The organism is Streptomyces sp. G-G2, from assembly GCF_030063135.1.
Taxonomy (GTDB): Bacteria; Actinomycetota; Actinomycetes; order Streptomycetales; family Streptomycetaceae; genus Streptomyces.
On sequence record NZ_JASISO010000022.1, the window covers coordinates 1 to 55,969 of the forward strand.

Genomic DNA, 55,969 nt, shown 5'->3' on the forward strand with positions numbered 1-55,969 from the left:
GAGGGGGCCGGAGTGGCGGCCCGCTCGCCGGGGGTGGGGGACTTGTCGGCGGCCGGGGCCGGGCGGGGGCGGAGGGCGCTCACGCCCCAGTACACCGCGAGCGCGCCCAGCAGCAGCCCCGCCGACGGGATCCCGAAGACCCCGAGGAAGAAGCCCCACATGCCCGCGAGCAGCGCGTACCGCGCCCGGCGCTGGATCGGGTCGGTGGGGTCCCAGCGGGCCGGGCCGCCCCCGAGGCCGCCGGGTCCGTTGTCACCGCCGCCCTCGCGGTCGCGGCGCTCCTGCTCGTCCGCGCCGTCTCTCGGCTGCCAGGGCTGGTCGGGCCGCCCCTCCGGGGGAGCCGCGAAGGGGTTGTCCGTCGGGGGAGTGTTCTCGGGCGCGGACGGCGGAGTGGGAGAGGAGGGCTGACGGCTGTCCGGCATCGGGTGCGTTTCTTCCCCTGAGTGGTGTGGTGGGTGGTGTGCGAATGGCGGTGAATGGCTTGTATGCCTGACGCTACCTGCCGGTCGTCCCCCCGTCCCTCGGGGGCCGTCCCGTGTGCCGGTATCGTTGCAGGCGGTCGGCGGCTTCGTATGGTCCCCCGTATATCGGGGTGCCCGGTTTTCGTATGACCGTACAAAGGCACAACGCGGCACGCAGGCCGCACGGATTCCGCTAGAAAGGGCCTCCCCATGGCCGCCTCCCGCCTGGTCGTGCTGGTTTCCGGCTCCGGCACCAATCTCCAGGCCCTGCTCGACGCCGACGACCTCGGCGCCGAGGTCGTCGCCGTGGGGGCCGACCGCGAGAACATCGTGGGCCTGGAGCGGGCCGAGAAGGCCGGTATCCCCACCTTCGTGTGCCCGGTCAAGGGGTACGCCACGCGTGCGGAGTGGGACGCCGCGCTCACCGGGGCCACCGCCGCCTACGAGCCGGACCTCGTCATCTCCGCCGGGTTCATGAAGATCGTGGGCGAGCGGTTCATCGACCGCTTCGGCGGCCGGTTCATCAACACCCACCCCGCCCTGCTGCCCGCCTTCCCCGGCGCGCACGGCGTGCGGGACGCCCTCGCGTACGGCGCGAAGGTCACCGGCTGCACGGTCCACTTCGTGGACTCCGGCGTGGACACCGGCCCGGTCATCGCCCAGGGTGTGGTCGGCATCCGGGACGAGGACGACGAAGCCGCTCTGCACGAGCGCATCAAGGAAGTCGAGCGCACGCTGCTCGTCGACGTCGTGGGGCGCCTGGCCCGGCACGGCTACCGCATTGAGGGACGAAAGGTAACAATCCAGTGACCGCCGTAGAGACCGCAGACAGCAACGACCCCGTGACGCCCGTGACGACCCGGCGGCCGATCCGGCGCGCGCTCGTCAGCGTCTACGACAAGACGGGACTGGAAGAGCTGGCCCGCGGCCTGCACGAGGCGGGCGTCACGCTCGTCTCCACGGGCTCCACCGCCTCGAAGATCGCCGCGGCCGGTGTGCCCGTCACCAAGGTCGAGGAGCTGACCGGCTTCCCCGAGTGCCTGGACGGCCGGGTCAAGACCCTGCACCCCCGCGTGCACGCGGGCATCCTCGCCGACCTCCGCCTTGAGGACCACCGGCGCCAGCTGGCCGAGTTGGGCGTCGAGCCCTTCGACCTGGTGATCGTCAACCTCTATCCCTTCCGCGAGACCGTCGCCTCCGGCGCGAGCCCCGACGAGTGCGTGGAGCAGATCGACATCGGCGGCCCCTCGATGGTCCGCGCCGCCGCCAAGAACCACCCGTCGGTCTCCGTCGTCACCAGCCCCGCGCGCTACGCCGACGTGCTGGCCGCCGTCCAGGCGGGCGGTTTCGACCTGACCGCGCGCAAGCGGCTGGCGGCCGAGGCCTTCCAGCACACCGCCGCCTACGACGTCGCCGTGGCCTCCTGGTTCACGAATGCGTACGCTCCGGAAGAGGGCTCCGTACTCCCCGAGTTCCTGGCCGGCGCCTGGGACCGCAAGGCGAGCCTGCGCTACGGCGAGAACCCGCACCAGGCCGCCGCGCTCTACACGGACGGCCAGCCGGGCGGACTCGCCAATGCCGAGCAGCTGCACGGCAAGGAGATGTCCTTCAACAACTACGTGGACACCGAGGCCGCCCGCCGGGCCGCCTTCGACCACGAAGAGCCCTGCGTCGCGATCATCAAGCACGCCAACCCGTGCGGCATCGCGGTCGGCGCGGACGTCGCCGAGGCGCACCGCAAGGCCCACGCCTGCGACCCGCTGTCGGCCTTCGGCGGGGTCATCGCCGTCAACCGCCCGGTGACCGTCGCGCTCGCCGAGCAGGTCGCGGAGATCTTCACCGAGGTCATCGCCGCTCCGGCGTACGAGGACGGCGCGCTGGAGGTCCTCGCCAAGAAGAAGAACATCCGCGTCCTGAAGGTGGACGGCGACCCGCACCAGCCGGGCGACCTCAAGCCGATCAGCGGCGGCGTGCTGCTCCAGCAGAGCGACACGTTCGGAAAGGGGAGGGGCCAGGCCGAGGGCGACGACCCGGCGAACTGGACGCTCGCCACCGGTGACGCCCTCTCGGAGAGCGAGCTGGCGGAGCTGGCCTTCGCGTGGAAGGCCTGCCGGGCCGTCAAGTCCAACGCGATCCTGCTGGCCAAGGACAGCGCCTCGGTCGGCGTGGGCATGGGTCAGGTCAACCGCGTGGACTCGGCGAAGCTCGCCGTCGAGCGGGCGGGCGCCGAGCGCGCGCGGGGCTCGTACGCCGCCTCGGACGCGTTCTTCCCGTTCCCGGACGGGCTGGAGATCCTGACCGCCGCGGGCATCAAGGCCGTGGCGCAGCCGGGCGGTTCGGTCCGTGACGAGCAGGTCGTCGAGGCCGCGCGCGCCGCGGGCGTCACGATGTACTTCACCGGGACCCGCCACTTCTTCCACTGACCGTCCCGGTCCCGCGTACGGCGAAGGCCGCGTCCCGCAGCGAATGCGGGGCGCGGCCTTCGCCGTCGTACGGGGGAACGCGTCAGACGTGCTTGGGGCGGTTGAACCAGGCCGCGCCGTCGGCCTTCGCCACGAAGACGATGATCAGGATCGCCAGGATGGTGTGCACCAGACCGATCAGGATGAACGGGTAGATGCCGAGCAGCGCCGTGATCGAGCCGAAGACGATCGCGGTGATCCGGACGCCGTTGCCGCCCTTGCCGAACTTCGCGCCGAGGACGATCGCGAAGACGCCCCAGAGCAGGATTGCGACGGCGAAGCCGTACAGCGCGCCGGTCGGGAAGTCCTTGAGCGCGTCGAACTGGCTGTCGGCCTGCACCGAGGGGTCGTTCTTGGCCTTGTCGATGGCGCCGCCCGCGATGGCGAAGATGACCGCGCCGATGACCTGGAGCGCGCCGATCACGAACAGCATGACGCGGGCGCCGGAGACACCGCCCGGCATCGTCATCGGGGCGCCCGAGTAACCACCGGGGTACGCCGGGGCGCCGCCCTGCGGGTAGCCGTAGCCGCCCTGCGGGGGAACGCCCTGCGGGGCCTGCTGCGGGTAGCCGTAGCCGGGCTGGCCGCCCTGCGGGGCCGGCTGCTGCTGGCCGTAGGGGTTGTTCGGGTCGCCGAAGCTCATCTTGGGGTGTTCCTCCGTTGGAGTGCGGGGACGCGTGGTCAGCACGGAGGAACTCTTGCGAATGCGGTCCGCCCCCCCGGCACTGCCCGCGGCACTAGTGCCGTCATCGTGGCTGGATCCGCAGCGGATTGTCCAGTCCATTGGCCGCGAACAAGGTCACTTGTTGTGCAAGTGCAATGAACCGCGCGCGTCGGCGGGCGCCTTGGGCTGACCCGCGAGTGGACGCGAGTGGAACCGGGGGCGCTCCATCCGGGAGGATGGGCGGCATGACCGCCCAGATTCTCGATGGCAAGGCCACCGCATCCGCGATCAAGTCCGCCCTGACCGCCCGCGTGGCGGACCTCACCGCGGGGGGTGTCACCCCCGGCCTCGGCACCCTGCTGGTCGGTGACGACCCGGGGAGCCGCTGGTACGTCAACGGCAAGCACAAGGACTGCGCCGAGGTCGGCATCGCCTCGATCCAGCGCGAACTGCCCGCGACGGCCTCGCAGGAGGACATCGAAGCGGTGGTCCGCGAACTCAACGACAACCCCGAGTGCACGGGGTACATCGTCCAACTGCCGCTCCCCAAGGGCATCGACACCAACCGCGTGCTGGAGCTGATGGATCCGGCGAAGGACGCCGACGGGCTGCACCCGATGTCGCTCGGGCGGCTGGTGCTGAACGAGCCGGGTCCGCTGCCGTGCACCCCGTACGGGATCGTCGAGCTGCTCCGCCACCACGGGGTCGAGATCAACGGCGCGCACGTCGTGGTCCTCGGCCGCGGCATCACCGTCGGCCGGTCCATCGGGCTGCTGCTGACCCGCAAGTCGGAGAACGCGACCGTGACGCTGTGCCACACCGGTACGCGCGACCTCCCGGCCCTGCTGCGGCAGGCGGACATCATCGTGGCCGCGGCGGGTGTGCCGCACCTGGTCAAGCCCGAGGACGTGAAGCCGGGCGCGGCCGTGCTGGACGTCGGGGTCAGCCGGGACGAGCACGGGAAGATCGTCGGGGACGTGCACCCCGGGGTCGCCGAGGTGGCGGGCTGGCTGTCGCCGAACCCCGGCGGCGTCGGCCCGATGACGCGGGCGCAGCTGCTGGTGAACGTGGTGGAGGCGGCGGAACGGCTCGCCGCGGCCGCGGATACCCCGTGAGCGCGCCGGACCCGAAGGCTCCGGCTCCCGGCCCGGACCCGGACCCGAAGGCCGCCGCCCCGGCCCCGAAGGGGGCTCCCGCCCCGGCTCCGGAGAAAGCCCCGGCCGCGGAGAGGGCCACCGTTGCGGAGAAGGCCCCGGAGAAGGCCAGGGCCGAGGCGTCCCGGCGGCCGCCCACCGTCACCCTGGACACCGCCCGGCCCGAGGGCGGTGGGCGGGCGGCGCCCGGCGGCGCGCCCGCGCCCGCCCGCCAGTGGCCGATGCTCAGCGTGCTCGGGGCCACCGGCGCCGGGCTGCTGCTGACCGCCCTCGACTACGCCCGGGTCGGCTGCCTGTTCATGGGGGTGGCCCTGATCGCCGCCGCGGTGATGCGGCGGGTGCTGCCGTCCGTGGGGATGCTCGCGGTGCGGTCCCGGTTCACGGACATGGTGACCTACGGCCTCCTCGGCGTCGTGATCATCCTGCTGGCCCTGGTCACGGAGCCCAAGCCGTGGCTGGAGGTCCCGTTCCTGCGGGACGCCGTACGATTCACCGTCCGCTGACCCCGCGCCTGCGGTTCACGGTCCGCTGACCCCGGGGGCGCCGAGCGCCGCCAGTGCGGCCAGGGTCGCCGCGATGGCGGGCTGGGCCTTGGCGCCCGTACGGACCAGGGCCTCCACGGTGCGGCCGCGGCCCGGCAGCGTGAGGATCACGGTGCCGGGCGGCGGGCTGCCGCACAGCAGCTTCGGCAGGATCGTCACCGCGTGCCCGGTGGCCACCAGCCACAGCGCCCCGCGCAGGTCCCCGCAGTCGTGCTCGATCCGCGGGGTGAACCCGGCGTTGCGGCAGGCGTGCAGCAGCATTTCGCGGCAGCTGCTCGGCGGCGGCGCCGAGATCCAGGCCCGGTCGCGCAGGGCCGCGAGCCCGTGCCGCTCCACGTCGGCGCGCAGGGCCTCCGGGAAGGCCAGGCACAGCGGGTCGTCGAACAGCGGCACCGAGGTGGTGCCGCTCGCGGGCGGTTCGCCGAGCAGGTGGTAGTGGTACGAGACGGCCAGGTCCAGCTCCCGGAGCCGCAGGCGCGGTACGGCGTCCTCCGGTTCGGCCTGGATGATCCGGGGCCGCAGCAGCGGGTGGCGCCGGGCCAGTTCCGCGACGAGCGGGGCCGCGACCGGACCCAGCGCGCTCGGGGCGCAGCCGATGCTCAACTCCCCGCTGAGGTCGTCGTCGAGCGCCCGTACCGCCCCTTCGGCCCGCTCCAGCGCGGCCAGTACGTGTTCGCACTCGGCCGCGAGGGCCGCTCCGGCGGCGGTGAGCCGCAGCCCGCGCCCCTCGCGCCGCATGAGGGAGGCGCCCGCCTCGGTCTCCAGGGCGCGCAGTTGCTGCGACACGGCCGACGGGGTGACGCCGTGCAGATCGGCGACCGCGGTCACCTTTCCGTGTTGTGCCAGGTCACGAAGGATCACCATGCGCTTCACATCAAGCATGAGTTCATCTTAACGATGGTTGAAGCCTGAGTAGCTGGACTTCACGGTATCTCCCGCGCCATCCTCGGACCATGAAGATTCTGCTGATCGGCGCGAACGGAACCCTCGGACGAGCGGTTCACACGGCTCTGCGGGAGCGCGGCCACGAGGTCGTCACCGCTTCCCGCAAGGACTCGGACCTCTTCGTCGACATCACCGACCCCGAATCGATCCGCTCCCTGTACGAGCAGGCGGGCCCCGTGGACGCGGTGGCGAGCGCCGCGGGCAGTGTTCCGTGGAAGCCCATCGGCGAGCTGGCCACCCAGGACATCCGCGACGGCCTCGAAGGCAAGGCCGTCAGCCAGGTCGAGCTGGTCCTCCAGGGCCTGGAGCGGCTGCCCGAGCACGGCTCGTACACCCTGATCACCGGCATCCTGGCCCGCGAGTTCCTGCTCACCGGCTCGGTCGCCTCCCTCGCCAACGGCGCCGTCGAGGCCTTCGTCCGCGCGGCCGCGATCGAACTGCCGGGCCGCCAGCGGATCAACGCCGTCAGCCCGACCGTCTTCGAGGAGTCCCTCGACATCTACGGGGACGCGTTCGCCGGGTTCGACGCCGTACCGGTCGCCCGGGCCGCGGCCGCCTACGTGAAGTCGATCGAGGGCCACCAGACGGGCCAGGTCTTCCGCGTCGAGTAGGCGTCGGGCGACCACGCCGCGCCGCGCCGGTTAACACCGCAAAGCGTACGCATTCGTTACGTCAATAACCGCACTGCGTAAAGCCGAACCATGACCGTACCTTCCGCGCCCCGCCCGCGGAATGCACAGTCGGTAGGTATCTCTGGAATTTTCCGGATTACGGAGGGCAGTAATGAACGCAACGGATGAAGGCTCGGAAAGCAGCACCGCTCCCCGAGTTCTGAAGATCGGACTGGTCGGGGGTCTGAGTTTCCCTTCGACGATCACGTACTACTACCGGATCAACCGCGAGATAAACAGCCGCCTCGGCCTCGCGCATTCCCCCCGCATCGCCCTGGAGAGCCTGGATTTCCAGCCGATGGTGGAGGCGATCGCGGCCCGGGACGGCGACTCGGTCGCCGGTCAGATCGCCGGAGCCGCGCGCCGCCTGGAGGCCGGGGGCGCCGACTTCTTCGCGATCTGCTGCAACACCGTCCACGAGTACGCCGACCTGGTCACCGCGCAGACCGACCTCCCGCTCATCAACATCTGCAAGGTGACCGCGGCGGAGACCGCCCGCCGCGGCTTCACCAGGATCGGCCTGCTCGGCTCCGCCTTCTCGATGGAAGAGTCGTTCTACCGCGACGAGTTCACCGCCCGGGGCATCGAGGTCGTCACCCCGGAGGCGGACGACCGGGCGTTCATGCAGTACTCCATCGAGCGCGAACTGTGCACCGGCACCATCTCGCAGGCCACCCGCGACCGCTTCCTGCGGATCTCCAACGACGTCCTCGCCAAGGGCGCGCAGGCGCTCGTCCTGGCCTGCACGGAGGTGCCGCTGGTGGTGCGCCCGGAGGACTTCGACGCCCCGGTCATCGACACCGTCCACGTGCACACCGAGGCCATCGTGGAGTACGCCCTCGCCCACGCCGGGGCGGCCCAGCCGGTCCCCGCCGCCGAGGCGGCCACCGCGGGCGCCGGGCGGTCGTGATGCGCGCCGTCCACGTCAAGATGACGGTCGCGACGGTCCTCCTCGGCTCGTACCTCGTCGCGAGCAAGCTGATCCTGCGCGAGGTGCCGGTCTTCACCGCCACTTTCGTCCGCCTGGTCAGCGCGGTCCTGGTGCTCGCCGTGTACGTACGGCTGCGGCCCCCGGCGCCGGGCGGCCGGACCCGGCCGGGGCGCCGCGACAGCGCGGTGCTCTTCGCGCAGACGCTGCTCGGGGTGTTCCTCTTCAGCGTGTTCGCCATGTACGGGGTGAAGTTCACCGGGGCCATCGAGGCGGGCGTCCTGCTCGGCATGGTGCCGATCTCGATCAGCCTGGTCGCCATCGTCTTCCTCGGCGAACGGCTCGGCGGGCGGCGCGGCCTGGGGATCGCCCTGGCCGTGCTCGGCGCCGTCAGCATCAACGTGATGAGCGGCGGCGGCCGCACGGCGGGCGCGCACGCGGCGCTCGGCGTGCTGCTGCTGGTCTGCTCGGTGCTGTGCGAGGCGGTCTTCGTGACCTTCGGCAAGCTCCTCAGAACGCCCATCGCGCCCGCCCGGCTCTCGCTCATCATCTCGACGGCCGGGGCGCTGATGTTCCTGGTGCCCGCGGGCGTCGAGTCGCACTGGGGGGCGGCCCTGGCCGGGGTCTCCTGGCGGACGTGGGCGCTGATGGTCTACACCGGGGTGGCGATCAACGGGATCGCCGTCGTGCTCATGTACGACAGCCTCGACAGTCTGGACACCACCGTGGTGGCGGCCTTCACGGCGCTCACCCCGGTCAGCGGCGCCGTGCTGTCCGTCCTGCTGCTCGGTGAGCGGCTGCACGCCTATCACCTGGTCGGCATGGCGCTGGTGATCGGCGGGGTCTTCGTCGTGGCGAAGGAGAAACCCGCGGAAAGCAAAGGATCAGCGGACCCCGGAGATCCTGAAGGGCGCGGAGATCCAAAAGGGCGCGGAGAAACCGGCGAACACGAAGATCCAGAAGGGTCCGGAGAGCCCGGAGAACCCGTGAGAAGCCATCCCGCGTATTCCGGCAATGCGGTTAGCTGAACCTTGAGGCCCCTTCTCCGCCGTGTCCCGGACACGGCAGAGTCTCAGTCAGGACGAGACTCTCACGAAGGGAATCGGTACCAATGGCCACTGCCCTTGCTGCCCCTCGCATTACCTCCGCGACCGGATCCGCGCTTTCTTTCGACCAGGACCTCGCGACCGACCTGGCGAAGGCGTTCCCGGCATCCGGAACACATGACCGGGAGGTGCGGCTGAAGCTCTTCAAACGACTCCACGCCCATTACGTCGCCTACATGGCCGGGCCCGAGGACTTCGCCTCGATCCCCCGGCTGAACGGCGACCCGGGCATCACGGCGATCGAGGACGCCTGGCTGTCCTGGGAGGACGGCCAGGTGGACCTCGCCTCGCTGCCGCAGACGGGCCAGGAGTTCCGCAGCTGGTTCCTGACCACCGCGGACCAGCACACCCAGCCCGAGTTCTGCTCGTACCTCGCCGACGAGGCCGACCTCAACGAGATCGCCCTCTTCTTCATGGGTGAGGAACTCGTCGACAGCAAGTTCGACGACCTGATGGCCATGGTGCAGATCGGCACCCAGGGCCCCACCAAGCTCACCATCGCCGAGAACTACTGGGACGAGATGGGCGAGGGGAACATCGAGCACATCCACACCCGGATGTTCGAGCACTCCGCCCAGTACATGCGCACCCACCTGGCGAAGTCGGGCGTCGACTACTCCAACCTCCAGTTCCCCGAGGCGTACGAGAACGCCTCGCTGCTCCTCCAGTACGGCATCCACCGCCACCTCAACCCCCGCGCCCTCGGCGCGATGGGCGTCCTGGAGCAGAGCGCCTCGCCGCGCTTCCAGGCCATGGTCGACGGCTGCCGCCGCCTGAGCGTCCCCGAGGACGTCATCGACTACCAGCGGATCCACGTCCACGTGGACGCCGATCACGGCGCCGAATGGTTCGAGGGGGTCTTCGTACCGCTCGTCGACCGCTCTCCCGGACTCCTGCGGGAGATCTCCCTCGGCGTACTGACGCGGGTGCGGGTGGCCAACGGCTACTACACGCGCATCTGGGACGCCATGAAGGAACTCCGCTAGCAGCCAGGGCCGGACAGGCCGGACAGGGAAACGCCGAGAACGGGTGGAATCGATGCCGATCGCAGAAATACCCCGGAAGCCGCAGCTCCTGTACGCGAGGGCCCGCGTGACCGGGCACGACCAGACCATCTTCATCATCAAACTGTGCGTCGCCGCGGCCCTCGTCACGGCCGGGGCGCTGCTCACCGCGCAGGACGGACTGCTGCCGTCGGCGGCGGGCGTGGTCCTGCTCGCCGCGGTCTACACGCACATGGTGGAACTCCAGCACCAGTCCCTGCACCACACCGCCTTCACCTCAGCCAAACCGCACCGGATCACCGGGATCCCGCTCGGGCTGCCGCTGCTCGTGTCGTACACCCACTACCGGGTGCGCCACCTCCAGCACCACAAGCAGCTCGGTACCCCGCAGGACTCGGAGTTCTTCGGCTTCGACACCAGGGCCCCCCTCACCTGGGGGATGCTGGCGCGCGGCGCCTTCGACTACGGTCGGCTGTACCTCATCGGCCGCGAGATCGTCCGCAGCTGCCGGGGCACCTGGGAGTACGACGCCGGGGACATCTCCGACCGCAGGCGCGCCGAGATCACCACCGAGTACCGGTGGATGGCGCTGCTGCCCGTCGCCGCGGTCGCCCTGGCGATCGCCGGGTACGGCGGTCCGGTGCTGGAACTGTGGGTGCTGCCGCTGCTCGTCGCCGCGCCGATGCACTTCCTGCTGGAGCTGCCGGAGCACATCCTGTGCGACACCGAGACCACGGACGTGCTGCGCAACACCCGCTCCATCACCGGGAGCTGGTTCAGCACCTGGTACACCAACGGAAACAACCTGCACGTCGAGCACCACGCCGCGATGACCGTGTCCATCAACCGGCTGCGGGCCCGGCACGGCGAGGTGACCTCGCTGGCGAAGTACGTCGACCGCAGCTACCCGTCGTTCTTCCTGGCGGTGGCGCGGGAGGCGACCCGCAACTCCCGGCGCTCGCCGGAGGCGGTGGCCGAGCAGGCCGAGGCGGCCCGGGCGGTCCGTACGCCCGCACCGGTCGCCACGCCCGGCCCGTCCCCGGTGTCCGTCGGGGCCCCGCGCCGCGACCGGGAGTGGTCGGAGTGAACCGGCGGCCCGTCCAGGTGCAGGGTCCCGCGATCCATTTGGCCGCAGCGGTCTCCGCCCAGGGCATCCCCGGTCTGATCAGCGCTTCCTTCATCGGCAGCCAGATCCGCCTGGAGGTCCCCGAGGCCGAGTTCAGCGTCCGGGTCGGCGCGCCCGGACCGGCCGGGCTGCCGTTGCGGATCGAAGCGGTGTTCCGGGAGTTGTGCCAGGCCCCGCGGGCGGGCGGCACCTGGTGGGACGCCTGGGACCTCACGGTGGCCTCGCCGGACGGGGACACCGCCTGGCCGGGCGGCTGCGGAGCGCGGCGGGCCGCGGCGGCCGAGCGGATCGGGCAGGCGCTCGCGGAGGAGATCGCGGTGGCCCGCGGCAAGTTCGCGGACCTGCTGGCGGACGCCCGGGCCCAGGGACGGGTCGCCGCCTGACACGACCGCCTGACACGACCGCCTGACACGACCGCCCGACACGACCGCCCGGCGCGGACCGCCGGCGAGGCCCGCCTGACACGGGCCGCCGAGCACGAGCCGCACGACACGGGCCGCACGGTCCGACCGGGGGCGCTGGACGGGGAAACCCGCCCGGCGCCCCCGTTCATGTGCCACGGACCACACGGACCCGGCGCATGGGCCGCTCCCGGGTCGGATAGCCTGACGGGCGGATGTCTCTTCACGTCAAGATTCACTGCGGATATGGAGCGGCGTCCTCCAGCACATGGGGCAGGGACGCCCCACCGCCAGCTGTCTAACGGAGAAGGCCATGACCCGCACTCCCGTGAATGTCACCGTCACCGGCGCCGCCGGCCAGATCGGTTACGCCCTGCTCTTCCGCATCGCGTCCGGTCACCTGCTCGGCCCGGACGTGCCGGTCAACCTTCGTCTCCTGGAGATCCCGCAGGGCCTCAAGGCCGCCGAGGGCACCGCCATGGAGCTCGACGACTGCGCCTTCCCGCTGCTGCGCGGCATCGAGATCACCGATGACGCCAACAAGGCCTTCGACGGCGCGAACGTCGCCCTCCTGGTCGGCGCCCGCCCCCGCACCAAGGGCATGGAGCGCGGCGACCTGCTCGCGGCCAACGGCGGCATCTTCAAGCCCCAGGGCAAGGCCATCAACGACAACGCCGCGGACGACATCAAGGTCCTCGTCGTCGGCAACCCGGCCAACACCAACGCGCTCATCGCGCAGGCCGCGGCCCCGGACGTACCGGCCGAGCGCTTCACCGCGATGACCCGCCTCGACCACAACCGCGCGATCTCGCAGCTGGCCGCCAAGACCGGTGCCGCCGTCTCCGACATCAAGCGGCTGACCATCTGGGGCAACCACTCGGCCACCCAGTACCCGGACGTCTTCCACGCGGAGATCGCGGGCAAGAACGCCGCCGAGCTGATCGCCGACCAGGCCTGGCTCGCCGACGACTTCATCCCGACCGTCGCCAAGCGCGGCGCCGCGATCATCGAGGCCCGCGGCGCGTCCTCGGCCGCCTCGGCCGCCAACGCCGCCATCGACCACGTGTACACGTGGGTCAACGGCACCGCCGAGGGCGACTGGACCTCCATGGGCATCCCCTCGGACGGCTCCTACGGCGTCCCGCAGGGCATCATCTCGTCCTTCCCGGTCACCACGAAGAACGGGACCTACGAGATCGTCCAGGGCCTGGACATCAACGAGTTCTCCCGCACCCGCATCGACGCCTCCGTGGCCGAGCTGGTCGAGGAGCGCGACGCGGTCCGCGAACTGGGCCTCATCTAGCAGTCGCAGCAGTACGCAGCAGTACGCAGCAGTACGCAGGAGCAGCAGTCAGCACCACCGAGCGCCCCGGCCAAACCTGGCCGGGGCGCTTTGGCTTGATTGCCTCTGTCCGGGGATGTCAATGAAATCTAAGGTCACCCGGTGACCGACATTCCCGTGCCCCACCAGCTCACGCCCTCCGACCGCGGCGGCGGGGGTGGTGGCACGGACGACGTCCTCGGTGGACGGCCCCCAGTGCACCCCGCGCTCAGCGAAGCGGGCCGGATGCTGTGCGCGGGCACCTACCTCGACGCCGCGTACCGCGATCGGGTGATCGATGAGCTGTACGTCCACGAGGAGCGCATCGTCGCCCCCTCCTACGGCTTCGACGCCGCCCGCGTCCTCGCCCACGCCCTGCGCGCCCGCCGCGCCGAACTCGGCTGGGCCGCCGGGATCATCGGCGCCTGGTTCATCGGCCTGATCCTCACCGGCGGCTTCCTCGCCACCCTGATGCTGCCCTTCCTCCTGCTCAGCGCGTCCCGCTGGCTGCGCTCGCAGGACAGCCGCCTGGTCCGTCTGCTGGGCGCCGTGCTCCGCGTCTACACCTGGGTGCTCCTGCTCGTCCTGGTGATCGCGATCCTCGGCGTGGCCCTGGCCGCCGGGAACACCTTCGGACCGCTCGGCTCCGTCGGCGCCGACGTCCTCATGTCCGGTCTCACCAGCTCCTTCGCCAGCTCCGACGACCCCTTCGACTCCTCCGGCTACGGCTCCTCCAGCTCCTCCGGCACCGCCGCGGTCGTCTGGTGGGTGCCCGCCGTATTCGCCGCCGTCGTCGCCCTCGTCTGGCTCCAGCGCGGCCAGGCCGCCCGGGCCATCGCCGGGGAACTCTCCCCCCGCCGCTACGCCGACCTCGCGAACGACCCCGCCGAGAACGTCCAGGGCGTCCGCTTCGACCGGATCCGCCGCCGGGTGCGGGCCGAGCAGTACAACCCGCTCGTCATGTACGACATCAACGATCCGCTCTGCGGCGCGGGCGAGCCGTACCGCCCCTGGCACCTGTCCGTCGAACTCCGCCCGCGCACGGACCTCGGCCCCGACCGCAAGGCCGTCCCCGTCACCAACAGCGACATCGTTCGCCAGATCGTCCCCCTGCTCCAGGCCCTGCGCGTGCCCTCCCCGCACGGCTCCCCGGAGGCCCAGGCCGCCGTGCTCGACCGGCTGCGCGAACTCGTCATCGACGAATGCGTGTTCCTGCCCGGCGGCGGACTCCCGCACCGCGACGCCGTCCCGCTCTCCGCCGAGGCCTTCGCCCAGCACCGGGCCGCAGCCATCGAGGAGGGCGGCGAACGCCGCCGCCACTTCCTGCGCGTCCGGGTCGGCGGCTGGGACGAGAACCTCGTCGTCACCGTCTTCGTCCGCTTCCACACCCAGGGCGCGATGATGATGCTGGAGGTCGCGCCGCACGTCCTGCTGCCGCTGCGCACCGTCTTCCAGAACGCCGACGCCGACGCCCACCGCTACCTCCACAACAACTGGCTGGGCAAGGCCGCCTGGGCCCTGCGGCACGCGCCCGGTTCGCTCGCCTCCTCCGTCGTCATCCTGGGCCGCGGCATCGCCAGCTGGTGGCGGATCACCACCGGTGGCCACGGCGGCGCCCTCCCCGAGGGCCCCGGCCTCTCGGTGCGCGAACTCGCCTCGCAGGACAACGGTTCGCTGTTCCACCTCATGGACCTCGACCGGTATCTGAAAACCATTCAGGACCGGGTGGTCAGCGGTGTGACACTGGCCCTGCACGAAGCGGGCTGGCACACCGAGGAGTTCGCCGAGCGCGCGATCGTGGTCGCGGAGGGCGGGGTGTTCATCCAGTCGGCGAACAACAGCGCCTTCAGTGTCGGCGGCAGCGGACACAGCAACACCACCCACCACTCGGGCAGGAGGAGGAGCAGTGGCCACTCACGGTGAGCGGGGCGGGGCCCCGTACGAGGGACCCTCGGTCCGGATCGGCAACGCCGACGGCAGCAGCTTCAGCATCGGCGGCAGCAACATCACCAACACCGTCCACCACGGAGCGGCGACGCCCGCGGCGCCCGGGCCCGAGGAACTCCTCGAAGCGGTACGGGACCTGCGCGCCGCGCTCGTCCGGCTGCCCCGCGGCGAGGACCGCAACGCGCTCGACGCCGAACTCGACGCCGTCGCCGGTGACCTGGAGGGCGCGACCGCGATCCGGCCCGGCCTGGGGGAGCGGCTGCGGGGCGCCCTCACCCGCTGGGCCCCGCTGGTCGAACCGCTGAACGCGGCGACCGCGCTCGGCGCCCTGCTCGTGAGCCTGGGAGGCTGACCGGTGCCACCCGAAGCCCCCGGCACGCCCCGCTGGGACCCGCAGGCGCAGCGCTGGGTCTGGGACGACCCCGGCCCGCCGCCCGGGCAGTCGCCCGCGCCCGCCGCCCCGCCCGCGCAGGGCGTGTACGGGCCGCCGCCCACCCTGCCGCCGGAGTACCCGCCGACCCGGGCCGAGGACGCGGGTTCCGGGTGGCCGCCGTCCGGGCCCACGCAGCAGCTCCCGGTCCAGCCGCCGCCGCTGTCCTATCCGCCGCCACCGCCCCCGGAGTTCCAGCCCGGGCCGCCCGGAGCGCCCCCCGGTGGCGGGTCCCGGCGCTGGCTGACCCCGGCGACGGCGGGCATCGCGGTGGCCGCCGTCGCGATCGGCGCGGCGGCCGTCTGGTTCATGCTGCGCGACTCCGGCGGCGCGGCTCCGGACCAGGCGCACGGCACGTCCACGCCCAGCGTGTCGACGTCCGGATCACCTGGCCCCCGTACGTCCGGGACCTCCTCCAGCCCCCGTGCGAGCGCCAGTGACCTCGTGAGTCCCAGCGCCAGTGCGAGCGGACCGGCGGCGGGCTACACCACGCTCACCGACCCGAAGGGCTTCACGATCGCCGTCCCCAAGGGCTGGATCCGCGACGATCCCGGCAACGGTGTCTTCTACCGCACCGCCGACCGCTCCTCGCTGCTCCAGATCTTCCGCGTGGTGGAGCCTGAGCTGAGCCCCCTCGACGCCGTCCAGGGGGCCTCGGCCGACCTGCGCCAACGCACCACTGGCTACACGGAGATCAGGGTCGGCGCGGTTCCCGGCGGCTCGGGCGCCTGCGAGCTGGTCTACGAGTACGACAGCGCGGAATCGCACGGCCGCCGACGGGGCGTCGAACGGGTCTTCGTCGCCCAGGACGGCCTGAAGTGGGCGCTGTTGGCGGCCGGACCGGCCGCCGACGCGGACACCACGCGGGCGAACCTCGCGGCGGCGGTGCAAGCCTTCCACCCGTGAGCCGGCGGAAGGCGGCGGTCCGCGGTCAGCTCTTGTACATGCCCGGGGTGTAGTGGCCCGGAACCATGCGGGTGGTGACACCGAAGCGGTTCCACACGTTGATCGTCGCGATCACGGCGATCAGCTTGGCCAGCTCGGCCTCCTCGAAGTGCTTCGCCGCCCGCTCGTACACCTCGTCGGGAACGAAGCCGTTCGTCAGGACGGTCACGGCCTCGGTCAGTTCGATCGCGGCCAGTTCCTTCTCGGTGTAGAAGTGCCGCGACTCCTCCCAGGCGTTCAGCAGCACGATCCGGTCGACGCTCTCGCCCGCCGCGATCGCGTCCTTGGTGTGCATGTCCAGACAGAAGGCGCAGTGGTTGAGCTGCGAGGCGCGGATCTTCACCAGCTCGACCAGAGCCGGGTCCAGGCCCTTCTTCGAGGCGATCTCCAGGGCGAGGACCGCCTTGTAGACCTCGGGGGCGAGCTTGCCGATCTGCATCCGGGGCGTGTGCTCGGGAGCGTGGGCGTGGGTGTGGCCGTCGGTCGGGGCGGGGGTCTGTGCGTGGGTGGTCATGAACCCACTCTACGAACCGGGCGGACCGCGTATATGGTCCATATTCATGACGGATTCATGGGCCACTTTCGGCGCTGACCTGCACCTCGAACTCGTCGCGGGCCGCGGTCTGCGGGCCGGGCTCACCGAGTCCCTGCGCGAGGCCGCGCGCAGTGGCAGGCTGGCCCCCGGCACCCGGCTGCCGTCCTCCCGCAGCCTCGCCGCGGACCTCGGCATCGCCCGCAACACCGTCGCCGAAGCCTACGCCGAGCTGGTCGCCGAAGGCTGGCTGACCGCCCGGCAGGGCTCCGGCACCCGGGTCGCGGAACGGGCCCGCCCGCGCCGGGCCGCGGCCGCCCCGCCGGTACGCCGCCCCGCGCGCCGGGGGCCCGCCTACAGCCTGATCCCCGGCTCCCCCGACCTCGGCGGCTTTCCCCGCGCGGCCTGGCTGACCGCGGCCCGGCGCGCGCTCACCGAGGCCCCGAACGAGGCCTTCGGCTACGGCGGCGACCAGCGCGGCCGGATCGAACTGCGCGAGGCCCTCGCCGGGTACCTGGCCCGGGCCCGCGGCGTGCACGCCGACCCCGAACGCATCGTGCTGTGCTCCGGCTTCGCGCACGGGCTCCAGCTGATGGCCCGGCTGCTGCGGGCCCGCCGGGTGCGGGAGGTCGGGGTGGAGGCGTACAGCCTCGACGTGCACCGGGACCTGCTCACCGACAGCGGGCTGCGGAGCCGGCCGGTCCTGCTGGACGCCTCGGGGGCGCGCACGCGGGACCTGGCCGGGCTGGGGGTCGGGGCCGTCATGCTCACCCCGGCGCACCAGTTCCCCACCGGGGTGGCGCTGACGCCGGGGCGGCGGGCGGCGGCCGTCGACTGGGCGCGGACCACCGGGGGCCTGATCCTGGAGGACGACTACGACGGGGAGTTCCGCTACGACCGCCAGCCGGTCGGCGCCCTCCAGGGCCTGGACCCGGACCGGGTGGTCTACCTCGGCACGGCCAGCAAGTCCCTGGCGCCGGGGCTGCGGATGGGCTGGATCGTGGCCCCACCGGGCGTGGTCGACGAACTCCTCGCGGTCAGGGGCCGTACCGACTGGAACTCCAGTGCGCTGGACCAGCTGACGCTGGCGCAGTTCATCACGTCCGGGGCGTACGACCGCCACGTGCGCGGGATGCGCCTGCGGTACCGCAGGCGGCGCGACGAACTGGTGGCGGCGGTGGGGGAGCGGGTCGCGGTCTCGGGCATCGCGGCGGGGCTGCACGCCGTGCTGGACCTGCCCGGGGGGACGGAGCGGTCCTACGTCCAGTCCGGGGCCTGGCAGGAGCTGGCCCTGGAGGGCCTGGCCCGGTTCCGGCACCCGGAGGCGGACATGCCGATGCGGGACGCGCTGATCGTGGGCTACGGCACCCCGTCCGACAGCGCCTGGTCCCCCACCCTCACGGCCCTCCGCGGCACCCTCCCCTAACCCCGGGGCTCCGCCCCGGACCCCGCGCCTCAAACGCCGGCGGGGCTGGGATGTCGCCTCGCTGGAAGGCGGCCGCGCGCGGGCTGGATCGCCGCGCAGCGGCAAGCCCAGCCCCGCCGGCGGTTGAGCCGCTGCCGGAGGCGACGTCAGCGAGGTCGGGCGTCCACGCGCTGCCGGAGGCGACGTCGGGCGGGCGCGCGGGCGCCGGAGGCGGGGGGCAGCCGCCCGGCGATTGAGGGCGGGGCCGGGTCAGCCCGCCGGCGGCTCCACCGCAGGGGCCGGTTCGCCGAAGCGGCCGAGCGCAAGGGCACCCGCCACCGCCACCGCGAACCCCAGCACCGCGAGCCACCCCAGCCCCTCCCGCGTCCGGTCCCCGAGCCACACCACACCCACCACCGCGGGCCCGACCGTCTCGCCCAGCACCAGCCCGGCCGTGGCCGCCGTCACCGAGCCCCGCTGCAACGCCGAGGTCAGCAGCAGGAACGCCGCGCCGCCCCCCAGCAGCAGCGCGTACGTCGCCGGGTTCGCCACCAGCGCCCCCGGCGCGAACCCGTCGATCAGCCGGACCGCGACCTCCACCACCCCGAAACCCGTCCCCGCCCCCAGCCCGAGCACCAGCGCCCGCGAGCGGTCCGGGAGCCGCCCGGCCGCCGTCCCCACCAGCAGGACCGCCGCCGCGGCGCCCAGCATCGTCCACTTGAGCGCCGTGGTCGCCGGCCGGGAACCCTCCTCGCCGGAGGCGAGGGCCAGCAGGCCGAGGCCCAGGCAGACCACGCCGACCGCGCCCCACTCCGTACCGCTCAGCCGGATCCGCAGCAGCCGCGCCGCGACCACGGCCGTCACCGCGAGGCTGGCGGCCAGCGCCGCGCCGACCGCGTAGATGGGGATCGAGCGCAGCGCGATGATCTGGAAGACGAAGCCGACGGAGTCGAGCCCCAGACCGGCGAGGTAGCGCCACTGCCGCAGCGCCCGCACCAGCAGGGCCGGGTCCACCCCCGAGCCCGTACCCGGCTCGGCCGCCCGGGCGGCCACCGCCTGGAACACGGACGCCGTACCGAAACAGACCGCCGAAGCGAGCGCGCACACCATCCCGAGAAGCACGGACCGACTCTAGTACCGCGTCAGGCACTAGGTGGTGGGAGGCTCGGGCGGCCGGATTCCATCGGTGGGGCAGCCCGCTCTAGGGTGGGGGCCGGAACGAGCCGCCCAGGGGGAGTACGAACATGGACGACAACGGCAAGACCACCACGAACGGCACCGCACGGCGCCGCATGCGCTCCGGCGCGGTCGCCCTCGGCGGCATGGGACTGCTCGCCGCCTCCCTCGTCGCCTGCGGTTCCAGCAGCGAGCCGGACAAGCGCTGCGTGTCGAAGACCTCGCTGGACAAGCTCGACAGCAAGGAGTGCCGCAGCGGCGGCCGCGGCACCTACTACTACGGCGGCACCACCAGCAACGGCAAGGCCACCGGCGGCAGCTTCGACAAGTCCGCGGTCAGCCGCGGCGGCATCGGTGGCGGCGGCAGCCACAAGTCCAGCGGCGGCTGACCGGCATGCGCAGGCACACCATCGAGCCCCGCCCCGACTGGCAGCGCATCGTCGAGGAGCAGGGGCTGATCTACCCGCTCACCCGCTACCCCGACGACTCCCTGCGCCCCTACTGGGACGAGAGCGCCTACTACTCCTTCACGCTGCCCGAGGTCGAGGCGCTGGAGGACGTGGTCGAGGAACTGCACACGATGTGCCTGGCCGCGGCCGCGCACATCGTGGACCGCGCCCGGTTCGCGGACCTCGGGATCACCGACCCCCGGCTGTGCGCGCTGATCACCGAGTCCTGGCGGCGGCGCGCCGAACAGCCCTCCCTCTACGGCCGGTTCGACCTGCGCTACGACGGCCAGGGCGGCCCGGCGAAGATGCTGGAGTACAACGCGGACACCCCCACCTCCCTGGTGGAGGCGGCGAGTCCGCAGTGGTTCTGGATGGAGGACCGCTTCCCCGGCGCCGACCAGTGGAACTCGCTGCACGAGCGGCTCGTCGAGGCCTGGCGCCGCCAGGCCCGGCTGCTGCCGCCCGGTCCCGTGCACTTCGCGCACTCGGAGGCCGACGAGCTGGGCGAGGACCTGATGACGGTCGCCTACCTCCAGGAGACCGCCGAGCAGGCCGGGCTGGCCACCGAGGCCCTGTCGGTCGAGCGGATCGGCTGGGACGGGCTCTCCGGCCGGTTCGTCGACGAGAAGCTCCGCTTCATCCGCAGCTGCTTCAAGCTCTACCCGTGGGAATGGCTGGCCGAGGACGAGTTCGGCCCGCAGGTCCTGGACACCATGGACCTCGGCGGAGCCTGCGGTTCCACGCTCTGGATCGAACCGGTCTGGAAGATGCTGCTCTCGAACAAGGCCCTGCTGGCCGTCCTGTGGGAGCTGTACCCGGACCACCCGAACCTGCTCCCGGCCTACCTCGACGGCCCGCGCGAGCTGGCGCACACCACGGGGTACGTCGCCAAGCCGCTGCTGGGCCGCGAGGGCGACGGGGTCACCCTGCACCCCGCGGGCGGGCCCCCGTACGCGCCCCCGTCGGGCGCCGAGGACGACGAACCGATGTGCTTCCAGGGCCTCGCCCCGCTGCCCGACTTCGACGGCAACCGCGTGGTGCTCGGCGCGTGGGTCGTCGAGGACGAGGCGGCGGGGCTCGGCATCCGGGAATCCGCGGGGCCGGTCACGGACGAGTACGCCCGCTTCCTGCCCCACGTCATACTCCAGGCCGACCAGGCCGACCAGGCCGACCAGGCCGACCAGGCCGACCAGGCCGACCAGGCCGACCAGGCCGACCAGGCCGACTAGGCCGACAGGACCGCGCGCAGCTGGTCGAGCCCCCAGTCGAGGTCCTCCTTGCTGATGACCAGCGGCGGCGCGATCCGGATCGTGGACCCGTGGGTGTCCTTGACCAGGACCCCCCGCTCCATCAGCTTCTCGGAGATCTCCCGGCCCGTGCCGAGCGAGGGGTCGATGTCCACCCCGGCCCACAGGCCGCGCCCGCGGACGGCGGTCACCGCGCCGCCGCCCACCAGCAGGTTCAGCTCCCGGTGCAGGTGGTCGCCCAGTTCGGTGGCGCGCTGCTGGTACTCGCCGGTGCGCAGCATCGCGATCACCTCCAGGGCGACCGCGCAGGCCAGCGGGTTGCCGCCGAAGGTGGAGCCGTGCTCGCCGGGGTGGAAGACCCCGAGCACGTCACGGTCGGCGACCACCGCGGAGACCGGCACCACGCCGCCGCCGAGCGCCTTGCCCAGGATGTACAGGTCCGGTACGACGCCCTCGTGGTCCAGCGCGAAGGTCTTGCCGGTCCGCCCGAGCCCCGACTGGATCTCGTCGGCCATGAAGAGCACGTTCCGCTCCCGCGTCAGCTCCCGTACGGCCCCCAGATAGCCCGGCGGCGGCACCAGCACCCCCGCCTCGCCCTGGATCGGCTCGATCAGCACGGCGACGGTGGTGTCGGTGACGGCGGCCGCGAGGGCGTCGAGGTCGCCGTAGGCAACGATGTCGAACCCGGGGGTGTAGGGCCCGTAGTGGTCCCGGGCCTCGGGGTCGGTGGAGAAGGACACGATGGTCGTCGTGCGCCCGTGGAAGTTGTTGGCCGCGACCACGATCCTGGCCTGGCCGTCCGGGACGCCCTTGACCTCGTACCCCCACTTGCGGGCGGTCTTCACGGCCGTCTCCACGGCTTCCGCGCCCGTGTTCATGGGCAGCACCATCTCCTTGCCGCACAGTGCGGCCAGCTCGCCGCAGAAGTCGGCGAACCGGTCGTGGTGGAAGGCGCGGGAGGTGAGCGTGACCCGCTCCAGCTGCGCCCGGGCGGCGTCGATCAGCCGCCGGTTGCCGTGCCCGAAGTTCAGGGCCGAGTAGCCCGCGAGCATGTCGAGGTAGCGCTTGCCCTCCACGTCGGTCATCCACGCGCCCTCCGCCGAGGCGACGACGACGGGAAGCGGATGGTAGTTGTGCGCACTGTGCGCGTCGGCTGCGCTGATGGCGGCCGAGGTGGCGGCAATGCTCTGGGCGTCGGTCCGTGTCGACACGGGGTCTCCGTTTCGTCCGTGCGGGGCAGTGACGAGGGTGGCGTCATTGTCTATCTCGCTCGTCCCGGGCACGCGGAAACCTCATCCGTGGCGCGGCCGCTAAGGTGAGCGGTACGCACGGCGACTGGCGCACGGAGAACGAACTCCGGGGGAGCCGTGCGCGCAGGACCGCATGGAAGGCCGCTCGCCTGGGCCTCGCGGGGACGAGACCGTACATCGACCCCGGAGGAGCCGCCATGTCCGCGAGCCGCCATCCCGCCCTGTCCGCCACCGATCCCGAGCTGGCCGGATTCGTCGCCGCCGAGGAAACGCTCCAGGCGCAGACCCTGCGGCTGATCCCCAGCGAGAACTACGTGTCCGCGGCCGTGCTCGAAGCGTCCGGCACGGTGCTGCAGAACAAGTACAGCGAGGGCTACCCGGGCCGCCGCTACTACGAGGGCCAGCAGAACATCGACCGGATCGAGGCCCTCGCGATCGAGCGGGCCAAGGGCCTCTTCGGCGTGGACCACGCCAACGTCCAGCCCTACTCCGGCTCCCCGGCCAACCTGGCCGTCTACCTCGCCTTCGCGCGGCCCGGCGACACCGTGATGGGCATGGCCCTGCCGATGGGCGGGCACCTGACGCACGGGTGGGGGGTGTCGGCGACCGGGTCGTGGTTCCGGGGCGTGCGGTACGGCGTACGGGCGGACGACGGGCTGATCGACTTCGACGAGGTCCGTGACCTGGCCCTCAAGGAGCGGCCGAAGATCATTTTCTGTGGCGGTACGGCGCTGCCCCGGACCATCGACTTCGCCGCCTTCGCCGCGATCGCGAAGGAGGCCGGGGCCGTGCTGGTCGCGGACGTCGCGCACATCGCGGGCCTGATCGCGGGCGGGGCGCACCCGTCGCCGGTCCCGCACGTGGACGTGGTGTCCACCACCACGCACAAGACCCTGCGGGGGCCGCGGGGCGCGATGCTGATGTGCCGCGAGGAGCACGCGAAGGCCATCGACAAGGCCGTCTTCCCGGGGCTCCAGGGCGGCCCGCACAACCAGACGACGGCCGGGATCGCGGTGGCGCTGCACGAGGCGGCGCAGCCGTCGTTCGTGACGTACGCGCACGGGGTGGTGGCCAACGCGAAGGCCCTCGCCGAGGCGCTGCTCGCGCGGGGGTTCGACCTGGTCTCGGGCGGTACGGACAACCACCTGATCCTGCTGGACCTGACCTCGCGGGGGGTGCCGGGGAAGGTGGCGGCGAAGGCGCTGGACCGGGCGGGGATCGTGGTGAACTACAACACGGTGCCGTTCGATCCGCGCAAGCCGTTCGATCCCTCGGGGATCCGGATCGGGACGCCGTCGCTGACGTCGCGGGGGCTGCGGCCGGAGCACATGCCGGTGGTGGCGGACTGGATCGCGCGGGGCGTCGCGGCGGGGGCCGTCGCCGACGAACCGGCCCTGTCGGCGCTCCGTGCCGAGGTGACGTCCCTGATGTCCACCTTCCCGGCCCCGGGCCTCCCCATCGCCTGACCCCTTCTGGGGCCGCCGAGGGGCGGCGCCCCTTCAGCCTCGCCGGCGTTTGAGGCGCCCCCGGAGGGCATGACCGGATCAGCCGGGGTCCGGGCCGGGCCAGTTCTGTGACGGCGAGGCCGTCGGGCCTCCGGCGGCGCCTCAACCGCCGGCGGGGCTGCGTTTCGGCGGGGCCGGGTCTGCCGGGCGGGGCTGAGTTTCGGCGGGCCGGGTCTGCCGGGCGGAAGTGGGTTTCGGCGGGGCGGGTCTGCCGGGTAAAGCTGGGTTTCGGCGGGGCCGGGGGTTGGGGCTCTCAGCCCCGCCGGCGTTTGAGGCGGTCGCGGTCGGCGGAAAGCGGTCGCTTGATTCGCGCAAGATCCAGCCGAACGGTACGCACGGGTGCCCGCCACGACACCGGCCCCCCGCCGGCAGGCGACCCGGTTCCGGCCACTGCGGGGCCGAAGAGCACCCCCGCACCTGAGAGAATGGGCCCATGGCCTCTGATCGTCCCCGCGCGCTCTCCGGGATCCAGCCCACCTCCGGTTCGTTCCACCTCGGGAACTACCTCGGAGCGATTCGGCAGTACGTCGCCCTGCAGGAAACCCACGACGCCTTCTACATGGTCGTCGACCTGCACGCGATCACCATGCCGCAGGATCCGAAGGAACTCCGCGCCAATACGCGGCTCTCCGCCGCCCAGCTGCTCGCCGCCGGGCTCGACCCCGAGCGCTGCACCCTCTTCGTCCAGAGCCACGTGCCCGAGCACGCGCAGCTCGGCTGGGTCATGAACTGCATCACCGGCTTCGGCGAGGCCAGCCGGATGACCCAGTTCAAGGACAAGTCCGCGAAGTCGGGCGCCAACAACGCCACCGTCGGCCTGTTCACGTACCCGATCCTCCAGGTCGCCGACATCCTGCTCTACCAGGCGAACGCCGTCCCCGTCGGCGAGGACCAGCGCCAGCACATCGAGCTGACCCGCGACCTGGCCGAGCGCTTCAACCAGCGCTTCGGCAAGACCTTCACGGTCCCGGCCGCCCACATCGTCAAGGAGGTCGCGAAGATCTACGACCTCCAGGACCCGGCGATCAAGATGTCGAAGTCCGCGTCCACCCCCAAGGGCCTGATCAACCTCCTCGACGAGCCCAAGGCCACCGAGAAGAAGATCAAGAGCGCGGTCACCGACACCGAGGCCGAGATCCGGTTCGACGCCGAGAAGAAGCCCGGCGTCAGCAACCTGCTCACGATCTACTCCACCCTCACGGGTACGACGGTCGCCGTCCTGGAGGAGAAGTACGAGGGCAAGGGCTACGGCGCTCTGAAGACCGACCTGGCCGAGATCATGGTCGACTTCGTCACACCGTTCAAGCAGCGCACCCAGGAGTACCTGGACGACCCGGCGACGCTGGACGACGTACTCGCCAAGGGTGCGGAGAAGGCCCGCGCGGTCGCCTCCGAGACCCTGGCGAACGCCTACGACCGTCTCGGTTTCCTGCCCGCGAAGCACTGACCTGCGACTCTGGCCGTTTGGATGAGGTGGCCTCACACTGGGGGCTGCGCATCGCGCACAGACGACGCACAGACCGCATCCGGACGACCGAGGAGACATACGTGGGGACCGTAACGCTCGGCGTTTCGATCGCGGTCCCGGAGCCGTACGGCAGCCAGCTCCAGCAGCGGCGCGCCGGCTTCGGGGACGTTGCCGCGCACGGCATCCCCACGCATGTCACCCTCGTGCCGCCGACCGAGGCGGACGCGGACCGGCTGCCCGCGATCCGGGCCCACCTGGCCGAGGTCGCGGCGGCCTTCCGCCCCTTCACGATGCGGCTGTCGGGCACCGGAACCTTCCGCCCGCTCTCGCCCGTGGTCTTCGTCAAGGTCGTCGAGGGCGCCCTGGGCTGCACCCGGCTCCAGAGCCAGGTGCGCGATCCCGGCGGCCCGGTCAGCCGCGAGCTGGCCTTCCCGTACCACCCGCACGTCACCGTCGCCCACGGGATCTCCGAGGAGGCGATGGACCTGGCCTTCGAGTCCCTCGCCGACTACGACGCCGAGTGGACCTGCGAGAGCTTCGCGCTCTACGAGCAGGGCTCCGACGGGGTGTGGCGCAAGCTGCGCGAGTACCCGTTCGGCACGGGACCGACGGGCGTCCCGGCGCAGGCCGGATCCCCGGTCGACGAGCCGACCGCGCACCGGTCCTGAACCTGCCGCGCCCGGACCTGCCGCGCCCGGACCTGCTCCCGGCCGCTCCGGCGCAGCGGCCGCAGGGCCAGCAGCGTGCGGAAACGGAGCTCTCGCAGGAGCAGGTCATGGAACGGGCGGTCCGCCGCCGCCGTGCGAAAAGTCACAATCGACGACCGTAGCGCCCGAAAGTGGCAATCCCGGCTATTTCCGGACGCTGAATTACGGTGATCCCATGGACTGGCTGACGAAACTTCCCCTGATCGGGCCCCTGGTGGCCCGTCTCATGCGGACCCACGCGTGGCGCGCGTACGAGCGGCTCGACCGCGTCCGCTGGAGCAGGCTCGCCGCCGCCATCACCTTCATCAGCTTCCTGGCGTTGTTCCCGCTGATCACCGTGGCCGCGGCCCTCGGCGCGGCGCTGCTCACCTCCCAGCAGCTCGCCCGGCTGGAGGCCAACCTCGCCCAGCAGGTGCCCGGGATCTCCGACCAGCTCAACATCGAGGCACTCGTCGACAACGCGGGCACGGTCGGCCTCGTCGCCGCCGGGATCCTGCTCTTCACCGGCATCGGCTGGGTCGGTTCGATGCGCGGCTGCCTGCGCGCGGTCTGGGAGAAGGACGACGAGGACGCGGGGAACCCCTTCGTCCGCAAGGGCAAGGACGCCCTGGTCCTGATCGGCCTCGGCGGCGCCGCCCTCGCCTCGGCCGGAGCCTCGATCATCGGCTCCACCGCCGTCGGCCGCTTCGGCGCCTGGCTGGGCATCCCCGACCACGGGGGCGGCGGCGCGGTGCTGCGCGTCGGCGCCTTCGCCGCCGGGGTGCTGGCCGCCTTCCTGCTCCTGCTGTACGTACTGACCCTGCTGCCCGGGGTCCAGCCCCCGCGCCGCCGCCTGATCCAGGCTGCCCTCATCGGCGCGGCGGGCTTCGAACTGCTGAAACTCCTGCTCAGCGGCTATATGCGGGAGGTCGCGGCCAAGAGCATGTACGGGGCTTTCGGCGTCCCCATCGCGCTGTTGCTCTGGATCAACTTCACCGCGAAACTGCTGCTCTTCTGCGCCGCCTGGACGGCGGCCCGCGATGACCTGGACGGCGACGGCGTGGAGGACCCCGAACGCGTGGAGGACCACGAACCCGCGGAGGACCCCGAGCCGTCGCCGCGCGGGGTCAGCTCAGGTCCCCGCCGCGCCCCTGACGGCCCCGCGGCCAGCGCCGGTTGACCAGGAACGCCCCGGCCGCGAGGGCCGCGACCACGCCGCTCGCGATGCCGAACGCCGTACCGATGCCGCCGCCGCTCTCCTCGTCCGCCGCCACCGTGCCGTTCTCGTGCGACTGGGCGGGGGAGCCGACCCCGGAGGTGTCGGCGCTCTTCGGCGGTACCAGCTCACCGACCGGCTTCACCTTCCCGACCGCCGCGAAACCCCAGTCGAAGAGGGTCGCGGTCTCCTCGTAGACCGAGTTCACCCCGCCCGCCGCCGGGTTCATCACCGTCACCACGAGCTTCTTGTCGCCGCGCTGGGCGACGCCCGTGAAGGTGGAGCCGGCCATGGTGGTGTTGCCGTTCTTCACCCCCGCGATGCCCTTGTAGGGGGAGATGCCCCCGGCACCCGTCATCAGCCGGTTGGTGTTCTGGATCTCGAAGCTGTCGCGCGGCTGGCCGGGCTTCTGCTCGCCGGGGAACTTCGCGCTCGCCGTGGCGGCGTACTCCCGGAAGTCCTTCTTCTGCAGCCCGGAGCGGGCGATCAGGGTCAGGTCGTACGCGCTGGAGACCTGCTCCGGAGCGTCGTAACCGTCGGGGGAGATCACATGGGTGTCGAGGGCCTGGAGTTCATCGGCGTGCGCCTGCATGTCCTTGACGGTCTTCTCGACCCCGCCGTTCATGGACGACAGCACGTGCACGGCGTCGTTCCCGGACCGCAGGAACACCCCGAGCCACAGGTCGTGGACGGTGTAGTCGAGGTCCTCCTTGACCCCGACCAGGCTGCTGCCCGCGCCGACCCCGGAGAGCTCCTGCTGACTGACCTTGTGCACCTCGTCCTTGGGGAGCGAGGGCAGCACGGTGTCCGCGAAGAGCATCTTCATGGTGGAGGCCGGGGGCAGTCGCCAGTGCGCGTTCTCCGCGGCCAGCACCTCGCCGGTCTCCGCGTCGGCCACGATCCAGGACCGGCCCGTCAGGTTCGTGGGCAGCGCGGGCGCGCCGGGCAGCAGATTGACCTGCGGACCCGGCTTCCCGAGCAGGATCCCGCCGACCGTGGACATCGACGCGGGCGGCGCGGGCGCCTTCGCGGGAGCCTTGCCGCCCTTGGCGTCCGGCGTCGGAGTGGGGCCTACGGCGTACGCGGGGGCCGCGAGCACAGCGGGCAGCAGCGCGGCGGAAAGGACCGTCAGCGCGGTCTTTTTAGCAGACACGCACGAGAACGTACATCGCATTGTCGCTTTAACCGCTTCCCTCGGGTCAACCCGCCGCAACCACTGCCGGGACAGCCCACCCCGGCGCGTCCGTTCCGGGGGCGGAACCGATACTGGGGGCATGAGACTCAGCCGTGCCACGTCCTGGTTCCTGCTGTCCTTCGGAGTGTGGAGCTGGTTCATCTGGGTGTCTTTCGTCCGGAACCTGTGGAAGGACGGCAGTGGACTGGCCTTCGACGCCGCCGGAGACCCCACCGCGTACTTCTGGGTGCACCTGTCGCTCGCCATCGCGTCCTTTCTCCTGGGGACGGGTGTAGGGGTCATCGGGTTGCGTGGGGTCCGGGCGCTGCGGCGTGGATCACGTGACGCGGCATGACCGTGCTCCTCTTCTCCCTGGTCGCGCTGGTGGTGCTGGGCCTGCTGGTGCTGGTGCACCGGTGGGTGTGGGTCCGGCTGGTCCGTGACACGACCGCCCCGGGCGGGTGGACGCGGCGGGTGCTGACCGGGTGTGTCTTCGCGCTGCCGGTGCTGTCGGTGGCGGCGCTGGTCGCGGGGCGGGCGGGGGCGCCGTTCTGGGTGCAGCGGGTGGTGGCGTGGCCGGGGTTCATGTGGCTGGCGGTGCTGCTGTACCTGGCGCTGGCGCTGCTGCTGGCCGAGCCCCTGCGGCTGCTCCTCCGCCGGTCCCCGGCCCCGGCTTCGGCTTCGGCTTCGGTCCCGGCCCCCGCCTCCGGCGGTGAGGCCGGGAGCGTCCCGCTCGCCTCCGTCCCGGCCTCCGCCGGCGCCTCGCCCGCCGGCGGCGTCGGGATCGCCTCAAGCGCCGACGGGGCCGGTCCTGCCTCCGGCGGCGCCGCACCCGCCGACGAGGCCGCATCGCCCGCCCCGCCGGAGCCGAGCACGGCCGGGCAGGGTGCGACGCGGCGGGTGTTCGTGGCCCGGGTGCTTGCCGGAGCGGCGGTCGCGGCAGCGGGCGGCACCGTCGGGTACGGGACCTACGGCGTCCTCCGCGGCCCCAGGGTCAAGCGCGTCACCGTCCCCCTCGCCAAACTCCCCCGCCCGGCCCACGGCTTCCGGATCGCCGTCGTCAGCGACGTCCACCTCGGCCCCATCCTCGGCCGCGCCCACACCACCCGCATCGTCGACACGGTCAACGCCACCCAGCCCGATCTCATCGCCATCGTCGGCGACCTCGTGGACGGCTCGGTCCACGACCTCGGGTCCGCCGCCGAACCGCTCGCCCGGCTCCGGGCCCGGCACGGCAGCTTCTTCGTCACCGGCAACCACGAGTACTTCTCCGGGGCCCAGCAGTGGGTGGACCACGTCCGCGAGCTGGGCGTGCACCCCCTGGAGAACGCCCGCCAGGAGCTGCCGTACTTCGACCTCGCGGGCGTCAACGACGTCGCGGGCGAGAGCGAGGGCCACGGCCCGGACTTCGACAAGGCCCTCGGCGGCCGGGACCGCGCGCACCGTACGGCCGTACTCCTCGCCCACCAGCCGATCGTGATCCACGACGCGGTCCGCCACGGGGTGGATCTCCAGCTGTCGGGTCATACGCACGGCGGTCAGCTGTGGCCGGGAAACTACCTTGCGGAACTCGCCAACCCGACCGTCGCGGGTCTGGAAAGATACGGGGACACCCAGCTTTATGTGTCCCGCGGGGCCGGTGCGTGGGGACCGCCCGTGAGGGTCGGTGCACCCTCTGACATCACCGTCGTCGAACTCGTCTCATACCAGACATAATTCCTCACAACCGGCAGCGAAACGCCCTTCCACCACCGAATTTTCCGTGATTGGGTGACCGGTAATCGGATAAACATGCGTCAGCAGCGGACACGCGGCCCGGCGCGGGGTGGGCAATGAGGAGTTCTGGGATGCTGCGGTCTGTCCGCTCCAAGATGATCGCGGCCGGGGTGGTCCTGGGCGTCGCCGGCGTGGGGGCCTGGGTGCTGCTGCCCACCGATGCGGCGGGCCATGGCGCGATTGCGGTGGGTACGACCGACTCGGTGTCCTCGCTGGACCCGGCCGGGGCGTACGACGCCGGTTCCTGGGCCCTGTTCAGCAACGTCTACCAGTCGCTCCTGACCATCAAGCCCGGTTCGGACGTGCCGGTCCCGGACGCGGCGACCTCCTGCAAGTTCATCGGGGCGAAGCTCACCACGTACCAGTGCGAGCTGCGCACCGACGTGAAGTTCTCCAACGGCCGCCAGATCACGGCCGAGGACGTGAAGTTCTCGTTCGACCGGATCAAGGCGATCAACTCCGACCAGGGCCCGGCGCCGCTGTTCAACACCCTGGAGTCGGTCAAGGCCGAGGGCAAGACGGTCACCTTCAACCTCTCCGCACGTGACGCCACCTTCCCCTTCAAGATCGCGACGGGTGCCGCCGCGATCGTCGACAAGGACAAGTACCCGGCGAAGAAGCTGCGCGAGGGCGCCAGCGTGGACGGCTCCGGCCCGTACACCCTGGGTGCGTACAAGGAGGGGGCGAGCGCCGAGCTGAAGCCGAACGCCACCTACAAGGGCCAGGGCAAGCCCGCCAAGTCGGCCGTCAACGTCAAGTACTTCAAGGACTCCGAGGCGCTCAACGCGGCCTGGAAGGACCACGGGATCGAGGTCGCCCACCGCGACATGCCCCCGGAGGTCCTGGCGGGGCTGAACCCGAGCCTCAGTGACACCCGCTACCAGGAGTCCGGCGGCACCGAGACCCGCAGCATGGTCTTCAACGTCCGCCCGGGCTCCGCGATGGCGCAGCAGCCGGTCCGCCAGGCCGTCGCCGCCCTGCTCGACCGCTCCAAGATCGCGGGGGACATCTACAAGGGGACCGTCACCCCGCTGTACTCCATCGTCCCGGCGGGCATCGCGGGTCACGGCACGCCGTTCTTCGACAAGTACCCGGCGCCGAACGCCGCCACCGCGAGGAAGATCCTCAAGGACGCCGGGATCACCACCCCGGTCAGCTTCAAGCTGGGCTTCAACGTGCGCGGAGCGAACGTCCCCGAGGCCGCCGAGCTCAAGCGGCAGCTGGAGGGCTCGGGCCTCTTCCAGGTGCAGACCGAGTCCGTGCCGGTGTGGGACGACTTCCAGAAGGACTACGCGGCGGGCAAGTTCGACGCCTACACGATCGGCTGGATCCCCGACTTCCCGGACGCGGACAACTTCAGCGCCCCGCTCGTCGGCGCCGACTCCAGCATGAACAACGGCTTCGCCGACAAGACGGTGGGCGACCTGATCACGCGCACCCAGTCCTTCTCGAACCGCGGCGAGGCGGCGAACGACTTCCGCCAGCTCCAGGAAGTGGTGGCCCAGCAGATCCCGATCCTGCCGATCTGGCAGAAGAAGGACTACGTGCTCTCGCGCGAGGCCGTCACCGGCGCGCAGTACCTCTCCGACGGCACCGGCGTGTGGCGCCTGTGGGAGCTGGACTGGCTGTAGTCCGACCGGGTCCCCAGGCCTCAGGTAGCCCGGAAGCCCGGAGGCGTCGGACGGCTCAGCCGTCCGACGCCTCTTCCGTACTCGCCTTCCCCTGCTTGGCGGGCCGCGACGCCTTCTTGCGGGAGGCGGCCGCCTGGGCCATGCCGGGCAGGAAGTCCGAGAACAGCTCGTGCACTTCCCGTACCAGCGGCCGCAGCACGCGGAACCGGGCCAGCACGATGCCGCGCGTGGTCAGCTGCGCGCCCCGCTCGGCCAGCCGCCGGGACTTCTCGCTGTTCTCCGAGCGGTCGAAGACCCAGTAGAGGACCAGCCCCATCTGCGAGAGCCACATCAGCTCCGGCAGTACGTCCGCCAGCTCGTCCGGCACCTTGGTCTTCGCCCCCGCCAGGACTTCCCTGTGCATGTCGATCGCCTGGCGCCGGGCGGGTTCCGACTCGGGGGAGAAGGGACTGAGCGGGCTCTCCGGGTCCGCGGCGTTCTTGAAGAACTGCGCGGCGAACTCGTGGTAGGGCGCGGCGATGTCCAGCCAGCAGGTCAGCACCCCCGCGAGCCGCTTCTGGAGGTCGCTCTCGTGGTCCAGGATCGGCCGGACGGCAGCCTGGTGCGCGCTGCCGATCCGGTCGTAGAAGCCCTGGACCAGGTGTTCCTTGGACTCGAAGTAGTAGTAGGCGTTGCCTACCGAGACTCCGGCCTCCCGGGCGATGCCCCGCATGGTCGTCTTGTCGTAACCGCGCTCCTGGAAGAGCTTGAGGGCGGTTTCGAGGATGAGCGTGCGGGTCTGTTCGCTCTTCGGAGCCTTCTGATCAGTCACGGTGTCCGACTTTATCGGGGTGCCGGGCACTGGTCGTCACAGGCTGCCTTCAGGGCCGGATCCGGGCCCGATCCCGCGGGCCCGGTCGCCTCGCGCCAGGCGGCGGCGGCGAGCATCGTGGCCCGGGCGAAGGGCCGTCCGGCGGGCGTGGCCAGCCAGTTGGCCTTCGGCCGGTGCTGGGCCAGGGACCACAGCACCACGATGAAGGCGTCGGTGCCGGTCCACACCTGTCCGCCGTCCCCGACCACGGTGATCTCGCGCAGCGTCGAGGCGTGGTCGAGCCGGGGGAAGCGGGCGCGGGCGGCCTGTGACCCGGCGGGGATCAGGGACAGTGGCACCAGCCAGTGCTGGCCCATCAGCCAGGTCCGGATGTGCGCGCAGAGCGGGCACTGGGCGTCGTAGAGGACCACGATCTTGCGTACGGGTACGGGTGCGGGTGCGGGTGCGGGTGCGGGTGTGCCGGCGGGTCCGGGCGCGAATACCGCCGCGGGCCCGGGCCCGGGTCCGGGCCCGGGGCTTGTGGCGGTCATCGGTCAGGCCCTGCCCGGGGCGGTCCACATCTGGGGCGCGACCGGCGGGGTCTGCTGGCGCTCCATGATGCTCCGGCGGCGGATCTTGGTGAGCACCCACACGTTGCCGAGGTGCATGACACCGAGGACGAGGAGGACGACGCCGAGCTTGACCGAGAGGGCCTCGAAGATCCCGCGGGCTTCGGTGACGGCCTGGTCGGCCTGGAGGTAGAGGGCGACGAAGCCGAGGTTGACCAGGTAGAACCCCACGACCAGCAGGTGGTTGACGGCATCGGCGAGCTTCTCGTTGCCCTGGAGGACGTCCGCGATGAAGATGCGGCCGTTGCGGGTGAGCGTGCGGGCGACCCAGACGGTCAGCGCGACGCTGACGAGCAGGTAGATGACGTACGTGAGCACGGTGAGGTCCATTGCCCCGACTCCTTGAACGTGTTCAAATGCTGACGTCGCTGACTGTAGACCTGATTTTGAACACGTTCAAGCCAGTTGGCGTCGCCGAGTGGGCTGACCTACCATCCGGCCATGGGGGACTTGTTCGGGACCGGCACGACCGTGGCCCAAGGCCGCTACCGCATCGAGGGATTACTCGGTGGAGGGGGCATGGCGCAGGTCTACCGCGCCCACGACGAACGGCCGAAGCCCTGGACCTGACCGCGCAGATGCTCGGCGCGCTGGCCGCGGCGCACGCGCGGGGGCTGGTGCACCGGGACATCAAGCCCGCCAACGTCCTGCTCACCGAGGACGGCACGGCCAAGGTCACCGACTTCGGCATCGCCGCCACCGCCGAGTCGGGCGCGACCGCCCTGACCCGGACCGGCGTCACCATCGGCACCCCGCTCTACATGTCCCCCGAGCAGGTCGAGGGCCGCCCCGGCATCGACGGCCGCTCCGACCTCTACTCGCTGGGGATCGTGCTCTTCCAGTTGCTGGCCGGGCAGGTCCCCTTCGATGCCGCGTCCGGCTACGCCATCGGCTACCTGCACGTCCACGAGCCGCCGCCGACCCTGGCCGCCCTGGGCATCGCCGTACCGGCTCCGGTGCAGGGGCTCTTGGACACCGCCCTGGCGAAGCTCCCGCAGGACCGCTTCCCGGACGCGCGGACCATGCGTGCGGCGGCCCTGACCGCGACCCCGCGGTACCCGCCGACGGAGGTCCCGCGGACCCGCGTACCGGCCGCGTTCCCTGTCGCGTTCCCGGCGGAGGCCGCCCAGGACCGCGCGGTGGGGCAGCCGGTCCCGCCGCGGACCGCGCGGCCCGCACGGCCCCCGGGGCCGTCCGGCGCCCGGCTCACCCTGGGCCGCCCGTCGCGCAAGGCGGCCAAGCTGCTGGTGCTGGCACTCTCGTACCTGGTCGGCTGGCTGACCGTCAGCCTGATGACGGGCGGCGGCAAGGTGCCCCTGCGGCTGGTGCTGGCCCTGTCCCTCGTGGGCATCTGCTGCGTCGGCTTCGGCGGGGCCAAGCGGACCCGCCGCGCCCGGGGTCCGGGCGGATACCTGCACGAGCTGTTCACGGCCGTCTCCTGGATGTTCCACGGCACGGCCGCCCTGATCAGCGCGGTCAGCCTGCTGGCGAAGTAGCCCGTCCCGCGCCTGACCCCGCCCCCGCACCGCCGCGACGGGCCACCTGCCGTTCGAGGGTGACCGGACGCTCGCCGTCATCCTCGGCGAGGCGGTGAGCCGGCGGCCGGGACCACCATCACCGACCCGACGATCACCCGTCAGATGCTGAGCGAGCGGGCGTAGTTGAGCTGGTTCATCACCCAGGGGAAGGTGTTCATGTCGGTGGCCGGGATCATCGTCGCGTGGTGGCGGCCGCCGCTGGTCACCGTCACCTGGATGTAGCCGGTGGTGACCTTCTCCTTCATCAGGAGGAAGAGCAGACCGAGCAGGCAGAAGACGGCGAAGACGACCGCGAGGACGATGGACGAGGTGGGGATCTTCTCCTCGGTCCGGGAGAAGTCCGTGGCGTTCCACATCGCGCCCTTGAGGGGCATCGGCCCGCTCGGGGTGATGATCTGGTCCCCGGCGACGGTGATGTCCCCGAGGGCGAAGGACGCGCCCGGCGCCGCGTACGGAATTCCCTGCCCCCCGACGGTGGGCTGGTAGGGCGGGGCCTGGGGATAGGGCTGGGGATACCCGTACCCGGGATGTCCGGTCTCCCACTGGGGCTCGCCCGAACCACCCTGCCCGGGGCCGCTCGCGTACGGGTTCGGCTGCTGATCACTCATATGGCCGATCTTTTCACAGCTTGCCCGGCGCCCCCACGGGAATGCGCCCGCGCGCGAGTTCCCCGGCGATCGTCGGCCCCTCGGCGGGGCCGCCGTCCGCCCGGGTGAACGCGCGAGGGCCCCGCCCCCCGGTGGGAACCAGGGGGCGGGGCCCTCGCGTTCGTACCTCAGCCGACGACGGACGGAGTCCGGCGCGTCAGGAAGATCAGAAGCGGCGCGTGATCAGGGCGCGCTTGACTTCCTGGATGGCCTTCGTGACCTCGATGCCACGGGGGCACGCGTCGGTGCAGTTGAACGTCGTGCGGCAGCGCCACACGCCGTCCTTGTCGTTCAGGATCTCCAGGCGCTGCTCTCCGGCCTCGTCACGCGAGTCGAAGATGAAGCGGTGCGCGTTGACGATCGCCGCCGGGCCGAAGTACTGGCCGTCGTTCCAGAACACCGGGCACGAGGACGTGCACGCGGCGCACAGGATGCACTTGGTGGTGTCGTCGAAGCGCTCGCGGTCCTCGGCGGACTGCAGGCGCTCGCGCGTCGGCTCGTTGCCCTTGGTGACCAGGAACGGCATGACGTCCCGGTACGCCTGGAAGAAGGGCTCCATGTCGACGATGAGGTCCTTCATCACCGTGAGGCCCTTGATGGCCTCGACGGTGATGGGCTTCTCCGGGTTGATGTCCTTGATCAGCGTCTTGCAGGCGAGCCTGTTCTTGCCGTTGATCCGCATCGCGTCGGAGCCGCAGATGCCGTGCGCGCACGAGCGGCGGAAGGTCAGCGTGCCGTCGAGGTCCCACTTGATCTTGTGGAGACCGTCGAGCACGCGCTCCTTCGGGTCGATCTCGATCTGGAAGTCCTGCCAGGTCGACTCCTCCGAGATCTCCGGGTTGAACCGGCGGATCCGGAAGGTGACCGTGATGAACGGCGAGGCCGCGGCCGCCGCTTCCATCTCGTCCGTCTTGGACATGGTCGGGGTGGCCATCAGTACTTACGCTCCATCGGCTGGTAGCGGGTGACGACGACGGGCTTGTAGTCCAGCCGTACGGAGTCCTTGCCATCGGCGCCGACCTCGCGGTACGCCATGGTGTGGCGCATGAAGTTGACGTCGTCGCGGTTCGGGTAGTCCTCGCGGTAGTGGCCGCCGCGGGACTCCTTGCGCGCCAGGGCCGAGATGGCCATGACCTCGGCCAGGTCGAGCAGGTTGCCCAGCTCGATGGCCTCCAGCAGGTCCGTGTTGAACCGCTTGCCCTTGTCCTGGACGGACACGTTCAGGTACCGCTCGCGCAGCTCCGCGATCTTCTCGACCGCGGTCTTGATCGTCTGCTCGGTGCGGAACACCATCACGCAGGCGTCCATCGTCTCCTGGAGCTCCAGGCGCAGGTCGGCGACCCGCTCCTTGCCCGTGGAGTTGCGCAGGCGCTCGACCTGGTCGATGACCTGCTGCGCCGGGTTCTCGGGCAGCTCGACGTAGTCGTTCTCGGCCGAGTACTTGGCCGCCGCGATGCCCGAGCGCTTGCCGAAGACGTTGATGTCCAGCAGCGAGTTGGTGCCCAGGCGGTTGGCGCCGTGCACGGAGACGCAGGCGACCTCGCCGGCCGCGTACAGACCCGGGACGACGGTGGTGTTGTCCGAGAGGACCTCACCCTCGACGTTGGTCGGGATGCCGCCCATGGCGTAGTGCGCGGTGGGCTGGATCGGGATCGGGTCCGTGTACGGCTCGATGCCGAGGTACGTACGCGCGAACTCCGTGATGTCGGGCAGCTTGGCGTCCAGCTGCTCCGGCGGGAGGTGCGTCAGGTCCAGGTACACGTGGTCACCGGCCGGACCGCAGCCGCGGCCCTCACGGATCTCGGTGTAGATGGAGCGCGAGACGACGTCACGGGACGCGAGGTCCTTCATGACCGGCGCGTACTTCTCCATGAAGCGCTCGCCGTCCTTGTTGCGGAGGATGCCGCCCTCACCGCGGGCGCCCTCCGTCAGCAGGATGCCCATGCGCCAGATGCCCGTCGGGTGGAACTGGAAGAACTCCATGTCCTCCAGCGGCAGACCGCGCCGGAAGCAGGCCGCCTGGCCGTCACCGGTGAGGGTGTGCGCGTTGGAGGTCACCTTGAAGAACTTGCCCGTGCCGCCGGAGGCGTAGATGACGGACTTCGCCTGGAAGATGTGGATCTCGCCGGTGGCCAGCTCGTAGGCGACGACGCCCGCGGACTTCTGGACCCCGTCCTCCTCCACGAGGAGCTGGTCCAGGACGTAGAACTCGTTGAAGAACTCCACGCCCTCCTTGACGCAGTTCTGGTACAGCGTCTGGAGGATCATGTGACCGGTGCGGTCCGCGGCGTAGCAGGACCGGCGGACCGGCGCCTCACCGTGGTTGCGCGAGTGGCCGCCGAAGCGGCGCTGGTCGATGGTGCCGTCCGGGGTGCGGTTGAACGGCAGGCCCATCTTCTCCAGGTCGAGGACCGCGTCGATGGCCTCCTTCGCCAGGATCTCGGCGGCGTCCTGGTCGACCAGGTAGTCACCGCCCTTGACCGTGTCGAAGGTGTGCCACTCCCAGTTGTCGTCCTCCACGTTGGCGAGCGCGGCGGCCATGCCGCCCTGCGCGGCGCCCGTGTGGGAGCGGGTCGGGTACAGCTTCGTGAGCACCGCGGTGCGGCTGCGCTTCGTCGACTCGATGGCCGCGCGCATGCCCGCGCCACCGGCGCCGACGATGACGGTGTCGTACTTGTGGATCTTCATCAGGATTCGCCTCAGCCCATGCCGCGGATGTTCGGGTCGAAGGTGAAGATCACCAGCGTGCCCAGAAGGATGGTGAACACCGTGGCGGTGTAGAGCAGGCCCTTCAGCCACAGCCGCGTGTTGGCGCGCTCCGCGTAGTCGTTGATGACCGTACGCAGACCGTTGGAGCCGTGCAGCATCGCCAGCCACAGCATCAGCAGGTCCCAGACCTGCCAGAACGGCGAGGCCCAGCGGCCCGCCACGAAGGCGAAGCCGATCTTGGAAACGCCGCCGTCCAGCACGAGCTGGATGAGCAGGTGGCCGATGACCAGGACGACCAGCACGATGCCCGAGAGGCGCATGAAGAGCCACGCGATCATCTCGAAGTTCCCGCGGGTCGAGCGCGGAGTCTTGCTCGTGCGCTTGCGCGGGGCTTCGATGTACGGCGCCGGGTTGTCGACGTCGTAGAGGGGAACGCCCTCCACGTCGCCGATCGTCTGGGCGGAAGAAGTGTCAGAAGACATGCGTGTCACTTCCCGAACAGTTGCAGGTAGGCGTGGTGCAGCACGGGGTAGATCGCGCCGATCATCAGCACGATCCAGATGCCGACCACGGACCAGAGCATCTGCTTCTGGTAGCGCGGGCCCTTGGACCAGAAGTCCACGGCGATGACACGGAGACCGTTGAGCGCGTGGAAGAGGATTGCGGCGACGAGGCCGTACTCCATCAGCGCGACGATCGGGGTCTTGTAGGTAGCGACGACATCGTCGTACGCCTCGGGAGAGACGCGGACGAGTGCGGTGTCGAGGACGTGTACGAACAGGAAGAAGAAGATGAGGACGCCGGTGACTCGATGAGCCACCCAGGACCACATTCCTTCCCGGCCGCGGTACAACGTTCCAGCCGGCACGGAAAACCCTCCGGAAGCGGGGCGGGGGCCAGCCGGCTTCTTTGTCGGTCGGGCCCGGCCGGGTACGGTCCTCCGGCCCCGGACATCGTAGCGACGCTTTGTCGGTTCCCTTGCGCGGGGGCCATCGGTGTGATCAAACAGGCACGGACGGACTATCCCACAGGAGCGAAACGCCCCAATTCAGACGCATCGTCGGCCGCTCGGCCGACCGCGCCCCCCGGCACGTGGAGAAATCCCACCAGCTGGGCGAGTCGCGAGCGCGCCACCCGGCGCAGCTCGTCGGCCGAGGTGGCCCGCTCCTCGTCCACCTCGTGGGCCATCCGCCGCCGGATCGCCGCCAGCACCTGGTGCGCGTGCTCCTCGGCCGGGTGCCCGTCGAGGCAGATGACGAAGGCGTGCCCGAACTTCCGCTCGTACTCCGCGTGCGCGGCGCCGAGGGCGAGGTGGGCGGCGTACGGCGCGTCGTGGGCCAGTCCCGCCGAGAACTCCCCGGTCAGCGCCTCCGCCAGGTCCGCGTGGCGCAGGTCGTACGACGCCTCGTCGGCGGCGGCGAGCAGCGCGTCCAGATCGGGGTACGGGCGATGCTCGGCCACCCGTTGCGCCCAGCGGTGGCTGCCGCAGCAGCGCAGCAGGGCCTCCTGGGCGGACTCGGCCGACGCGGCGTTGAACCGCGCCAGGGCGCTGCCGCGCATCTGCGCCGGAAGGTGGCTGGACAGCGTGGGGCTCCTCGCGATGCGGGTGGGGTGTGACGCCACGCTATCGACGCGAAGGTCGGAAGAGCGTACGCAACCGCGGATTTCACCCGGAAGAGAGCCGAAAGAGCGAGAATGGGACGGCTTGTGAAGGGGAAGGCGACCGAGACCGCCACCCCCCACAGGAGAGGCCCCGGTCGCCAACCGTTACGGGCTCGTGCGACAAGCCCGTACCCCTGTCAGCGCCTTGAGTGCGTTTTGTGTCACACCTCGCTTCGCGCACGCTTGGTTGCAGGTTGTACAACGCGTGGACGGGAGCCGCCGCAAAGCCGTAACGTGCTGATTTGCGCAGACGTACGGGACAGTGAACGGGTTGGGGACTTTGCTGGGGGACGACGCGGAGCTGACCGCCGCGGTGCTCGCGGCGCAGGACGGCGACGAGAACGCGTTCCGTGCTGTGTACCGCGCCGTGCACCCGCGCCTGCTGGGGTACGTCCGCACGCTCGTCGGCGACGGCGACGCGGAGGACGTCACCTCCGAGGCCTGGCTGCAGATATCCCGCGACCTCGGCTCCTTCACCGGAGACGCCGACCGCTTCCGCGGCTGGGCCGCGCGAATAGCCCGCAACCGGGCCCTCGACCACATACGCATGCGCGGCCGCCGCCCCGCCATCGGCGGCGACGAGAGCGAACTCACCGAGCACGCCGCCGACTGCGACACCGCGGGCGAGGCCATCGAGGCCCTCGCCACCGGCCGTGCCATGGCGCTGATCGCCCAGCTCCCGCAGGACCAGGCAGAGGCCGTCGTCCTGCGCGTGGTCGTCGGCCTCGACGCCAAGACCGCCGCCGAAACCCTGGGCAAACGGCCCGGGGCGGTACGGACGGCGGCGCACCGGGGGCTGAAACGGCTCGCCGAACTGATCGCGAACGAAACGGACACCGGGCCGGGAACGCCGGAGGGCATGTCGCCGGGAGCGGGGGTGGGCGCCGCACGCGCCACCGGGCTCGGGGATAATCGCCCTGGCCACGCCGTCGACGGCGATGGCACCGGAGGCGCCGGGGACACCGGTGACGGGCGGGATCTGGACGCCGTACCCGCCCAACGCGGCCGGGGCGCAGGACTCGCGGAGCGAACCGGTGTGACGCATTCACGTTGGCGGACGCAGAAGGACATGTGATGGCCGACGATCGCACCAGGTGGCTGAACCGAGCCACGGCGGACCGACTGCTGCGCGGCGAACCCGTGGATCAGCCCGAAGACCCCCGCGCCCGGGTGGACGCCGCCCGGCTGCGCGATGCCCTGGACTCCCTGCTGCCGGACGCCGGAGCGTCCCGTACGGCGGAACTGCCCGGCGAGGTCGCGGCCCTGGCCGCCTTCCGCGCGGCGCGGCCGACCGCGGTCGCGGCTCCGGCTCCGGCTTTCGAGCGGTCCGCCGCCGAACGGGGTACGGACGGATCCCCGGCCGAGGAACCCCTGGTCGCCATAGTCCCCGTACCGGCCACCGCCGGGGCCGCCGCCCAGGGGCGGGCCCCGCGCCCGGCGGCCCCCTGGCGCTTCGGCCTCGCCGCGGCCATGGCCGCGATCGCCATCGGCGGGGTCGCGGCCGCCGCGAGCGGTGGCCTGTTCGACCGGGCCCTCCATCTGAACGCGGACCCCGCGCCCACGGCGGAGATCACCGACCGGGTCACGCCGGACCCGGTCGGCGGCACCGCCGGCCCGAGCACCGGCCCGTCCCGGCGCCCCCCGGCGCAGACCACCGGCGAACCGTTCGGCAGCCCCGGCGCCCGCACCCCGGGCCCGGAGGCACACACCCCGCCGGGCGCCACCGGCGCGGCGGCGGGCGGCACGAACAGCGGAGGTTCGGGCGGTACGGGCGCCACGACGGGCCCGGACAAGGACAGCCGGGAGCACTTCGGCCTCGGCGAGACCCATGACCGGGACGTCCAGCGCGGTGTCGCCGATCTGTGCCACGACTTCCGCTCCGGCAGCCTGAGCGGCGAACGGGAGAACCGGCTCAACCTGCTGGCCAAGGGCCGCGGGCGGGTCCAGAGCTACTGCGACGAACTGCTGGACGGTGCGAGCGGCACCACGGACTCCCCGCCGAAGGGGACGACCCCGCCGGTCCCCGGCCCGGGGTCCGGGCCCGGCCCCAGCCCGGCTCCGGGGAGCGTCACCGGCTCCCTCGGTCTGCGCCTGCGGCGCTGAACCGGCGGTCGCGGCGCGGGCCTCCGCGGAGGGCGCGGGACGGGCTGCCGGACGAGCCGCTGGACGGGCCGTCGTGCGGGCCGTCGAGCGGGCCGGAACACCCGCTGACCTCGGCTGTAACACTTTTCGACGCGTCGGCGCAGTACTCAATGAGCCGACTGGTCATCGGCCGCGCATGAGCCGGGGTTCCCCCCGTACCTCTTGGCTCTGCGCAACCTGGCGCGGGCGGGGTTCGTTCCCCCGACCCTGCCCGCGCCTCTTAATCCCGCGTCCCGCTCACCAGTAGACGACGACCTTGTCGCCCACCTTCACCTGGTCGAAGAGCGCCGACAGCTTGGCCTTGTCCCGCACGTTCACGCAGCCGTGCGAGGCGCCCGCGTAGCCCCGGGCCGCGAAGTCCGACGAGTAGTGCACCGCCTGGCCCTCGCTGAAGAACATGGAGTACGGCATCGCCGTGTGGTAGATCGTCGACGTCCACTCCTTGGCCTTCCACTCCACCTTGAACTCGCCCTCGCGGGTCGGCGTGTTCTCCGAGCCGAAGCGGACGTCCATGGTCGAGACGACCTTGCCGTCGATCATCCAGGCCAGGGTGCGGCTCTCCTTGCTGATGCACATCGCCCGGCCCGTCATGCAGCGCGGGTCCGGCGCGTCGACCTGGTTCGTCGTCGGCGACAGCTCCTCGGTGGTGGGCTTCTTGCTGAGGCTCCGCACCTTCTTCCAGGTGGCGTCGTCGACGGAGCCCGAGGCGGTCAGCTGGTGCTTGGTCTGGAAGGCCTTGACCGCGGCGATCGTCTTGGAACCGTAGAAACCGGTGGGCGTGGCGCCGAACAGGCCCAGCTGCTTGAGCCGGGCCTGCAGTTCACGGACCTGGTCGTCCTCGGAGCCCTCCGCCATCAGGTACTTCACCTGCGGGGACGCGGACGCGGACGCCGTGGGGGAGGGGGAGGGGGACGTGGGGGCGGAGGCCGAGGCCGAGGCGGACGGCGAGGGCGAGGCGTCGCCCGGCTTGTTGTCCTGGGCCGGGGAGGACGCGGGCAGTGATGCCGGAGCGGAAGCGCCCGGCCCCTTCGGAGCCGCCTTCTGCGGCCCGCAGGCCGTCGCGGTCGCGCCGAGGACGACCGCGGTGGCCACCCCGAGCGTGCGGATCATGAGTCTCTGACGGTGCAGGCTGAACATGGCAGTCCCCCGGTCTCTACGACGTGTAACTAGACGATGCCGCGCGGACGCGGATAGTTGCGGGCGCTCCCGGGATGTTGCGCCATTGTGACCGTGGGCCGATGCGGTGACGTTTCACCAGGCGTGGGGAGAGCTGGTTTTCCGCCACCTGGTTCTGCGACACTCCGGACATGTTCGGCGTCATAGACCTCCCCACCTACCTGGCCGGCCTCGTGCTGATCATCCTGCTGCCGGGTCCCAACTCGCTGTACGTGCTCTCGGTCGCCGCCCGGCGCGGAGTGCGGACCGGATACAAGGCCGCCGCCGGGGTGTGGACCGGCGACACCGTGCTGATGACCCTGGCGGCGGTGGGGGCGGCCTCGCTGCTCCAGGCCAGTCCGGTGGTGTTCGGGGTGGTGAAGGTGCTGGGGGCCGGGTACCTGTCGTGGCTCGCGGTGGGGATGCTGCGGGGGGCGTGGGCGCTGTGGCGTACGCGACGGGAGGCGGAGCCCGTGCCTGCGGCCGGGGCGGTGGCTCCGGAGGGCGTGGAGCGGCCCTACCGGCGGGCGCTGCTGATCTCGCTGCTCAACCCGAAGGCGATCCTGTTCCTGATGTCGTTCTTCGTGCAGTTCGTGGATCCGGCGTATCCGTACCGGGTGCTGTCGTTCCTGCTGCTGGGGTCGCTGCTGCAGCTGGGCAGCTTCCTGTACCTGACGGCGCTGATCTTCGGGGGGACGAGGCTGGCCACCGCCTTTACGCGGCGGCGGAGGCTGTCGGCCGGGGCCACCTCGATGGCCGGCGTCCTCTTCCTCGGCTTCGCCGCGAAACTCACCCTGAGCTGACCCCACTCGCCGGACCGAATGGGTCGCCCCCGGGGGCAGCTCCAGCCTTGCCGGGCTGAATTTCGCCCCCGGGGGCGGCTCCGGCGGTGCCGGTGGGGCGGGTGCCTGTCGTCAGTGGGGGAGCAGGGGGCGGAGCAGGCGGCGGAGGGTGGGGTTTTTGGTCAGGGGGGTGAGGGGGCGGGGGAGGCCGCCGGGGAGGGCCAGAGACGTCAGGCGGCGGCGCGGGAAGTAGCGCCGGGTGCGCGCGTTCAGGTGGGCCGCGAGGTACGCCTCCGCCTCGGCCCGCCGCCCCGGCAGCACCTTCGGCTGCATCGTGAAGCCGACCGCGACCAGGAGGGCGGCGACATCCGGCACCCCGGGACCGGGGCCGGGGCCCGGGTCCGCCAGGTCCGGGACCAGCGCGTCGACCAGCGTCAGCGGGACCCGGTTGCTGTTGGGATACGGGCTGAGCCGGGCCAGCACCGCCTGCGTCCCGGTCCGGGCCACCGGCAGCCCGTACAGCGTGGCCGCCGTCAGCAGCCCCGTCGAGAAGCACCCCACGACCAGCGCGGGCCGCACCCGCGCGTAGACCGTCTCGGCGAGCACCGCGGCGGGCAGCACCGTGAAGCGGGCCCCCAGCTTCGCGGCCTCCTCCGCCGCCGGGCGGGAGTAGTCGTCCGGCGCCCCGGGGTGCGGTTTGAACAGCAGGTCGCGGTGACCGCGCGCGTACGCGCCGCGGACCATCGAGACGTGCAGTTCCTCCTCCTCCCCGGCGGTGAGCAGGTCCAGCGCCGTCAGGTACTGGCCCAGGAGCAGCGCGGGGGGTTCCCCGTCGGCCCCCGGCCCGCGGGACGTCCCCGGCCCGCCGGACGCCCCCGCCAGGGCGGGGGCCTCCGCCGCGAGCTCCGCCAGGACCTTCAGGAACGCCTCCGCCGGTACGGCCCGCGCGGTGACCCCGAACTCGCTGAGCAGCAGCGGTGCCAGCCCGGGTACCAGGTCCAGGTGCAGCACCCGCCGTATGCGCGTGCCGAGTTGGGGGTCGAGCCGGAAACGGGTCGGGCCGTAGCTCATCAGCCCGTCGGCGTAGACCTCGATGGCGGCCCCGGGGAACAGCCGGCACAGCGCCTGGGCGGGGGAGACCTGGAGGGACTCGACGTACAGCTCGATCAGGTCGTCGCCCAGGCCCCACAGGGCGCGCAACTGCCGTTCCCACAGCGGCGCGTCCTCCGGGCGCGGGGCCCAGACGCCGGGGTGGTAGGGCGCGATGGTCGCGTTCCAGTCGAGCACCTCGTCGAAGCGCCCGCGCAGCGCGGCGAACCCCGGCGTCGCGGTGAGCCCGGGGGAGACCTCGGGGACGGGGGCGTTGTTGCTGGTGAGCAGGATGCGGCGGGCGGATCCGGGGGGGCCGAGGAGGCCCGCGTCGGCCGCGGCGGCGAGGGTGGCCGTCCCGTAGGCGGTGGACGCGAGGAAGATCTGGGTGAGGCCCATCAGGCGGACGCCCCCGGGGCGCTCGCCGCCGCTCCCGCCGCCGCTCCCGCTCCCGTTCCCGCCGCCGCTCCCGCGCGCCGCCGGAGCCCGCGCAGTACGGACGCCCGTTCGTGGTCCATCGAATTCAGGGCCTGGTCCAGCAGTTCTCGCGGCATTCGCCCGAGTGCTCGCGCGCTCATCGAACGGAGTTTTCTGGCCACGGCCGGTTCGAACCTTTCGATGGTTCCGATGTGGTGCGCGATAATCGCGCAATATGTACGAACCGCTTTCGGGAGCAGTTCACCGGCCTGATGATCTTCGGCGGTATCCGACAGCACTTGATCGAATGCGCGAATGAAATCGAGCTGACGCTCGTCGCCGATCTGCGTCAGTGAGGTGGGGACCCCGCGCCGGTAGAACACCCCGGGCAGGCCCACCGTCGCGAACGACCGCGCCCCCCGGTGCAGCCGCCAGATCCACGGCCGGTCCTCCGCCGTCCGCAGCCCGTCCGTGAAGCGCAGCAGTCCCCGGTCCAGCAGCCGACGGTGGTACATCCCGGCCCAGGCGTACGGATAGTCCACCGAGGTGGTCCGGCCCGCGGGCAGGATCGCCGCCCGCGGGTCGGCCACCACGCCCTGCGGGCCGTACGGGACCCGCTCCACCACCCGCTCGCGGCCCGTCACCCGGACATGGTCCGTGCGGACGAAGTCGCAGTTCAGACCCCGTATGGCGGCCAGGGTCCGAGCGAGGTGGCCGGGCGCGAGCCAGTCGTCGCCGTCCAGGAAGGCCAGGTATTCTCCGCGCGCCGCGTCCAGACCGGTGTTGCGGGCGGTGGCCAGGCCGCCGTTGCGGCCGTGGCGCAGGTGCACCGCCCCCGGCAGGTCGCGGGCCGCCCGCTCCAGCAGCTCGGACGTCCCGTCCGTCGAGCAGTCGTCGACGAGGAGGAACTCGACGCCGTCCCCGGCGTCGGGGCGCAGACTCCGCAGGACATCCGGTGCGTAGGTCCGCACGTTGTAGAACGGCACGACAACAGAGAGCTTCAGCACGCGGGAGACATTATGGTGCCGTCCGGCATTCACCATGGACCGGACGAGGAATCCATGTGAATGCCGGACGGCAGCCGAGTTAACCGGCCCGGTCCGGCCCGTTCCGGCCCCTTCCGGTTCGCCCCCGCCCGCCCTTCCCGACCGGCTTCGCATTTCGCCGACGGGTTGTTAACCAGCTGTTGTGTGCTCGTTGGGCCGGTCGGTGGAATTCCCGCATAGATTCTCGTTCGTGCCAGTAAGCCAGCGGGTCGCCGTACTCGCCGATTCCGATACGCGATGGAAATGGGGCGCGCTCACCGCCCGCCGACTCGTACCCGGCCCCGGAGGGACCGGTGGCCACCTCACCGGATTCCTGCTGCGCGGCCGGGCCACGCCCACCGCCCGCCAGCTCGGCGAGGTGGGCGTGGACGCCGACCGGACGACCGAGGTGACCTGCGCCGAGTTCCTCGCCGAACTGCGCCGCGAGCACTACGACGTGGTCGTCCTCGCCCTCGTCGGCGGCGCCGTCCAGGCCGTCCTGCACGGGGTGCGCGCCCTGTGGCCCGACCCGGCGGCGCGCCCCGTGCTCGTCACCGGGTACGTCGGCGTGGTCTACGAGAAGCTCGCCGACGGCCTCCTGCTGCGCCACGGCGCCGACCTCGTCCTCGCCAACTCCCGCCACGACGCGGACCGTTTCCGCGCCGCCTACGAGGGGGCGGGCGCCGACGCCCGCGCCGTCACCGAGACCGCGCTGCCCTTCCTCGGCGGCGCGCCCTACGTCCCGGCGGGCGGCGGCCGCGCCCCCACCGTCGTCTTCGCCGCGCAGCCCTCCGTCCCCGAGAGCCGCGCCGACCGCACGTACCTGCTCCGGCGGGCCGCCGAGCACGCCCGCGCCCACCCCGGGCGCGAGGTGCTGATCAAGCTGCGCAGCCGCCCCGGTGAACACACCACGCACCTGGAGGAGTTCCCGTACCAGCGGCTCGCGGAGCGGCTGCCCGGGGGGCTCCCCGCCAACTGCCGCCTCGTCTACGGGAACATGGGCGAGGTCCTGGACGGCGCCGACCTCCTGGTGACCGTCTCCTCCACCGCCGCCCTCGAAGCCCTGCACCGGTCGGTGCCCACCGCGGTCCTCACCGACCTCGGGATCCGCGAGAGCCTCGGCAACCACCACTTCCTCGGCTCCGGCTGCCTCGTCTCCTGGGACGCGCTGGACGCCGGGCTGCTCCCGCGCGCGGACCCGGGATGGCTCGCCGCCCAGGGCGTACTGCCCGGCCCCGGGGCCTTCGACGCGGCCCGCGCCCGGGTCGCCGAGCTGACCGCGCTGCCGCTGCTCCCGCCGCCCGCGCCCTACTACACGCCCGCCACCGCGCCCGGCTACCTGCCCGGACTGCTGGCCCGCCACCACCTGGCCCCCGACGGCACCGCGCTGCCCGGGGCCGCGGGCCCCGCCGACGGGGAGTCCCGGCTGCGCGGCTGGGCGCGCGGACGGCTGCGGGAGGCCGCCCGGGGCGCGTACCGGCACGGGGTGCAGCGGGTGGCCCCGCTGATCCGCAGGGTGGGGGAGCTGTGAGGGTCCTCGCGGTGATCCCGGCCCGGGGCGGCTCCAAGGGGGTCCCCGGCAAGAACCTCGCCGAGGTCGCCGGGGTGCCCCTGGTGGCCCGCGCCGTGCGGGCCGCGCTGGCCGCGCCCACCGTCACCGACGTGCTGGTCTCCACCGACTCCGAGGAGATCGCGGCCACCGCGCGGGCCGCGGGCGCGGACGCGCTGCGCCGCCCGGCCGCACTCTCCGGGGACACCGCGAGCAGCGAGGCCGCCGTGCTGCACGCCCTGGACTCCTTCGAGGAACTGCGTTCGCTCACCGTGGACGTGGTCCTGCTCGTCCAGTGCACCAGCCCCTTCCTGACCCCCGGCGACATCGAGGGGGTCGCCGCCGCCGTGGCGGGCGGCGCCGCCGACTCGGCGCTCACCGCGGCGCCCTTCCACGGCTTCCTGTGGCGCGCCCCGGCCCCGGACGCGGCCGCCACCGGGGTCAACCACGACCCCGCCGTCCGCCCGCGCCGCCAGGACCGGCCCCTGGACCTGCTGGAGACCGGAGCGGCGTACGCGATGGACGCGACCGGTTTCCGGGCCGCCCGGCACCGCTTCTTCGGCCGGGTCCTGCCGGTGCCCGCCGACCCGGCCCGCGTGCTGGAGGTCGACGATCCGCACGACCTGGCCCGCGCCCGCGCGCTGGCCCCGCTGTTCGACGTACCGGCACCCCGCACCCGTACCCGTACCCGTATCCGCACCGAAGGGCGTCACCCGTCATGACCGTCATCCAGAACCCCCGCCTGCGGCAGCTCGGATCGCGCACCGCGGGTCCCGGCCGCCCCGTCTACGTCGTCGGCGAGATCGGCATCAACCACAACGGCGACCTCGACACCGCCTTCGCGCTCATAGACGCCGCGGCCGACGCGGGCTGCGACGCGGTCAAGTTCCAGAAGCGGACCCCCGAGATCTGCACCCCGCGCGACCAGTGGGACGTCGAACGCGACACCCCCTGGGGCCGGATGACCTACATCGACTACCGCCACCGCGTGGAGTTCGGGGAGGACGACTACCTCGCCATCGACGCGCACTGCGCCGAACGCGGCATCGACTGGTTCGCCTCCCCGTGGGACACCGAGGCCGTCGACTTCCTGGAGCGCTTCGACGTCCCCGCCCACAAGATCGCCTCGGCCTCGCTCACCGACGACGAACTGCTGCGCGCGGTACGCGCCACAGGCAAGACGGTGGTCCTGTCCACGGGCATGTCCACCCCGCGCCAGATCCGGCACGCGGTGGAGGTGCTCGGCAGCGACACCATCCTGCTGTGCCACGCCACTTCGACCTACCCGGCCAAGGCCGAGGAGCTGAACCTGCGGGTGATCAACACCCTCCAGGAGGAGTACCCGAACGTCCCGATCGGCTACTCCGGCCACGAGACCGGCCTGCAGACCACGCTCGCCGCCGTCGCCCTCGGCGCGGCCTTCGTCGAGCGGCACATCACCCTCGACCGCGCGATGTGGGGCTCCGACCAGGCGGCCTCCGTCGAACCCGGCGGGCTGCACCGCCTGGTGCGCGACATCCGCACCATCGAGACCGCCCTCGGGGACGGGATCAAGCGCGTGTACGCGTCCGAACTCGCCCCCATGCGCAAGCTCCGCCGCGTCCAGGACGCCCTGGCCGGGGTCTGACCTCCGACGAAGGAGTACGTGATGACCCCTGCCGCCACCCTGGCCCTCATCGAAAGCCCGGTCCAGCTCCTGAACGTGCTGGAGTGGGCCCACGCCCACGCCCCGGCCCCTGCCGCGGCGGTGGACGGCGCGGCCCGCGCGGGCCGCGGCGGCGCGCTCCTCGGCGCCGTCCCGCGCCAGCCGTCGTACGACGGCGCCCACCGCGCCCCGGACCCGGCGGCCCCGGTGACGCCCCTGCGGATCGTCGTCCTGCCGCCCACCGACCCCATGTCCCGCGGCCAGCTGCGCCGGATGGCCGGGCTGGCCCGGGACGAGGGGTACGAAGTGCGCTGGCAGGAGGCCCGCGGCGGCAGGCTCGCCCCGCTCAAGGCGCTCGCCGCGCTGGTCCGCGAGGTCCGGGCGGCCCGCCGGATCGTCATCGGCGACCCCTTCTCGCGCTACGTCCAGCTGCTGCTCACCCTGGTCCGGGCGGACGAGCTGGTGGTGGTCGACGACGGCACCGCCACCATGGAGTTCGTCGCGCAGGCCGGGCGCGGGGAGCGGCTGGTGCGCTGGCACCGGGCGGGCGGCGGCGGGCTGCCCGGCCGGATCCGGGAGCTGGCGTACGCGCCGGTCTCGGCGGCCGCCCGGCGCCGGTTCACCTCGGCCGCGCGCAAGGGGCGCCGGGTCGAGGTCTTCACGTCCATGCCGGTCACCGCCCCGGCGGGCATGGAACTGCGGCTGAACGACTACGGATGGGCCCGCTCGCGGTTCGGCCCGCCGCGGCTGACCCGAGGCATCGATCTGGTGGGCACCTCGTTGGTGGAGACCGGGGTGGTGGACCCGGCCCGGTACCTGGCGGCCGTACGCGCCCTGGTCCGGGAGTACGGCGCCACCCGCTACTTCGCGCACCGCAGGGAGTCCCCGGAGAAGCTGCGGGCGCTGAGCGAGGCGACCGGGCTGGAGATCGTCCGGCCGGACCTGCCGCTGGAGCTGATCGCGCGGCGGGGCCCGGTCGGGCGGACCGTCGTCAGCTTCCCCTCGACCGTGGTGCACACCCTGCCGTACGCGCTGGCGGGCACCGGGGTCACGGTGGCGGTCCGGGAGATCGATCCGGCCTGGCTCACCGCGAACGCCTCCGCGCGGGCCCGCGGCTTCCTCGCCGGGGTCACCGACACCGCCCGTGATGTGCGCAGACTTCCCGCCCGAACCGCCGAGACGGCTCGATGAGCGCCGGAGTTTACCCTCGTGGGTAGACCGTCATGCGCCCGGAGGCCGGTTTTTCTTCCCCTAACGGGTTGAACTTTTGCTGATCTCCGGCCAGTTGACCCGTCGGTGCGCCTACCCTTCAACGGGTGAACCAGTTGATGTCCCGCGCGTCACAGACCGCCCTGCCCGGCAAGCCCGCCCAGCCCGAGCTGCCCGGTACGCTCCCGGACCACCTGCGTGCCGAACTGATCGCGTTCCGCCGGGACTTGCACATGCATCCCGAACTCGGGCACCAGGAGTTCCGTACCACCGCCGCGATCAAGGCGAGGCTGGAGAAGGCGGGGCTGCGACCACGGGTGCTGTCCTCCGGCACCGGCCTCATCTGTGACGTCGGCACCTGGGACACGGTGGTCCCGATGCTCGCCATCCGCGCGGACATCGACGCCCTGCCCATCCCGGACGCCAAGACCCACGTGTCCTACCGCTCCACCGTCCCGGACCGCGCCCACGCCTGCGGCCACGACGTGCACACCGCCGTCGTGCTCGGCGCCGGCCTGGTGCTGGCCGAGCTGGACCGGCAGGGGCTGCTGCCCCAGCCCGTGCGGCTGCTCTTCCAGCCCGCCGAGGAGGTGCTGCCGGGCGGCGCGACGGAAGCCATCGACTCCGGCGCGCTGGACGGCGTCGGCAAGATGATCGCCGTGCACTGCGACCCGCGCGTGGACGCGGGGCGGATCGGACTGCGCGCCGGGGCGATCACCTCGGCCTGCGACCGGCTGGAGATCACCCTCGACGGCGCGGGCGGACACACCGCGCGCCCGCACCTGACCACCGACCTGGTGACGGCGGCGGCCCGGGTCGCGCTCGACGTGCCCGCGCTGCTGTCCCGGCGGATGGACGCCCGTAGCGGCATGTCCGTCACCTGGGGCCGGATCGAGGCCGGGCACGCGTGCAACGTCATCCCCATGCACGCCGAACTCTCCGGGACCGTTCGCTGCCTGGACCTGGCGGCCTGGCACGAGGCCCCGGACATGGTGCACGCGGCGATCGACGAGATCGCCACGATGCACCGGGCCAAGTCGGAGATCACCTACGTCCGGGGCGTCCCGCCCGTCGTCAACGACCCGGCGGTCACCGAACTGCTCCGGGAGGCGATGGCGGCCCGCCGCGGCGCGGACTCGGTCGAGGACACCGAGCAGAGCCTGGGCGGGGAGGACTTCTCCTGGTACCTGGAGCACGTCCCGGGGGCGATGGCCCGGCTCGGGGTGCGGACCCCGGGGGACACCGCCAAGCGCGACCTGCACCGCGGTGACTTCGACGTGGACGAGGCCGCGATCGCCGTCGGCGTCGAGTTCTTCACCGCCGCCGCGCTCCTCGACGGGCGCCGCGCCGGGCCGATCAGGTAAAGCTCCGTACAACACCCGTGGACCTGCGGATGGACGCGTCCAGCCCTTGATACACAAGGGCTGGACGCGTGACCGGTTACCAGTCGGTCACTGTCCGGTTCACGACGATCCGATAACGACTCATGTAGGGGTCTTTAACTGACATCTACGCGCGTTACGATCGCGGCGAAACCAGCGCCGGTCGTGGCGCTTCGGTCAGGTTTTGAAGGAGCCTCCCCTTGCGCCGGATCACCAGGATCGCCACCGTGGGCATCGCCTCCGCGGCGCTCGCCCTCTCGGCCACCGCCTGTAGCGGTAAGAAGTCCTCGGACACCGGATCTTCCTCGGGCTCGAAGGAAGCATCCGTCGCCATCGCGTACGACATCGGTGGCCGCGGCGACCAGTCGTTCAACGACGCGGCCTACGCGGGCCTCCAGCAGGCCGAGAAGGACCTGAAGGTCAAGGGCGCCGAAGCGGAGCCCACCGACGGTGAGGGCGAGGCCGACAAGGTCCAGCGCCTGACCGAGCTGGCCCGCACGGGCAACAACCCGGTCATCGGCGTCGGCTTCTCCTACGCCCCGGCCATCAAGAAGGTCGCGGCGAAGTTCCCGAAGACCACCTTCGGCATCATCGACGACACCTCGGTGACCGGTCCGAACGTCGCCAACCTGGTCTTCAACGAGGAGCAGGGCTCCTACCTGGCCGGCGTCGCCGCCGCCAAGGTCTCGAAGACCGGCACGGTCGGCTTCATCGGTGGTGTCGAGGTCCCGCTGATCAAGAAGTTCGAGGCGGGCTTCATCCAGGGCGTCAAGGACACCAACCCCAACACCAAGGTGCTCAGCCAGTACCTGACCCAGCCCCCGAACATGGACGGCTTCTCCAAGCCCGACCTGGGCAAGGCCGCGGCCGAGGGGCAGCTCGACAAGGGCGCCGACGTGGTCTACGCCGCCGCCGGTCTGGCCGGCTCGGGCGCCATCGAGGCCACCGCCGCCAAGGGCAAGTGGGCCATCGGCGTCGACTCCGACCAGTACAACCAGGCGGGTCTGGTCAAGTACAAGGACCACATCCTCACCTCGGTGACCAAGCAGGTCCAGCTCTCCGTCTTCGACCTGATCAAGTCGGTCCAGGACGGCAAGCCGGAGTCGGGCGAGGTCCGCTACGGCCTCGACAAGAACGGTGTCGGCCTGGCCGACTCCAACCCCGAGTACAAGAAGATGACCGAGATCATCACCGCGGTCGACAAGGCCAAGGCCGACATCATCGCGAAGAAGATCACCGTCAAGACCGCCCCGTAAGGGCTTGACTGACGGGTAGTCGTGGTCTCCGGGGTCCGGGAGTGGTCTCTACCGCTCCCGGGCCCCGAGCCGTCTGTTTCGGTTCTTGATCGCTATTTTTGGCCAGTTGGCCGCAAGTTTTCACTTCCGACAGTGCTACGCGCGTAGAGGCCTCGTGGACGCGATACCGTCCTTCTCCCTCCCGCCCGCCCGGCCGACCGTCCGTCCCCCTGCCGTCTTTCGGCTTTCCAGCTCCTTCCGCGCCAAGGAGAGTGCGCCATCAACGCGTCCAGCCCCCCTCTCGCCGTAGAACTGAACGGCATTACCAAGCGCTTCCCCGGCGTCGTCGCCAACAAGGACATCGCGATCACCGTCCGCAAGGGCACGGTCCACGCCCTCGTCGGTGAGAACGGTGCCGGCAAGTCGACCCTGATGAAGATCCTCTACGGCATGCAGAAGCCGGACGAGGGGACCATCGCCATCGACGGGGAGCAGGTCACCTTCTCCAGCCCCGGCGACGCCATCGCCCGCGGCATCGGCATGGTGCACCAGCACTTCATGCTCGCCGACAACCTCACCGTCCTGGAGAACGTCGTTCTCGGCGGCGAGAAGCTCTACGGCATCGGCGCCAAGGCCCGTAAGAAGATCAAGGAGATCTCCGACGCGTACGGCCTGGGCGTGCGCCCGGACGCGCTCGTCGAGGACCTCGGCGTCGCGGACCGCCAGCGCGTGGAGATCCTCAAGGTCCTCTACCGGGGCGCCCGGATCCTCATCCTCGACGAGCCGACCGCCGTGCTCGTCCCGCAGGAAGTGGACGCGCTCTTCGACAACCTGCGCGAGCTCAAGGCCGAGGGCCTGACCGTCATCTTCATCTCGCACAAGCTGGGCGAGGTCCTGAAGGTCGCCGACGACATCACCGTCATCCGGCGCGGCACGACGGTCGGCACCGCCGACCCGCGCAACACCACGACCAAGCAGCTCGCCGAGCTGATGGTCGGCTCCGAACTCCCCTCGCCCGAGACCCGCGAGTCCACGGTGACCACCACCGCGATGCTCCAGGTCGCGGACCTGCGGCTGGCCGCCACCGACCCGGACGGGGTCGTGCGCGAGGTGCTCGCGGGCATCGACTTCACCATCCACAAGGGTGAGGTGCTCGGCATCGCCGGGGTCGAGGGCAACGGCCAGACGGAACTCATCGAAGCCCTGATGGGCATGAGCATCCCCGACGGCGGCACCATCACGCTGGACGGCGCCGACATCTCCACCGTCACGACGCGCAAGCGCCGCGAGGGCGGCATCGGCTACATCCCCGAGGACCGGCACCGGCACGGCCTGCTGCTGGAGTCCTCGCTGTGGGAGAACCGCATCCTGGGCCACGTCACCGAGGCGCCCAACTCCAAGCGCGGGGTCCTGGACCTCAAGGCCGCCCGCAAGGACACCGAGCGGATCGTGCGCGAGTACGACGTCCGCACGCCCGGCATCGAGGTCACCGCGGCCTCGCTCTCCGGCGGCAACCAGCAGAAGCTGATCGTCGGCCGCGAGATGAGCCACCACCCGAAGTTCCTCATCGCCGCCCACCCCACCCGTGGTGTGGACGTCGGCGCGCAGGCCCAGATCTGGGACGCGATCCGCGAGGCCCGCCGCGACGGCCTGGCCGTGCTGCTGATCTCGGCGGACCTGGACGAGCTGATCGGCCTGTCCGACTCCCTGCGCGTGATCTACCGCGGCCGCCTGGTCGCGGACGCCGACCCCGCGACCGTCACCCCGGAGGAACTGGGCACCGCCATGACGGGCGCCGCCACCGGGCACCTGGAAGCACCCGACAACCACTCCGCCGCCGGTACCGACGCTGGTACCGCATCCCCGGAGGACGAGGCCCGATGAAGAAATTCGACAAGGACCGGCTGATCCTCGGCTTCGCCGGGCCCGCGCTCGCGCTGGTCGCCGCCTTCGTGCTGACCGTGATCGTGCTGGCGGCGACGGGCGTGGACCCGATCGACCCGCTGCGCATCATGGTGGAGAACGCCGGTTACCAGGACATCCAGGTCCTCATCGTCAACCAGGCGGGCACGTACTACCTGGCGGCGCTCGCGGTGGCCATCGGCTTCCGGATGAACCTCTTCAACATCGGCGTCGACGGCCAGTACCGCCTCGCCGCGATGATCTCCGCCGTGGTGGGCACCGCCGTCTCGCTGCCCGGCCCGCTGCACATCCTGCTGATCGTGCTCGTCGCCATGCTGACCGGTGCCTTCTGGGCCGGTATCGCGGGTGTCCTCAAGGCCAAGCGCGGAGTGAGCGAGGTCGTCTCCACGATCATGCTCAACGCCATCGCGACCAGCCTGATCGCCTGGCTGATCCTGCCGAAGAACCTCGGCATCCAGCCCGTCGGCTCCAACGACCTGACGACCGGCGACATCGCCGAGTCCGGCTGGTTCCCGGCGCTGACCGTCGGTGACGGCCTGGAGATCTACGGCTTCACCTTCGTGGCCTTCGCCCTCGGCGTCGTCTACTGGTTCGTCCTCAACCGCACCCGCTTCGGCTTCGACCTGCGCGCCACCGGCGCCAGCGAGTCCGCCGCCCAGGCTTCCGGCGTCGACGCCAAGAAGATGATCATCACCTCGATGCTCATCTCGGGCGCGGTCGCGGGCCTGTCCGGCATGCCGCAGCTGCTGGGCGAGACCCACACGTACAACCTGTCCTTCCCGGTCGGTGTCGGGTTCACCGGCATCACCATCGCGCTGC

At 71.7% G+C, this 55,969-nt stretch carries 53 protein-coding genes, 3 pseudogenes and 1 riboswitch (1 of these 57 cut by a window edge); of the genes and pseudogenes, 37 read left to right on the forward strand and 19 right to left on the reverse strand.

Annotation, left to right across the window (positions count from 1 at the left end; genetic code table 11):
• Window positions 1-422, reverse strand: a pseudogene (locus tag QMF80_RS18655) (hypothetical protein); the annotation flags it as partial.
• A 249-nt stretch (window positions 423-671) separates the two neighbouring features.
• On the opposite strand from QMF80_RS18655, the gene purN reads away from it, so the two are divergent.
• The gene (gene purN / locus QMF80_RS18660) at window positions 672-1,271 is read left to right on the forward strand and encodes a phosphoribosylglycinamide formyltransferase (RefSeq protein WP_283454724.1); all 600 of its coding nucleotides are present in this window, start codon (window positions 672-674) and stop codon (window positions 1,269-1,271) included.
• The gene (purH, locus tag QMF80_RS18665; protein ID WP_502962879.1) at window positions 1,268-2,884 is read left to right on the forward strand and encodes a bifunctional phosphoribosylaminoimidazolecarboxamide formyltransferase/IMP cyclohydrolase; all 1,617 of its coding nucleotides are present in this window, start codon (window positions 1,268-1,270) and stop codon (window positions 2,882-2,884) included. The genes purN and purH overlap by 4 nt, the downstream gene beginning before the upstream one ends.
• An 82-nt stretch (window positions 2,885-2,966) precedes the next feature.
• Here the strand turns inward: purH and QMF80_RS18670 are convergent, their stop codons facing one another.
• Window positions 2,967-3,566, reverse strand: coding sequence for a hypothetical protein (locus tag QMF80_RS18670; protein ID WP_283454727.1), 600 nt, complete (start codon window positions 3,564-3,566; stop codon window positions 2,967-2,969).
• Between the two features lie 266 nt (window positions 3,567-3,832).
• Between QMF80_RS18670 and QMF80_RS18675 the strand changes: the two genes are divergently transcribed.
• Window positions 3,833-4,702 carry a bifunctional methylenetetrahydrofolate dehydrogenase/methenyltetrahydrofolate cyclohydrolase gene (locus QMF80_RS18675; protein WP_283454729.1) on the forward strand — a complete coding sequence of 290 codons (870 nt, stop codon included), beginning with the start codon at window positions 3,833-3,835 and terminating at the stop codon, window positions 4,700-4,702.
• On the forward strand, window positions 4,699-5,244 hold the full coding sequence (locus QMF80_RS18680) for a DUF3017 domain-containing protein (RefSeq protein WP_349372219.1): 546 nt from the start codon (window positions 4,699-4,701) through the stop codon (window positions 5,242-5,244). Before QMF80_RS18675 ends, QMF80_RS18680 begins: the two co-directional genes overlap by 4 nt.
• 15 nt (window positions 5,245-5,259) lie before the next feature.
• Here QMF80_RS18680 and QMF80_RS18685 read toward each other — a convergent pair whose 3' ends face one another.
• Window positions 5,260-6,165: a LysR family transcriptional regulator gene (locus QMF80_RS18685; protein ID WP_283454732.1), complete on the reverse strand. Its 906-nt coding sequence runs from the start codon at window positions 6,163-6,165 to the stop codon at window positions 5,260-5,262.
• A gap of 71 nt (window positions 6,166-6,236) precedes the next feature.
• On the opposite strand from QMF80_RS18685, the gene QMF80_RS18690 reads away from it, so the two are divergent.
• From QMF80_RS18690 to QMF80_RS18735, 10 genes are all read left to right on the forward strand, one after another.
• Entirely contained in the window at window positions 6,237-6,839 is a 603-nt protein-coding gene (locus QMF80_RS18690) for a short chain dehydrogenase (protein ID WP_283454734.1), read from the forward strand.
• Between the two features lie 172 nt (window positions 6,840-7,011).
• Window positions 7,012-7,809: an aspartate/glutamate racemase family protein gene (locus tag QMF80_RS18695; RefSeq protein ID WP_283454736.1), complete on the forward strand. Its 798-nt coding sequence runs from the start codon at window positions 7,012-7,014 to the stop codon at window positions 7,807-7,809.
• Window positions 7,809-8,855 carry a DMT family transporter gene (locus QMF80_RS18700; RefSeq protein WP_283454738.1) on the forward strand — a complete coding sequence of 349 codons (1,047 nt, stop codon included), beginning with the start codon at window positions 7,809-7,811 and terminating at the stop codon, window positions 8,853-8,855. The genes QMF80_RS18695 and QMF80_RS18700 overlap by 1 nt, the downstream gene beginning before the upstream one ends.
• A gap of 83 nt (window positions 8,856-8,938) precedes the next feature.
• Complete coding sequence (locus tag QMF80_RS18705; RefSeq protein WP_283454739.1) at window positions 8,939-9,919, forward strand: iron-containing redox enzyme family protein; 981 nt, start codon at window positions 8,939-8,941, stop codon at window positions 9,917-9,919.
• Between the two features lie 52 nt (window positions 9,920-9,971).
• Window positions 9,972-11,024 carry a fatty acid desaturase family protein gene (locus QMF80_RS18710; protein ID WP_283454741.1) on the forward strand — a complete coding sequence of 351 codons (1,053 nt, stop codon included), beginning with the start codon at window positions 9,972-9,974 and terminating at the stop codon, window positions 11,022-11,024.
• Window positions 11,021-11,446 carry a hypothetical protein gene (locus QMF80_RS18715; protein WP_283454744.1) on the forward strand — a complete coding sequence of 142 codons (426 nt, stop codon included), beginning with the start codon at window positions 11,021-11,023 and terminating at the stop codon, window positions 11,444-11,446. Before QMF80_RS18710 ends, QMF80_RS18715 begins: the two co-directional genes overlap by 4 nt.
• Window positions 11,447-11,777: 331 nt before the next feature.
• Window positions 11,778-12,767 (forward strand): malate dehydrogenase, encoded by a 990-nt coding sequence (locus QMF80_RS18720; protein WP_283454746.1) that lies wholly within the window; start codon window positions 11,778-11,780, stop codon window positions 12,765-12,767.
• Window positions 12,768-12,908: 141 nt separating this feature from the next.
• Window positions 12,909-14,708 (forward strand): AbeC-like domain-containing protein, encoded by a 1,800-nt coding sequence (locus tag QMF80_RS18725; protein WP_283454748.1) that lies wholly within the window; start codon window positions 12,909-12,911, stop codon window positions 14,706-14,708.
• Window positions 14,692-15,084: a hypothetical protein gene (locus QMF80_RS18730; protein ID WP_283454751.1), complete on the forward strand. Its 393-nt coding sequence runs from the start codon at window positions 14,692-14,694 to the stop codon at window positions 15,082-15,084. The genes QMF80_RS18725 and QMF80_RS18730 overlap by 17 nt, the downstream gene beginning before the upstream one ends.
• A gap of 3 nt (window positions 15,085-15,087) precedes the next feature.
• Window positions 15,088-16,068 carry a serine/threonine kinase C-terminal domain-containing protein gene (locus tag QMF80_RS18735; protein ID WP_283454753.1) on the forward strand — a complete coding sequence of 327 codons (981 nt, stop codon included), beginning with the start codon at window positions 15,088-15,090 and terminating at the stop codon, window positions 16,066-16,068.
• A gap of 25 nt (window positions 16,069-16,093) precedes the next feature.
• Here QMF80_RS18735 and QMF80_RS18740 read toward each other — a convergent pair whose 3' ends face one another.
• The gene (locus QMF80_RS18740; protein WP_283454755.1) at window positions 16,094-16,621 is read right to left on the reverse strand and encodes a carboxymuconolactone decarboxylase family protein; all 528 of its coding nucleotides are present in this window, start codon (window positions 16,619-16,621) and stop codon (window positions 16,094-16,096) included.
• A gap of 46 nt (window positions 16,622-16,667) precedes the next feature.
• Here QMF80_RS18740 and pdxR point away from each other — a divergent pair, with 46 nt between their 5' ends.
• Window positions 16,668-18,065, forward strand: a complete 1,398-nt coding sequence (gene pdxR, locus QMF80_RS18745; RefSeq protein ID WP_283454757.1) for a MocR-like pyridoxine biosynthesis transcription factor PdxR — start codon at window positions 16,668-16,670, stop codon at window positions 18,063-18,065.
• 249 nt (window positions 18,066-18,314) lie between these two features.
• Here the strand turns inward: pdxR and QMF80_RS18750 are convergent, their stop codons facing one another.
• The gene (locus tag QMF80_RS18750; RefSeq protein WP_283454930.1) at window positions 18,315-19,154 is read right to left on the reverse strand and encodes a DMT family protein; all 840 of its coding nucleotides are present in this window, start codon (window positions 19,152-19,154) and stop codon (window positions 18,315-18,317) included.
• A gap of 134 nt (window positions 19,155-19,288) precedes the next feature.
• On the opposite strand from QMF80_RS18750, the gene QMF80_RS18755 reads away from it, so the two are divergent.
• Both QMF80_RS18755 and QMF80_RS18760 read left to right on the forward strand, forming a co-directional pair.
• Entirely contained in the window at window positions 19,289-19,609 is a 321-nt protein-coding gene (locus tag QMF80_RS18755) for a hypothetical protein (RefSeq protein ID WP_283454759.1), read from the forward strand.
• A 5-nt stretch (window positions 19,610-19,614) separates the two neighbouring features.
• A pseudogene (locus QMF80_RS18760) lies at window positions 19,615-20,814 on the forward strand (glutathionylspermidine synthase family protein); the annotation flags it as partial.
• An 80-nt stretch (window positions 20,815-20,894) separates the two neighbouring features.
• Here QMF80_RS18760 and rocD read toward each other — a convergent pair.
• Entirely contained in the window at window positions 20,895-22,100 is a 1,206-nt protein-coding gene (gene rocD / locus QMF80_RS18765) for an ornithine--oxo-acid transaminase (protein WP_283454932.1), read from the reverse strand.
• A 137-nt stretch (window positions 22,101-22,237) separates the two neighbouring features.
• A riboswitch (ZMP/ZTP riboswitch) is annotated at window positions 22,238-22,328 on the forward strand.
• A gap of 35 nt (window positions 22,329-22,363) precedes the next feature.
• Between rocD and glyA the strand changes: the two genes are divergently transcribed.
• The 4 genes from glyA to QMF80_RS18785 all read left to right on the forward strand — a co-directional run bounded on the left by glyA (window position 22,364) and on the right by QMF80_RS18785 (window position 27,005).
• Window positions 22,364-23,632: a serine hydroxymethyltransferase gene (gene glyA, locus QMF80_RS18770; protein ID WP_283454761.1), complete on the forward strand. Its 1,269-nt coding sequence runs from the start codon at window positions 22,364-22,366 to the stop codon at window positions 23,630-23,632.
• 472 nt (window positions 23,633-24,104) lie between these two features.
• Entirely contained in the window at window positions 24,105-25,118 is a 1,014-nt protein-coding gene (trpS, locus tag QMF80_RS18775) for a tryptophan--tRNA ligase (protein WP_283454764.1), read from the forward strand.
• A gap of 101 nt (window positions 25,119-25,219) precedes the next feature.
• Entirely contained in the window at window positions 25,220-25,807 is a 588-nt protein-coding gene (locus QMF80_RS18780; protein WP_283454766.1) for a 2'-5' RNA ligase family protein, read from the forward strand.
• 214 nt (window positions 25,808-26,021) lie between these two features.
• A complete protein-coding gene (locus tag QMF80_RS18785; protein ID WP_283454768.1) occupies window positions 26,022-27,005 on the forward strand; it encodes a YihY/virulence factor BrkB family protein in 984 nt (327 codons plus the stop codon).
• On the opposite strand, the gene QMF80_RS18790 is transcribed toward QMF80_RS18785, so the two are convergent.
• On the reverse strand, window positions 26,953-28,194 hold the full coding sequence (locus QMF80_RS18790; RefSeq protein ID WP_283454770.1) for a D-alanyl-D-alanine carboxypeptidase family protein: 1,242 nt from the start codon (window positions 28,192-28,194) through the stop codon (window positions 26,953-26,955). The two genes, QMF80_RS18785 and QMF80_RS18790, sit on opposite strands and share 53 nt — an antisense overlap.
• A 121-nt stretch (window positions 28,195-28,315) precedes the next feature.
• On the opposite strand from QMF80_RS18790, the gene QMF80_RS18795 reads away from it, so the two are divergent.
• From QMF80_RS18795 to QMF80_RS18805, 3 genes are all read left to right on the forward strand, one after another.
• Window positions 28,316-28,570 (forward strand): SCO4848 family membrane protein, encoded by a 255-nt coding sequence (locus QMF80_RS18795; RefSeq protein ID WP_283454773.1) that lies wholly within the window; start codon window positions 28,316-28,318, stop codon window positions 28,568-28,570.
• Complete coding sequence (locus tag QMF80_RS18800; protein ID WP_283454776.1) at window positions 28,567-29,931, forward strand: metallophosphoesterase; 1,365 nt, start codon at window positions 28,567-28,569, stop codon at window positions 29,929-29,931. The genes QMF80_RS18795 and QMF80_RS18800 overlap by 4 nt, the downstream gene beginning before the upstream one ends.
• A gap of 134 nt (window positions 29,932-30,065) precedes the next feature.
• A complete protein-coding gene (locus QMF80_RS18805; protein WP_283454934.1) occupies window positions 30,066-31,622 on the forward strand; it encodes an ABC transporter substrate-binding protein in 1,557 nt (518 codons plus the stop codon).
• A 55-nt stretch (window positions 31,623-31,677) separates the two neighbouring features.
• Here the strand turns inward: QMF80_RS18805 and QMF80_RS18810 are convergent, their stop codons facing one another.
• The 3 genes from QMF80_RS18810 to QMF80_RS18820 are packed head-to-tail and all read right to left on the reverse strand — an operon-like array spanning window position 31,678 to window position 33,371.
• Window positions 31,678-32,433 carry a TetR family transcriptional regulator gene (locus tag QMF80_RS18810; protein ID WP_283454778.1) on the reverse strand — a complete coding sequence of 252 codons (756 nt, stop codon included), beginning with the start codon at window positions 32,431-32,433 and terminating at the stop codon, window positions 31,678-31,680.
• 11 nt (window positions 32,434-32,444) lie between these two features.
• Window positions 32,445-32,963, reverse strand: a complete 519-nt coding sequence (locus QMF80_RS18815) for a thiol-disulfide oxidoreductase DCC family protein (RefSeq protein ID WP_283454780.1) — start codon at window positions 32,961-32,963, stop codon at window positions 32,445-32,447.
• Window positions 32,964-32,966: 3 nt separating this feature from the next.
• Window positions 32,967-33,371, reverse strand: a complete 405-nt coding sequence (locus QMF80_RS18820; RefSeq protein ID WP_283454782.1) for a hypothetical protein — start codon at window positions 33,369-33,371, stop codon at window positions 32,967-32,969.
• 111 nt (window positions 33,372-33,482) lie between these two features.
• Between QMF80_RS18820 and QMF80_RS38075 the strand changes: the two genes are divergently transcribed.
• Window positions 33,483-33,611, forward strand: a complete 129-nt coding sequence (locus QMF80_RS38075) for a hypothetical protein (protein ID WP_349372220.1) — start codon at window positions 33,483-33,485, stop codon at window positions 33,609-33,611.
• Between the two features lie 8 nt (window positions 33,612-33,619).
• The gene (locus QMF80_RS18825) at window positions 33,620-34,537 is read left to right on the forward strand and encodes a serine/threonine-protein kinase (protein ID WP_349372221.1); all 918 of its coding nucleotides are present in this window, start codon (window positions 33,620-33,622) and stop codon (window positions 34,535-34,537) included.
• A gap of 140 nt (window positions 34,538-34,677) precedes the next feature.
• On the opposite strand, the gene QMF80_RS18830 is transcribed toward QMF80_RS18825, so the two are convergent.
• The 6 genes from QMF80_RS18830 to QMF80_RS18855 form a co-directional block, all read right to left on the reverse strand.
• Window positions 34,678-35,187: a hypothetical protein gene (locus QMF80_RS18830; protein ID WP_283454787.1), complete on the reverse strand. Its 510-nt coding sequence runs from the start codon at window positions 35,185-35,187 to the stop codon at window positions 34,678-34,680.
• A 205-nt stretch (window positions 35,188-35,392) separates the two neighbouring features.
• A complete protein-coding gene (locus QMF80_RS18835) occupies window positions 35,393-36,160 on the reverse strand; it encodes a succinate dehydrogenase iron-sulfur subunit (protein ID WP_283454789.1) in 768 nt (255 codons plus the stop codon).
• Window positions 36,160-37,914 carry a succinate dehydrogenase flavoprotein subunit gene (gene sdhA / locus QMF80_RS18840; RefSeq protein ID WP_283454791.1) on the reverse strand — a complete coding sequence of 585 codons (1,755 nt, stop codon included), beginning with the start codon at window positions 37,912-37,914 and terminating at the stop codon, window positions 36,160-36,162. The genes QMF80_RS18835 and sdhA overlap by 1 nt, the downstream gene beginning before the upstream one ends.
• An 11-nt stretch (window positions 37,915-37,925) precedes the next feature.
• Window positions 37,926-38,417, reverse strand: coding sequence for a succinate dehydrogenase hydrophobic membrane anchor subunit (locus QMF80_RS18845; RefSeq protein ID WP_283454793.1), 492 nt, complete (start codon window positions 38,415-38,417; stop codon window positions 37,926-37,928).
• Window positions 38,418-38,422: 5 nt separating this feature from the next.
• Window positions 38,423-38,803, reverse strand: coding sequence for a succinate dehydrogenase, cytochrome b556 subunit (gene sdhC, locus QMF80_RS18850; protein WP_283454795.1), 381 nt, complete (start codon window positions 38,801-38,803; stop codon window positions 38,423-38,425).
• Window positions 38,804-38,955: 152 nt separating this feature from the next.
• Entirely contained in the window at window positions 38,956-39,495 is a 540-nt protein-coding gene (locus tag QMF80_RS18855; RefSeq protein ID WP_283454935.1) for a 2-oxo-4-hydroxy-4-carboxy-5-ureidoimidazoline decarboxylase, read from the reverse strand.
• A 382-nt stretch (window positions 39,496-39,877) separates the two neighbouring features.
• Between QMF80_RS18855 and QMF80_RS18860 the strand changes: the two genes are divergently transcribed.
• Together QMF80_RS18860 and QMF80_RS18865 are read left to right on the forward strand one after the other, a co-directional pair.
• Window positions 39,878-40,672, forward strand: coding sequence for an RNA polymerase sigma factor (locus QMF80_RS18860; protein ID WP_283454938.1), 795 nt, complete (start codon window positions 39,878-39,880; stop codon window positions 40,670-40,672).
• Window positions 40,672-41,700, forward strand: coding sequence for a hypothetical protein (locus tag QMF80_RS18865; protein ID WP_283454797.1), 1,029 nt, complete (start codon window positions 40,672-40,674; stop codon window positions 41,698-41,700). The genes QMF80_RS18860 and QMF80_RS18865 overlap by 1 nt, the downstream gene beginning before the upstream one ends.
• A gap of 276 nt (window positions 41,701-41,976) precedes the next feature.
• Here QMF80_RS18865 and QMF80_RS18870 read toward each other — a convergent pair whose 3' ends face one another.
• Window positions 41,977-42,849, reverse strand: a complete 873-nt coding sequence (locus QMF80_RS18870) for a L,D-transpeptidase family protein (RefSeq protein WP_283454799.1) — start codon at window positions 42,847-42,849, stop codon at window positions 41,977-41,979.
• Between the two features lie 197 nt (window positions 42,850-43,046).
• Here QMF80_RS18870 and leuE point away from each other — a divergent pair, with 197 nt between their 5' ends.
• A complete protein-coding gene (leuE, locus tag QMF80_RS18875; RefSeq protein WP_283454801.1) occupies window positions 43,047-43,697 on the forward strand; it encodes a leucine efflux protein LeuE in 651 nt (216 codons plus the stop codon).
• 111 nt (window positions 43,698-43,808) lie between these two features.
• On the opposite strand, the gene QMF80_RS18880 is transcribed toward leuE, so the two are convergent.
• Complete coding sequence (locus tag QMF80_RS18880) at window positions 43,809-45,164, reverse strand: polysialyltransferase family glycosyltransferase (RefSeq protein WP_283454802.1); 1,356 nt, start codon at window positions 45,162-45,164, stop codon at window positions 43,809-43,811.
• Complete coding sequence (locus QMF80_RS18885) at window positions 45,164-46,189, reverse strand: glycosyltransferase family 2 protein (RefSeq protein ID WP_283454803.1); 1,026 nt, start codon at window positions 46,187-46,189, stop codon at window positions 45,164-45,166. The genes QMF80_RS18880 and QMF80_RS18885 overlap by 1 nt, the downstream gene beginning before the upstream one ends.
• 229 nt (window positions 46,190-46,418) lie before the next feature.
• On the opposite strand from QMF80_RS18885, the gene QMF80_RS18890 reads away from it, so the two are divergent.
• The 8 genes and pseudogenes from QMF80_RS18890 to QMF80_RS18925 form a co-directional block, all read left to right on the forward strand.
• Entirely contained in the window at window positions 46,419-47,738 is a 1,320-nt protein-coding gene (locus QMF80_RS18890; protein ID WP_283454804.1) for a DUF6716 putative glycosyltransferase, read from the forward strand.
• A pseudogene (locus QMF80_RS18895) lies at window positions 47,735-48,427 on the forward strand (acylneuraminate cytidylyltransferase family protein); the annotation flags it as partial. The gene QMF80_RS18890 and the pseudogene QMF80_RS18895, both read left to right, overlap by 4 nt.
• 47 nt (window positions 48,428-48,474) lie before the next feature.
• Complete coding sequence (locus QMF80_RS18900; protein WP_283454805.1) at window positions 48,475-49,383, forward strand: N-acetylneuraminate synthase family protein; 909 nt, start codon at window positions 48,475-48,477, stop codon at window positions 49,381-49,383.
• A gap of 21 nt (window positions 49,384-49,404) precedes the next feature.
• Entirely contained in the window at window positions 49,405-50,592 is a 1,188-nt protein-coding gene (locus QMF80_RS18905) for a hypothetical protein (protein ID WP_283454807.1), read from the forward strand.
• A gap of 137 nt (window positions 50,593-50,729) precedes the next feature.
• Window positions 50,730-51,974, forward strand: a complete 1,245-nt coding sequence (locus QMF80_RS18910; RefSeq protein ID WP_283454940.1) for an amidohydrolase — start codon at window positions 50,730-50,732, stop codon at window positions 51,972-51,974.
• A gap of 218 nt (window positions 51,975-52,192) precedes the next feature.
• Window positions 52,193-53,248 (forward strand): BMP family lipoprotein, encoded by a 1,056-nt coding sequence (locus QMF80_RS18915; protein ID WP_283454809.1) that lies wholly within the window; start codon window positions 52,193-52,195, stop codon window positions 53,246-53,248.
• Between the two features lie 258 nt (window positions 53,249-53,506).
• The gene (locus tag QMF80_RS18920) at window positions 53,507-55,111 is read left to right on the forward strand and encodes an ABC transporter ATP-binding protein (protein ID WP_283454942.1); all 1,605 of its coding nucleotides are present in this window, start codon (window positions 53,507-53,509) and stop codon (window positions 55,109-55,111) included.
• Window positions 55,108-55,969: the 5' portion of an ABC transporter permease gene (locus QMF80_RS18925; RefSeq protein WP_283454811.1), read on the forward strand. Its footprint extends 254 nt past the window's final position; only the first 862 of its 1,116 coding nucleotides appear in the window; it begins with the start codon at window positions 55,108-55,110; the stop codon falls past the right edge of the window. Before QMF80_RS18920 ends, QMF80_RS18925 begins: the two co-directional genes overlap by 4 nt.

What these genes read in the sequence shown, in the direction of transcription:
- purN (WP_283454724.1), top strand. Translation starts at nt 672, where the DNA reads ATGGCCGCCTCCCGCCTGGTCGTGCTGGTTTCCGGCTCCGGCACCAAT.
- QMF80_RS18670 (WP_283454727.1), bottom strand. Translation starts at nt 3,566, where the DNA reads ATGAGCTTCGGCGACCCGAACAACCCCTACGGCCAGCAGCAGCCGGCC.
- QMF80_RS18675 (WP_283454729.1), top strand. Translation starts at nt 3,833, where the DNA reads ATGACCGCCCAGATTCTCGATGGCAAGGCCACCGCATCCGCGATCAAG.
- QMF80_RS18685 (WP_283454732.1), bottom strand. Translation starts at nt 6,165, where the DNA reads ATGCTTGATGTGAAGCGCATGGTGATCCTTCGTGACCTGGCACAACAC.
- QMF80_RS18690 (WP_283454734.1), top strand. Translation starts at nt 6,237, where the DNA reads ATGAAGATTCTGCTGATCGGCGCGAACGGAACCCTCGGACGAGCGGTT.
- QMF80_RS18695 (WP_283454736.1), top strand. Translation starts at nt 7,012, where the DNA reads ATGAACGCAACGGATGAAGGCTCGGAAAGCAGCACCGCTCCCCGAGTT.
- QMF80_RS18700 (WP_283454738.1), top strand. Translation starts at nt 7,809, where the DNA reads ATGCGCGCCGTCCACGTCAAGATGACGGTCGCGACGGTCCTCCTCGGC.
- QMF80_RS18705 (WP_283454739.1), top strand. Translation starts at nt 8,939, where the DNA reads ATGGCCACTGCCCTTGCTGCCCCTCGCATTACCTCCGCGACCGGATCC.
- QMF80_RS18710 (WP_283454741.1), top strand. Translation starts at nt 9,972, where the DNA reads ATGCCGATCGCAGAAATACCCCGGAAGCCGCAGCTCCTGTACGCGAGG.
- QMF80_RS18720 (WP_283454746.1), top strand. Translation starts at nt 11,778, where the DNA reads ATGACCCGCACTCCCGTGAATGTCACCGTCACCGGCGCCGCCGGCCAG.
- QMF80_RS18740 (WP_283454755.1), bottom strand. Translation starts at nt 16,621, where the DNA reads ATGACCACCCACGCACAGACCCCCGCCCCGACCGACGGCCACACCCAC.
- pdxR (WP_283454757.1), top strand. Translation starts at nt 16,668, where the DNA reads ATGACGGATTCATGGGCCACTTTCGGCGCTGACCTGCACCTCGAACTC.
- QMF80_RS18750 (WP_283454930.1), bottom strand. Translation starts at nt 19,154, where the DNA reads ATGGTGTGCGCGCTCGCTTCGGCGGTCTGTTTCGGTACGGCGTCCGTG.
- QMF80_RS18755 (WP_283454759.1), top strand. Translation starts at nt 19,289, where the DNA reads ATGGACGACAACGGCAAGACCACCACGAACGGCACCGCACGGCGCCGC.
- glyA (WP_283454761.1), top strand. Translation starts at nt 22,364, where the DNA reads ATGTCCGCGAGCCGCCATCCCGCCCTGTCCGCCACCGATCCCGAGCTG.
- trpS (WP_283454764.1), top strand. Translation starts at nt 24,105, where the DNA reads ATGGCCTCTGATCGTCCCCGCGCGCTCTCCGGGATCCAGCCCACCTCC.
- QMF80_RS18785 (WP_283454768.1), top strand. Translation starts at nt 26,022, where the DNA reads ATGGACTGGCTGACGAAACTTCCCCTGATCGGGCCCCTGGTGGCCCGT.
- QMF80_RS18795 (WP_283454773.1), top strand. Translation starts at nt 28,316, where the DNA reads ATGAGACTCAGCCGTGCCACGTCCTGGTTCCTGCTGTCCTTCGGAGTG.
- QMF80_RS18800 (WP_283454776.1), top strand. Translation starts at nt 28,567, where the DNA reads ATGACCGTGCTCCTCTTCTCCCTGGTCGCGCTGGTGGTGCTGGGCCTG.
- QMF80_RS18815 (WP_283454780.1), bottom strand. Translation starts at nt 32,963, where the DNA reads ATGACCGCCACAAGCCCCGGGCCCGGACCCGGGCCCGGGCCCGCGGCG.
- QMF80_RS18820 (WP_283454782.1), bottom strand. Translation starts at nt 33,371, where the DNA reads ATGGACCTCACCGTGCTCACGTACGTCATCTACCTGCTCGTCAGCGTC.
- QMF80_RS38075 (WP_349372220.1), top strand. Translation starts at nt 33,483, where the DNA reads ATGGGGGACTTGTTCGGGACCGGCACGACCGTGGCCCAAGGCCGCTAC.
- QMF80_RS18825 (WP_349372221.1), top strand. Translation starts at nt 33,620, where the DNA reads ATGCTCGGCGCGCTGGCCGCGGCGCACGCGCGGGGGCTGGTGCACCGG.
- QMF80_RS18830 (WP_283454787.1), bottom strand. Translation starts at nt 35,187, where the DNA reads ATGAGTGATCAGCAGCCGAACCCGTACGCGAGCGGCCCCGGGCAGGGT.
- QMF80_RS18835 (WP_283454789.1), bottom strand. Translation starts at nt 36,160, where the DNA reads ATGGCCACCCCGACCATGTCCAAGACGGACGAGATGGAAGCGGCGGCC.
- sdhA (WP_283454791.1), bottom strand. Translation starts at nt 37,914, where the DNA reads ATGAAGATCCACAAGTACGACACCGTCATCGTCGGCGCCGGTGGCGCG.
- QMF80_RS18845 (WP_283454793.1), bottom strand. Translation starts at nt 38,417, where the DNA reads ATGTCTTCTGACACTTCTTCCGCCCAGACGATCGGCGACGTGGAGGGC.
- QMF80_RS18855 (WP_283454935.1), bottom strand. Translation starts at nt 39,495, where the DNA reads ATGCGCGGCAGCGCCCTGGCGCGGTTCAACGCCGCGTCGGCCGAGTCC.
- QMF80_RS18865 (WP_283454797.1), top strand. Translation starts at nt 40,672, where the DNA reads ATGGCCGACGATCGCACCAGGTGGCTGAACCGAGCCACGGCGGACCGA.
- QMF80_RS18870 (WP_283454799.1), bottom strand. Translation starts at nt 42,849, where the DNA reads ATGATCCGCACGCTCGGGGTGGCCACCGCGGTCGTCCTCGGCGCGACC.
- leuE (WP_283454801.1), top strand. Translation starts at nt 43,047, where the DNA reads ATGTTCGGCGTCATAGACCTCCCCACCTACCTGGCCGGCCTCGTGCTG.
- QMF80_RS18880 (WP_283454802.1), bottom strand. Translation starts at nt 45,164, where the DNA reads ATGGGCCTCACCCAGATCTTCCTCGCGTCCACCGCCTACGGGACGGCC.
- QMF80_RS18900 (WP_283454805.1), top strand. Translation starts at nt 48,475, where the DNA reads ATGACCGTCATCCAGAACCCCCGCCTGCGGCAGCTCGGATCGCGCACC.
- QMF80_RS18905 (WP_283454807.1), top strand. Translation starts at nt 49,405, where the DNA reads ATGACCCCTGCCGCCACCCTGGCCCTCATCGAAAGCCCGGTCCAGCTC.
- QMF80_RS18910 (WP_283454940.1), top strand. Translation starts at nt 50,730, where the DNA reads ATGTCCCGCGCGTCACAGACCGCCCTGCCCGGCAAGCCCGCCCAGCCC.